Source organism: Maricaulis sp. ABE4_448 (genome assembly GCF_056160825.1).
The window spans coordinates 55,838-111,957 of record NZ_JBSWXX010000002.1 but is presented as its reverse complement, the minus strand read 5'-3'; the positions used below and the strand labels follow the sequence as shown (position 1 = coordinate 111,957).

Annotated in this window: 54 protein-coding genes and 1 pseudogene (2 of these 55 running past the window's edge); 31 read left to right on the top strand and 24 right to left on the bottom strand. The window is 64.3% G+C overall.

Features of this window, described 5'->3' with window-relative positions; genetic code table 11:
* From trxB to ACXAJV_RS07000, 4 genes are all read left to right on the top strand, one after another.
* A protein-coding gene (gene trxB, locus ACXAJV_RS07015; RefSeq protein WP_475083556.1) for a thioredoxin-disulfide reductase crosses the window boundary here: on the top strand, window positions 1-813 show its 3' portion. 132 nt of this gene lie to the left of the window's left edge; only the last 813 of its 945 coding nucleotides appear in the window; the start codon falls outside the window, past its left edge; the stop codon is at window positions 811-813.
* Between the two features lie 52 nt (window positions 814-865).
* Complete coding sequence (locus ACXAJV_RS07010) at window positions 866-1,441, top strand: TetR/AcrR family transcriptional regulator (protein WP_475083553.1); 576 nt, start codon at window positions 866-868, stop codon at window positions 1,439-1,441.
* A 139-nt stretch (window positions 1,442-1,580) separates the two neighbouring features.
* Window positions 1,581-2,573 (top strand): aldo/keto reductase, encoded by a 993-nt coding sequence (locus ACXAJV_RS07005; RefSeq protein WP_475083550.1) that lies wholly within the window; start codon window positions 1,581-1,583, stop codon window positions 2,571-2,573.
* Between the two features lie 121 nt (window positions 2,574-2,694).
* The gene (locus ACXAJV_RS07000) at window positions 2,695-3,588 is read left to right on the top strand and encodes a LysR family transcriptional regulator (RefSeq protein WP_475083547.1); all 894 of its coding nucleotides are present in this window, start codon (window positions 2,695-2,697) and stop codon (window positions 3,586-3,588) included.
* Between the two features lie 406 nt (window positions 3,589-3,994).
* Here ACXAJV_RS07000 and ACXAJV_RS06995 read toward each other — a convergent pair whose 3' ends face one another.
* Both ACXAJV_RS06995 and ACXAJV_RS06990 read right to left on the bottom strand, forming a co-directional pair.
* Entirely contained in the window at window positions 3,995-4,462 is a 468-nt protein-coding gene (locus tag ACXAJV_RS06995; protein WP_475083545.1) for a Dps family protein, read from the bottom strand.
* Between the two features lie 119 nt (window positions 4,463-4,581).
* Window positions 4,582-5,787 (bottom strand): pyridoxal phosphate-dependent aminotransferase, encoded by a 1,206-nt coding sequence (locus ACXAJV_RS06990; protein WP_475083543.1) that lies wholly within the window; start codon window positions 5,785-5,787, stop codon window positions 4,582-4,584.
* 284 nt (window positions 5,788-6,071) lie between these two features.
* On the opposite strand from ACXAJV_RS06990, the gene ACXAJV_RS06985 reads away from it, so the two are divergent.
* From ACXAJV_RS06985 to ACXAJV_RS06965, 5 genes are all read left to right on the top strand, one after another.
* Window positions 6,072-8,297 carry a marine proteobacterial sortase target protein gene (locus ACXAJV_RS06985; RefSeq protein WP_475083542.1) on the top strand — a complete coding sequence of 742 codons (2,226 nt, stop codon included), beginning with the start codon at window positions 6,072-6,074 and terminating at the stop codon, window positions 8,295-8,297.
* Window positions 8,291-8,878, top strand: a complete 588-nt coding sequence (locus ACXAJV_RS06980) for a class GN sortase (RefSeq protein WP_475083540.1) — start codon at window positions 8,291-8,293, stop codon at window positions 8,876-8,878. Before ACXAJV_RS06985 ends, ACXAJV_RS06980 begins: the two co-directional genes overlap by 7 nt.
* Window positions 8,879-8,963: 85 nt before the next feature.
* A complete protein-coding gene (locus ACXAJV_RS06975) occupies window positions 8,964-9,740 on the top strand; it encodes a hypothetical protein (protein ID WP_475083537.1) in 777 nt (258 codons plus the stop codon).
* A 31-nt stretch (window positions 9,741-9,771) separates the two neighbouring features.
* Entirely contained in the window at window positions 9,772-10,794 is a 1,023-nt protein-coding gene (locus ACXAJV_RS06970; protein WP_475083535.1) for a threonine aldolase family protein, read from the top strand.
* Between the two features lie 76 nt (window positions 10,795-10,870).
* A complete protein-coding gene (locus ACXAJV_RS06965; RefSeq protein ID WP_475083533.1) occupies window positions 10,871-11,203 on the top strand; it encodes a hypothetical protein in 333 nt (110 codons plus the stop codon).
* An 8-nt stretch (window positions 11,204-11,211) separates the two neighbouring features.
* Here ACXAJV_RS06965 and ACXAJV_RS06960 read toward each other — a convergent pair whose 3' ends face one another.
* On the bottom strand, window positions 11,212-11,718 hold the full coding sequence (locus tag ACXAJV_RS06960) for a response regulator (protein ID WP_475083532.1): 507 nt from the start codon (window positions 11,716-11,718) through the stop codon (window positions 11,212-11,214).
* Between the two features lie 206 nt (window positions 11,719-11,924).
* Here ACXAJV_RS06960 and ACXAJV_RS06955 point away from each other — a divergent pair, with 206 nt between their 5' ends.
* Window positions 11,925-12,317: a DUF3775 domain-containing protein gene (locus tag ACXAJV_RS06955; protein ID WP_475083529.1), complete on the top strand. Its 393-nt coding sequence runs from the start codon at window positions 11,925-11,927 to the stop codon at window positions 12,315-12,317.
* Window positions 12,318-12,414: 97 nt separating this feature from the next.
* On the top strand, window positions 12,415-12,996 hold the full coding sequence (locus ACXAJV_RS06950) for a lipocalin family protein (protein ID WP_475083526.1): 582 nt from the start codon (window positions 12,415-12,417) through the stop codon (window positions 12,994-12,996).
* A 28-nt stretch (window positions 12,997-13,024) separates the two neighbouring features.
* Here the strand turns inward: ACXAJV_RS06950 and ACXAJV_RS06945 are convergent, their stop codons facing one another.
* Both ACXAJV_RS06945 and ACXAJV_RS06940 read right to left on the bottom strand, forming a co-directional pair.
* Complete coding sequence (locus tag ACXAJV_RS06945; protein ID WP_475083524.1) at window positions 13,025-14,614, bottom strand: ABC-F family ATP-binding cassette domain-containing protein; 1,590 nt, start codon at window positions 14,612-14,614, stop codon at window positions 13,025-13,027.
* Between the two features lie 213 nt (window positions 14,615-14,827).
* Complete coding sequence (locus ACXAJV_RS06940) at window positions 14,828-15,259, bottom strand: response regulator (protein ID WP_475083522.1); 432 nt, start codon at window positions 15,257-15,259, stop codon at window positions 14,828-14,830.
* A 165-nt stretch (window positions 15,260-15,424) separates the two neighbouring features.
* On the opposite strand from ACXAJV_RS06940, the gene uvrB reads away from it, so the two are divergent.
* From uvrB to ACXAJV_RS06925, 3 genes are all read left to right on the top strand, one after another.
* A complete protein-coding gene (gene uvrB, locus ACXAJV_RS06935) occupies window positions 15,425-17,584 on the top strand; it encodes an excinuclease ABC subunit UvrB (RefSeq protein WP_475083519.1) in 2,160 nt (719 codons plus the stop codon).
* A gap of 774 nt (window positions 17,585-18,358) precedes the next feature.
* Window positions 18,359-19,426: a GmrSD restriction endonuclease domain-containing protein gene (locus tag ACXAJV_RS06930; RefSeq protein ID WP_475083516.1), complete on the top strand. Its 1,068-nt coding sequence runs from the start codon at window positions 18,359-18,361 to the stop codon at window positions 19,424-19,426.
* Between the two features lie 137 nt (window positions 19,427-19,563).
* Window positions 19,564-20,517 carry a DNA cytosine methyltransferase gene (locus ACXAJV_RS06925; RefSeq protein WP_475084422.1) on the top strand — a complete coding sequence of 318 codons (954 nt, stop codon included), beginning with the start codon at window positions 19,564-19,566 and terminating at the stop codon, window positions 20,515-20,517.
* 21 nt (window positions 20,518-20,538) lie between these two features.
* Here ACXAJV_RS06925 and ACXAJV_RS06920 read toward each other — a convergent pair whose 3' ends face one another.
* Window positions 20,539-21,312 carry an HNH endonuclease gene (locus ACXAJV_RS06920; RefSeq protein ID WP_475083514.1) on the bottom strand — a complete coding sequence of 258 codons (774 nt, stop codon included), beginning with the start codon at window positions 21,310-21,312 and terminating at the stop codon, window positions 20,539-20,541.
* A 91-nt stretch (window positions 21,313-21,403) separates the two neighbouring features.
* On the opposite strand from ACXAJV_RS06920, the gene ACXAJV_RS06915 reads away from it, so the two are divergent.
* A complete protein-coding gene (locus ACXAJV_RS06915; RefSeq protein ID WP_475083512.1) occupies window positions 21,404-21,835 on the top strand; it encodes a very short patch repair endonuclease in 432 nt (143 codons plus the stop codon).
* Between the two features lie 510 nt (window positions 21,836-22,345).
* Here ACXAJV_RS06915 and ACXAJV_RS06910 read toward each other — a convergent pair.
* Window positions 22,346-22,714: a DUF4112 domain-containing protein gene (locus ACXAJV_RS06910; protein WP_475083510.1), complete on the bottom strand. Its 369-nt coding sequence runs from the start codon at window positions 22,712-22,714 to the stop codon at window positions 22,346-22,348.
* 10 nt (window positions 22,715-22,724) lie between these two features.
* A complete protein-coding gene (locus tag ACXAJV_RS06905) occupies window positions 22,725-22,910 on the bottom strand; it encodes a YqaE/Pmp3 family membrane protein (protein ID WP_475083507.1) in 186 nt (61 codons plus the stop codon).
* A gap of 224 nt (window positions 22,911-23,134) precedes the next feature.
* On the opposite strand from ACXAJV_RS06905, the pseudogene ACXAJV_RS06900 reads away from it, so the two are divergent.
* The 3 genes and pseudogenes from ACXAJV_RS06900 to ACXAJV_RS06890 all read left to right on the top strand — a co-directional run.
* A pseudogene (locus tag ACXAJV_RS06900) lies at window positions 23,135-23,776 on the top strand (AAA family ATPase); the annotation flags it as partial.
* Window positions 23,777-24,124: 348 nt separating this feature from the next.
* Complete coding sequence (locus ACXAJV_RS06895; RefSeq protein ID WP_475083504.1) at window positions 24,125-24,589, top strand: hypothetical protein; 465 nt, start codon at window positions 24,125-24,127, stop codon at window positions 24,587-24,589.
* A 250-nt stretch (window positions 24,590-24,839) separates the two neighbouring features.
* Window positions 24,840-25,259 (top strand): hypothetical protein, encoded by a 420-nt coding sequence (locus ACXAJV_RS06890; RefSeq protein ID WP_475083502.1) that lies wholly within the window; start codon window positions 24,840-24,842, stop codon window positions 25,257-25,259.
* 110 nt (window positions 25,260-25,369) lie between these two features.
* Here ACXAJV_RS06890 and ACXAJV_RS06885 read toward each other — a convergent pair whose 3' ends face one another.
* From ACXAJV_RS06885 to ACXAJV_RS06845, 9 genes are all read right to left on the bottom strand, one after another.
* Entirely contained in the window at window positions 25,370-26,005 is a 636-nt protein-coding gene (locus ACXAJV_RS06885) for an LON peptidase substrate-binding domain-containing protein (RefSeq protein ID WP_475083500.1), read from the bottom strand.
* Between the two features lie 42 nt (window positions 26,006-26,047).
* Complete coding sequence (locus tag ACXAJV_RS06880; protein ID WP_475083498.1) at window positions 26,048-26,608, bottom strand: SRPBCC family protein; 561 nt, start codon at window positions 26,606-26,608, stop codon at window positions 26,048-26,050.
* 150 nt (window positions 26,609-26,758) lie between these two features.
* Window positions 26,759-27,367, bottom strand: a complete 609-nt coding sequence (locus tag ACXAJV_RS06875; RefSeq protein WP_475083495.1) for a helix-turn-helix domain-containing protein — start codon at window positions 27,365-27,367, stop codon at window positions 26,759-26,761.
* Between the two features lie 83 nt (window positions 27,368-27,450).
* On the bottom strand, window positions 27,451-27,900 hold the full coding sequence (locus ACXAJV_RS06870) for a BLUF domain-containing protein (RefSeq protein ID WP_475083493.1): 450 nt from the start codon (window positions 27,898-27,900) through the stop codon (window positions 27,451-27,453).
* Between the two features lie 177 nt (window positions 27,901-28,077).
* Entirely contained in the window at window positions 28,078-28,602 is a 525-nt protein-coding gene (locus ACXAJV_RS06865) for a DUF1993 domain-containing protein (protein WP_475083491.1), read from the bottom strand.
* A gap of 143 nt (window positions 28,603-28,745) precedes the next feature.
* Window positions 28,746-29,132 (bottom strand): curli-like amyloid fiber formation chaperone CsgH, encoded by a 387-nt coding sequence (gene csgH, locus ACXAJV_RS06860; protein WP_475083490.1) that lies wholly within the window; start codon window positions 29,130-29,132, stop codon window positions 28,746-28,748.
* Window positions 29,133-29,218: 86 nt separating this feature from the next.
* A complete protein-coding gene (locus ACXAJV_RS06855) occupies window positions 29,219-29,731 on the bottom strand; it encodes a curlin-associated protein (RefSeq protein WP_475083487.1) in 513 nt (170 codons plus the stop codon).
* A 210-nt stretch (window positions 29,732-29,941) separates the two neighbouring features.
* The gene (locus ACXAJV_RS06850) at window positions 29,942-30,493 is read right to left on the bottom strand and encodes a hypothetical protein (protein ID WP_475083485.1); all 552 of its coding nucleotides are present in this window, start codon (window positions 30,491-30,493) and stop codon (window positions 29,942-29,944) included.
* 108 nt (window positions 30,494-30,601) lie between these two features.
* Window positions 30,602-31,498, bottom strand: coding sequence for a hypothetical protein (locus ACXAJV_RS06845; protein WP_475083482.1), 897 nt, complete (start codon window positions 31,496-31,498; stop codon window positions 30,602-30,604).
* Window positions 31,499-31,701: 203 nt separating this feature from the next.
* Here ACXAJV_RS06845 and ACXAJV_RS06840 point away from each other — a divergent pair, with 203 nt between their 5' ends.
* Window positions 31,702-32,325, top strand: a complete 624-nt coding sequence (locus ACXAJV_RS06840) for a glutathione S-transferase family protein (RefSeq protein ID WP_475083479.1) — start codon at window positions 31,702-31,704, stop codon at window positions 32,323-32,325.
* Window positions 32,326-32,507: 182 nt separating this feature from the next.
* Here ACXAJV_RS06840 and ACXAJV_RS06835 read toward each other — a convergent pair whose 3' ends face one another.
* Window positions 32,508-33,521: a polyprenyl synthetase family protein gene (locus tag ACXAJV_RS06835; protein WP_475083476.1), complete on the bottom strand. Its 1,014-nt coding sequence runs from the start codon at window positions 33,519-33,521 to the stop codon at window positions 32,508-32,510.
* Window positions 33,522-33,638: 117 nt separating this feature from the next.
* Between ACXAJV_RS06835 and ACXAJV_RS06830 the strand changes: the two genes are divergently transcribed.
* The 8 genes from ACXAJV_RS06830 to ACXAJV_RS06795 all read left to right on the top strand — a co-directional run bounded on the left by ACXAJV_RS06830 (window position 33,639) and on the right by ACXAJV_RS06795 (window position 42,931).
* On the top strand, window positions 33,639-33,854 hold the full coding sequence (locus ACXAJV_RS06830) for a putative signal transducing protein (protein WP_475083473.1): 216 nt from the start codon (window positions 33,639-33,641) through the stop codon (window positions 33,852-33,854).
* Window positions 33,851-34,591 (top strand): tRNA1(Val) (adenine(37)-N6)-methyltransferase, encoded by a 741-nt coding sequence (locus ACXAJV_RS06825; RefSeq protein ID WP_475083470.1) that lies wholly within the window; start codon window positions 33,851-33,853, stop codon window positions 34,589-34,591. Before ACXAJV_RS06830 ends, ACXAJV_RS06825 begins: the two co-directional genes overlap by 4 nt.
* 79 nt (window positions 34,592-34,670) lie before the next feature.
* Window positions 34,671-34,850, top strand: a complete 180-nt coding sequence (locus ACXAJV_RS06820) for a hypothetical protein (RefSeq protein ID WP_475083467.1) — start codon at window positions 34,671-34,673, stop codon at window positions 34,848-34,850.
* 69 nt (window positions 34,851-34,919) lie between these two features.
* A complete protein-coding gene (locus ACXAJV_RS06815; RefSeq protein ID WP_475083465.1) occupies window positions 34,920-35,819 on the top strand; it encodes a glycine--tRNA ligase subunit alpha in 900 nt (299 codons plus the stop codon).
* Window positions 35,820-36,030: 211 nt separating this feature from the next.
* Window positions 36,031-36,492 (top strand): GFA family protein, encoded by a 462-nt coding sequence (locus ACXAJV_RS06810; protein ID WP_475083462.1) that lies wholly within the window; start codon window positions 36,031-36,033, stop codon window positions 36,490-36,492.
* Between the two features lie 12 nt (window positions 36,493-36,504).
* The gene (gene glyS / locus ACXAJV_RS06805) at window positions 36,505-38,712 is read left to right on the top strand and encodes a glycine--tRNA ligase subunit beta (RefSeq protein WP_475083460.1); all 2,208 of its coding nucleotides are present in this window, start codon (window positions 36,505-36,507) and stop codon (window positions 38,710-38,712) included.
* Between the two features lie 524 nt (window positions 38,713-39,236).
* Window positions 39,237-41,909: a pyruvate, phosphate dikinase gene (gene ppdK / locus ACXAJV_RS06800; RefSeq protein WP_475083457.1), complete on the top strand. Its 2,673-nt coding sequence runs from the start codon at window positions 39,237-39,239 to the stop codon at window positions 41,907-41,909.
* Window positions 41,910-42,163: 254 nt separating this feature from the next.
* Window positions 42,164-42,931 carry a cell wall hydrolase gene (locus ACXAJV_RS06795; protein WP_475083454.1) on the top strand — a complete coding sequence of 256 codons (768 nt, stop codon included), beginning with the start codon at window positions 42,164-42,166 and terminating at the stop codon, window positions 42,929-42,931.
* Between the two features lie 72 nt (window positions 42,932-43,003).
* On the opposite strand, the gene ACXAJV_RS06790 is transcribed toward ACXAJV_RS06795, so the two are convergent.
* From ACXAJV_RS06790 to ACXAJV_RS06775, 4 genes are read right to left on the bottom strand one after another with little or no spacing between them, the layout of a single operon-like run.
* Window positions 43,004-44,020 (bottom strand): glycosyltransferase family 4 protein, encoded by a 1,017-nt coding sequence (locus ACXAJV_RS06790; RefSeq protein ID WP_475083451.1) that lies wholly within the window; start codon window positions 44,018-44,020, stop codon window positions 43,004-43,006.
* Window positions 44,017-44,877, bottom strand: coding sequence for a 4-(cytidine 5'-diphospho)-2-C-methyl-D-erythritol kinase (locus ACXAJV_RS06785; protein WP_475083449.1), 861 nt, complete (start codon window positions 44,875-44,877; stop codon window positions 44,017-44,019). The genes ACXAJV_RS06790 and ACXAJV_RS06785 overlap by 4 nt, the downstream gene beginning before the upstream one ends.
* Entirely contained in the window at window positions 44,874-46,601 is a 1,728-nt protein-coding gene (locus ACXAJV_RS06780; protein WP_475083446.1) for a tetratricopeptide repeat protein, read from the bottom strand. Before ACXAJV_RS06780 ends, ACXAJV_RS06785 begins: the two co-directional genes overlap by 4 nt.
* A gap of 57 nt (window positions 46,602-46,658) precedes the next feature.
* Complete coding sequence (locus tag ACXAJV_RS06775; protein WP_475083444.1) at window positions 46,659-48,332, bottom strand: electron transfer flavoprotein-ubiquinone oxidoreductase; 1,674 nt, start codon at window positions 48,330-48,332, stop codon at window positions 46,659-46,661.
* Window positions 48,333-48,468: 136 nt separating this feature from the next.
* On the opposite strand from ACXAJV_RS06775, the gene ACXAJV_RS06770 reads away from it, so the two are divergent.
* Together ACXAJV_RS06770 and ACXAJV_RS06765 are read left to right on the top strand one after the other, a co-directional pair.
* Window positions 48,469-49,341: a uracil-DNA glycosylase gene (locus ACXAJV_RS06770; RefSeq protein WP_475083442.1), complete on the top strand. Its 873-nt coding sequence runs from the start codon at window positions 48,469-48,471 to the stop codon at window positions 49,339-49,341.
* A 96-nt stretch (window positions 49,342-49,437) separates the two neighbouring features.
* A complete protein-coding gene (locus tag ACXAJV_RS06765) occupies window positions 49,438-50,574 on the top strand; it encodes a PA0069 family radical SAM protein (RefSeq protein ID WP_475083440.1) in 1,137 nt (378 codons plus the stop codon).
* 9 nt (window positions 50,575-50,583) lie between these two features.
* On the opposite strand, the gene ACXAJV_RS06760 is transcribed toward ACXAJV_RS06765, so the two are convergent.
* Window positions 50,584-53,016, bottom strand: a complete 2,433-nt coding sequence (locus tag ACXAJV_RS06760) for a bifunctional diguanylate cyclase/phosphodiesterase (protein ID WP_475083438.1) — start codon at window positions 53,014-53,016, stop codon at window positions 50,584-50,586.
* Between the two features lie 85 nt (window positions 53,017-53,101).
* Here ACXAJV_RS06760 and rnhB point away from each other — a divergent pair, with 85 nt between their 5' ends.
* Both rnhB and ACXAJV_RS06750 read left to right on the top strand, forming a co-directional pair.
* Window positions 53,102-53,707 carry a ribonuclease HII gene (gene rnhB / locus ACXAJV_RS06755; protein WP_475083436.1) on the top strand — a complete coding sequence of 202 codons (606 nt, stop codon included), beginning with the start codon at window positions 53,102-53,104 and terminating at the stop codon, window positions 53,705-53,707.
* Between the two features lie 69 nt (window positions 53,708-53,776).
* On the top strand, window positions 53,777-54,856 hold the full coding sequence (locus tag ACXAJV_RS06750; RefSeq protein ID WP_475083434.1) for a DNA methyltransferase: 1,080 nt from the start codon (window positions 53,777-53,779) through the stop codon (window positions 54,854-54,856).
* A 1,051-nt stretch (window positions 54,857-55,907) separates the two neighbouring features.
* Here ACXAJV_RS06750 and ACXAJV_RS06745 read toward each other — a convergent pair.
* Window positions 55,908-56,120 carry the 3' portion of an A/G-specific adenine glycosylase gene (locus tag ACXAJV_RS06745; RefSeq protein ID WP_475083432.1) on the bottom strand. 849 nt of this gene lie beyond the right edge of the window, so the window shows 213 of its 1,062 coding nt (coding positions 850-1,062); the start codon falls outside the window, past its right edge; it ends in the stop codon at window positions 55,908-55,910.

Sequence of the window (56,120 nt, the reverse complement as noted above, 5' to 3'; positions counted from 1 at the left end):
ACCATCACCACGGATGTCGAGAACTATCCCGGCTTTGCCGACGTCATCCAGGGGCCCTGGCTGATGGAACAGATGCGCGAGCAGGCCGAGAAGGTCGGTACCGAAATGATCTCCGACATTATCGTCGAGGCTGATCTGAAAACCCGCCCCTTCGTACTCAAGGGCGATAGCGGCACGACCTATACCGCCGACAGTGTCATCATCGCCACCGGCGCCCAGGCCAAGTGGCTGGGCATCGAGAGCGAGCAGAAATTCCAGGGCTTCGGCGTGTCGGCCTGTGCGACCTGCGACGGTTTCTTCTATCGCGGCAAGGACGTCGTGGTCGTCGGCGGTGGCAACACAGCGGTCGAGGAAGCGCTCTTCCTGACCAATTTCGCCTCCAAGGTCACCCTGGTGCACCGCCGTGACAGCCTGCGCGCCGAGAAGGTGATGCAGGACCGGCTGTTCAAGCACGAGAAGATCGAGGTGGTGTGGGATTCCGTGGTCGAAGAAGTGCTCGGTGACGTGGATCCGCTGGGCGTCACGGCCGTTCGCGTGAAGAACGTCAACACCGGCGAGACGACCGACATCCCCGCGCACGGCTTCTTCGTGGCGATCGGCCATGCACCGGCGACCGAGCTGTTCCTCGACCAGCTGGAAACCAAGGATGGCGGCTATCTCGTCGTCGAGCCGGGCACGCCGAAAACCTCGATCCCGGGCGTATTCGCGGCCGGCGACGTGACCGACGACGTCTATCGCCAGGCCGTCACGGCCGCCGGCATGGGCTGCATGGCTGCGCTTGAAGCGGAACGCTATCTGGCCTCCCAGGAATAGGCCGCCCATCGGGGCTCTGGACTTTTGAGCCCCGATCGCGCCTGCTGGCCTCATGAACGCTCCGCTCGCCTCCACCCGCGAAAAGCTGATGCGGTCGGCGCTGGAACTCGTCGCCGAAGACGGTTTCTCCGCCGCCACGACCGCCGCGATCGCGAAGCGTGCGGGCGTAGCGGAGGGCACGCTCTACCGGCATTTCGACAACAAGGACGCGCTCTTCGTCGCGGTCTATTCCGGCATCAAGGAAGCGGTCTATCGCAGCGTCATGGCGGAGACCGACGATTCGGGCAGTTTCCGGGACCGGTTCCGGCAATTGTGGCGCGGCGTCTGGAATGCCTACCGGGCGGATCCGGCCGCCTTCACCTACGGCCAGCGCTTTTCCGAATATCCGCTGTCGGACCGCGACAGCACACCCATCCATGACGGCTTCGTGCGCCATATCCGCACGCTGATCGAGGACGGTCAGGCCCGCGGCGAGATCAAGGACATTTCCGGAACCGTGCTGACGGCCTTCTTCTTCCCGCCCATGGTTTCGATGCTGAAGCAGGCCAATGCCGGGCGCGACTGGACCGCATCCGAAATCGAGATGGCGATCGAGACCGCCTGGGACTCCTGGCGCCTGAACCGCTAGACTAACTGAACCGTTATGCTGACCGGCAGGGCTTGCACCTTCGCATTGACCACCCCATATGTGAGTGAGTGCTCACGTCGTTTTACGTGTGCACAACCACACGATCCACCAAACCTCATCTCCACCAGGGGAGACCATCATGCAGACTCGCGAAATCGGACATTCCGGCATTTTCGTAAACCCGATCGGCCTTGGCTGTATGGGCCTGTCGGAATTTTACGGCCCCGCCGTCGACACGCGCGACGGCGTTGCCCTGCTGCACGCTGCCATCGATGCCGGCGTCAATCATTTCGACACAGCCCAGCTCTACGGCATGGGCGCCAATGAGCGCCTGCTGGGTGAAGCTTTCCACGACCGCCGCGACAAGGTGGTGATCGCCACCAAGTTCGGTCCGGTCCGCGACAAGCACACCAAAGCCTTTGTCGATGTCGACGGTTCCGAGGAGAACATGCGCAGCGCCATCGAGGAGTCGCTGCAATTCCTCAAGACCGATCATGTCGACCTTTACTATCTCCACCGCGTCGATCTGAGCCGGCCGATCGAGGAAACCGTCGGCGCGATGGCGAAACTGGTCGAGGAAGGCAAGGTCCGAGCACTCGGCCTGTCCGAAGCCTCAGCCGAGACGCTGCGCCGGGCCAATGCGGTTCATCCGATCAGCGCGCTGCAGTCGGAATATTCCATCTTCAGCCGCGACATTGAGGACGGACCGCTACCGGCGGTGCGGGAGATCGGCGCCTCGCTGGTCGCCTATTCGCCGCTGGGCCGGGGTCTTCTGACCGGCCGCTATACCCAGAACTACAAGCCGGCGGAGAATGATTTCCGCCAGGGCGCCCACCAGCCGCGCTTCGCGGAAGGCGCATTCGAGGCCAATCTTGCCCTCGTCGAGGAAGTGAAGACAGTGGCCGGCGAAGTCGGCGCGCATCCTTCGCAGGTCGCACTGGCCTGGGTGCTCGCCCGCGGCGAGGACATCCTGTCCATCCCGGGCACCACAAAACTCGCCAATCTGGAAATCAATCTCGGGGCAGGCGGCGTGAAGCTGAGCGAAGCGCAAACCGAACGCCTCGACCGCCTTGCGGACGATGTGAAGGGCGGCCGGTATCCCGAAGCGCGAATGTCTAACATCAACGCCTAGACGGGCATTTAGCACGGCGGAACCGGCCCGGTGCCGGTTCCGCCGCAATTGTGCATTCGCGATTTGTGCCCATACAGATAGACTGCCCCCCGGAGATGCCGATTCCGGGGAGACGCAGGGCATGGACTGGGACAAGCTGAAGACCTTCCATGCCGCTGCACAGGCCGGGTCCCTGACCCGAGCCGCCGAAATGCTCGGCCTGTCACAATCGGCCGTCAGCCGGCAGATTGCGGCGCTGGAGGACGATCTCGGCGTCACCCTCTTCCACCGCCACGCCCGCGGCCTGATCCCGACAGAGCCGGGCAATCTGCTTTACGAGGCCGCCCGCGAGATCCACGGCAAGGTCGCCGTCGCCGAGGCACGCGTTCACGACGCCCGCGACGAACCGTCCGGTGAACTCAAGGTGACGGCGCCGACCGCGCTCGGCGCGATCTGGCTCGCCTCGCGCCTGTCGGAGTTCCACGACCAATATCCCAATATCCGCATCCGGCTGATGCTGGACGATCACGAGCTCGACCTGGCCGGACTCGAGGCCGAAGTCGGCATCCGGCCCTGGGCCTCGACGCAGAACGATCTCGTCCAGCGCAAGCTGCTGGCCGTGCGCCAGCACCTCTATGCCAGCCATGAATATCTCGAACGTCGTGGCCGGCCGCTCACGCCCGGGGATCTCGACGAGCACTCCATCATCCATTACGGCCCGCCACAGCTCGCCCCGATCCCGGGTCTGGACTGGGCCGCCAAGGCCGGCCGCGAACCGGATGCGCCGCCGCGCCCGGCCGTTGTCGAGGTCAATACGATCTATGGCGTGATGAAGACCGTCGAGGCCGGTATGGGTATCGCTGCCCTGCCCGATTATGTCGCCCGCGAGAACCCGCGCCTCGAGCGTGTCCTGCCGGACCTGGTCGGCCCGGATTTCGAAGTCTATTTCGTCTATCCCAGCGAACTGCGCGGCTCACGGCGCATTGTCGCTTTCCGCGATTTCCTGATCGAACAGGCGCGCCGCTGGCAGAGCTGACCACACTGTGACCAAATCGGCCGGAATGCATGGCAAGAATGTGTCCTTGCCGCGTTTATGCATGGCCGACATGCCGGCATGGCTCTGGTCGCTATTTCGCGAATGCGTCATACACCCTTCCAACGCGGCGGCGACGTCGCGCGCTCAGATCCCCCATCTGAGTTCTGCATATCCGTCTCCTCCCCATACGGTATGCACTTCGCGCCGGGTCCCGTCTCCTCCCCTATATCGGGCCCGGCGCCTACCCTTTTCGGGCCTCCCCGCCCGACCAAACTATTGACGCCCCGGCTGTATGGCCGGGGCGTTTTTCTTGTCATAGCCGCTCACATCCTTCAGCAGGAACAAAAAGGGCTCCGACGCCTGGAACGCCGGAGCCCTTCATTCCTGACAGGTCTGGAGGCGCACGTCAGCCAATGGTCGAGCGCAGCATCCAGGCGGATTTCTCGTGGGCCGACAGGCGCGGGGCCAAAAGGTCGGACGTCGCCTCGTCATCATGCTCGCCGGCCAGTTCGAGCGCCTTGCGGATCGTCGCCACCACGGCTTCATGGCCTTTCACGAGGTCCTGAAGCATGGCGTTGGATTCGGTTTCCTCGCCACCCGACTTGATGGTGGCGGCATCGGACATTTCCGAATAGGTGCGCGGCGCCACGAAGCCCAGGGCGCGGACGCGCTCGGCGATGTCGTCAGTCGCGGCCCACAGTTCGTTATACTGTTCCTCGAACAGGTTGTGCAGGTCGTGGAAACGCGGACCGGTGACATTCCAGTGATAGGCGTGCGTCTTGAAATAGAGCGCATAGGTGTCGGCGAGAACCGCCGTCACGGCCTTGGACATCGCCTCACGCTGCGTTTCGGACAGGCCCATATTGATGCTCATCGTCTTCTCCATTCGTGGTTCGCGTGCGGCAGCGCCGCGGCGTCTGACTCATATATGGGCCCCGGAATTCCATAATTCAAATGAGGATTTACTAGAGCTCCCATTGAACAGCTCTATACCTATCCAAGCGAAGCGCAGAAGCGCTGGATCCGCAGGCCGGCTTCCTTCAGCGATGCATCATCCGTCGCATAGGAAATCCGGAAACCCGGTTCCAGGCCAAAGGCTACACCCGGAACGACCGCCACGGCTTCGGCCTCGAGCAGGGCCGAGCAAAAATCGGTGTCATTCTCGATGCGTGTTCCGTCCGGCGCCGTCTTGCCGATCGTGCCGGAACAGTCGGCGAAGACATAGAAAGCCCCTTCCGGCGTCGGCGCGACGAGGCCGTCTGCCGCATTGATCGCCTCCAGCACCAGGTCCCGGCGGCGCAGGAAGGCCGCATTGCGCGCTTCCAGGAAACCGTGATCGCCGTTGAGCGCTTCCACCGAAGCCCACTGGCTGATCGAGCACGGGTTGGACGTGGTCTGGGAGGCAACCTTGCCCATTTCCTTGATCAGCGCCTGCGGGCCGCCGGCATAGCCGATCCGCCAGCCGGTCATGGAATAGGCCTTGGACACGCCATTCATCGTCAGCGTGCGGTCATAGAGTTTCGGCTCGACCTGGGCGATGGTCGCGAACTCATAGCCCTCGTAGACAATGTGCTCATACATGTCGTCGGTCATGATCCAGACATGGCTGTGCTTGAGCAGCACGTCGGCCAGCGCTTTCAGCTCGTCCGCGGTATAGCCGACACCCGTCGGGTTGGAGGGCGAGTTGAGGATCAGCCAGCGCGTCTTCGGCGTGATCGCGGCTTCGAGCTGTTCCGGCGTGATCTTGAAACGGCTCTCGATGCCGGCGCGGATCGGCACCGGCGTGCCCCCGACCAGGTTCACCATTTCCGGATAGCTCACCCAGTAAGGCGCCGGGATGATCACTTCATCGCCCGGATTCATCGAGGCGAGCAACGCATTGTAGATCACCGGCTTGCCGCCCGTGGAGACATGCACCTGGGCCGCCGTGTATTCCAGACCGTTATCGCGGCGGAACTTCTTGATGATGGCGTCCTTGAGTTCGGGAATACCGTCGACCGCGGTGTATTTGGTCTCGCCGCGGCGGATCGCATCGATCGCCGCCTCCTTGATATGGTCCGGCGTATCGAAGTCCGGCTCGCCAGCGCCCAGCGAAATGACGTCAATGCCTTTCGCCTTCAGTTCGCGGGCCTTCTGGGTCACGGCGAGCGTGGCGGAGGGTTGCACGCGCTGCAGCGCAGCGGAGGGCGTAAAGGTCATGACAGTGTCCCGGATCTTGTATGCGAAGACACGACCCTAGTCGGGCTTGCCGGGCCCGCCAATAGCCCAGCCATGCAGTATCGCCAAAACCTCGCGGCGTTTTTGCATGACTGGCGGAGGCGGTCAGCCGCCCCGCAATCGCCCCACTTTTCCCCCTGATCGCCGCATTCCCGCCCTGCCGCATCCGTGATCGCGGTCCAGCGTGCCTTTGGACAGGGAGGCCGGCCGCCCCTGCCGCACCCTCGCAGAGGCGGGGCGGCCGGCGCGTTTCGGGGAGTATCCAGATGACATCCACACGCCGCAGCCGCGGGTCCGGTTCGCAGGGCGGTTTCGCCCTCGTCCTGGCCGCCGCCGTTTTCATTGTATCGCTTTTACTCTGGACGGAGGCGCGGGCCGACACGCCGGCGCCGCGGGAGGCCGGACTGGTCCGGCTCTCGGAAATGGACGAAAGCGCGCTGCTGATCCGCACCGTCGATGCCGGGCTCTACATTCCCGCACCGCTGGTTGCGACCGATATCGCGCTCGATATTGCCGGACCGATCGCGCGCGCCACCGTCACCCAGCGTTTCGAGAATCCGTCGGATGCCTGGGTCGAGGGAACCTACGTCTTTCCCCTGCCCGCCGATGCGGGCGTGGACCGGCTGCGCATGCAGGTCGGCGACCGCTTCATCGAAGGCGAGATTCATGAGCGCCGCCAGGCGCGGCGGATCTATGAGGACGCCCGGGCGAACGGCCAGCGTGCCAGCCTGCTCGAGCAGGAACGGCCGAACATGTTCACCACATCGGTCGCCAATATCGGCCCCGGCGAGACGATCATCGTCCAGATCGAATATCAGGATGTCGCCCGCCTCGCCGATGGCGCATTCGAGCTGCGCGTGCCGCTGGCGATCACGCCGCGCTATATCCCGGCCGATACACCGCAATTCGTCGCTGAAAACCGCAATGCCCCGGCCGCGCTGCCAGACGCCCACCGCATCACACCGCCGCTCGTGCATCCGGATGACGAGCCGGAAAACGCCCTGCGCCTGCCCGTCTCTATCTCAGCCCGCCTGCAGCCGGGCTTCGAGCCGGGAGAGATCGCCAGCCTCTATCATGCCACCCTGGTCGAGCGCATGGGTGATGGCGATGCGCGGATCTCGCTCGCCGAAGGACCGGTCCCCGCCAATCGCGATTTCGTGCTGACCTGGCGCCCGGCCGAAGAGCAGCGCCCCAGCGCCGCCCTCTTCACACAAACGCTGAATGGCGAGACCTATCTTCTCGCCCAGGTCCTGCCGCCGGCCGAACTCGGTGCGGACACACCGCGCCAGCCGCGCGAGACCGTGTTCGTGATCGACAATTCCGGCTCCATGGCGGGCGCTTCCATGCGCCAAGCCAAGCAGGCCCTCCTCAGCGCGCTCGACCGGATGCAGCCGGCCGACCGGTTCAACGTCATCCGCTTCGACAACACGATGGAGCAGGTCTTTCCAGCGCCGGTCGACGCAACCCGGAATAATCTCGACCGGGCCCGGCGCTTCGTTCGCGGGCTCGACGCCAACGGCGGTACCGAGATGCTGCCCGCCATGCAGGCCGCCCTGATCGATGCCACGCCCGAGGATACCGGCCGCGTGCGCCAGGTGGTCTTCCTGACGGACGGCGCCATCGGCAATGAGGACGCCCTGTTCGCCGCCATCCATGACGGGCTGGGCCGGTCGCGCCTCTTCCCGGTTGGCATCGGTTCGGCACCCAACACCTATTTCATGAGCCGTGCAGCGCGGGCCGGCCGCGGCACCTTCACCCATATCGGCGATGTCTCGGAAGTCGCCGGCGCGATGGACGCGTTGTTTGCGGCACTGGAGCGTCCGGTGATGACCGATCTCGACGCGCTCTTCCCCGAAGGCGCGCTGAGCGATATCTGGCCCGCGCCGCTGCCGGACCTCTATTATGGCGAACCGGTGCTGATGACGGCCCGCCTCGACAGCCCGGCCGGCAGCATGAGGTTGGAAGGCCGGATGGGTGAGGCCCTCTGGCAGGAGGATCTGCCCCTGTCCGATGCCCGGTCCGCGAACGGGATCGCCACGCTGTGGGCCCGCAACCGGATCCGCGCAATCGAAGAGCTCCGCTATCAGGGCGCCAGTGCCGAGGCGATCAATGCCGAAGTCCTCCAGACCGCGCTCGACTTTCATCTCGTCTCGCGCCTGACCAGCCTGGTGGCCGTCGATGTGACGCCCGCTCGGCCGGCGGACGAAGCTCTGACCGCGCGCGATGTTCCCTTGATGGTGCCGCACGGTTGGGACTTTGAGGCCGTGATGAACCGCAATCCGGGACCGCAGCACCGCGCTGCACTCGATCCTGCCCTGATCGACCGCCTCGCCCCCGGCACGCCGCCAGCGGCAGGCGATGCGCAGGTTCGCAACGGGCTGGCCTTGCCGGCAACCGCAACGCCGCGTGAATGGCTGATCCTGCTCGGCGCCCTTCTGGCCCTTTCCGGTCTGGCCTGGCGGATGGCGCAGCGGAAGCCGCGCACATGCTGAGCCTGCCTGTCCTCGCCAAGACCGCCTCGCTGGCCCTGATTGCCGCCGGCACCGCTCTCATCGGGCAGGGCGTCTGGATCGGCGCCAAGGCTGAAATTGCACAAGTCCTGCTCGCCAGAGCCTGGGCCCGTGCGATCGACGGAGAGACCGCGCCCACACCATGGCCCTGGGCCGATACTTGGCCCGTGGCGCGGCTCTCCGTTCCGGATCTGGGCGAACACGCCATCGTGCTGGCCGAGGCGGGCGGCGAAGCGCTGGCCTTCGGCCCCGCCTTGCTCACGGCCTCGGCTCGGCCCGGCGAAGCTGGGATTTCGGTCATCGCAGCCCATCGCGACACGCATTTCCGCTTCCTGCAGCATGTCGAACCAGGCCAGACCGTGATCATCGAACGGGCCGATGCGCCGCCCCTCGCCTTCCGTGTCACCGGCAGCGGGATTGTCGAGGCGGCCCGCTCCGGCATCGAAACCGGTAATGGCGGGCCGGCCCGGCTGGCACTGGTGACCTGCTGGCCCTTCGACACCGTCACCCCCGGCCCGCTGCGCTATGTGGTCTGGGCCGAACCCGTCGTGGTGACCACCTGACGCATTCGTAATCCCCAGCCGCACTGGTCAGGCCTGCCGCGCTCCGCTATGCATGAGTCACGGCGGGGGCCGAAGGGAGGCTGGATTGGGCGTAGCGTTGTTCGCGCCCCCGACCGAGGTCCTGCGCCGCCGTTTGCTCGCCGGTGCGCTGTCGATCGCCGCAAACGGGGCTTTGCTGCTTCTTCTCATCCTGTTGCCGCACCGGTTCGCCTCCGTCGAGCGACCGGAGGCTATCGATGTTGTTTTCGTGACCCTGCCGGCTCCACAGCCCGCGGAGGCTATCGAACCGGATCCGGAACCTGTCGCTCAACCCGAACCCGACGCGCCGGAACCGGTCGCCGAGGAGCCGCTGGCGGAGACCGTCGAGGCCGTCCCGCCTGCCCCCTCGACAGAGCGCGCAGAGGTGCCTGCCCCTGCGGAGCCCGAAGATCAGATCGAAGAGGACGAGACGCCCGCCGGGGGTGGCGGCGCGCCGCAACGGCCGACCGAGTTCATCGGCGACGCCATGCCCCTGCCCAATGGCATCAATGGTGGTGGCGCCGGAGGTGTCGTGCGGGATGTCTTCTGTCTCTCGACGTCTGACGCCAATCGCGACGCGCTCGGCTGCCCGCCCAGCGACGGTTCCGAGGGCCTGCCCATGCTGCAATTTGCCAGCCCGGAGAATATCGCCAAGGCAGAAGCGGCTTTCGCGAACCTGACGGATATGCAGATCCGCGCTCTCTATGCGGGCCGCGGCTTGCCCGTGCGCGACCTGGACGGTCAGTCGACCCTCGCCGATCCATCCGGCCGCATGACCTCCTCGGCCGACCAGATGCGCGACAGCCTGCCGCCACTGGTGCCGGACCCCGCATTCGGCGATTGACGCCACCGCTCCGGCAAAGTCCATTGCAGCCATGAATTTCCTGTCCGACACCACCGCCCCCGCTCACCCGGCGCTGATCGAAGCGATTGGCGCCGCGAACGCCGGTTTCGCCGCCTCATATGGCGCCGACGAGATCTCGGCCAGGGTGGAAGCCCGGCTGAAGACGATTTTTGAGACCGATCTGAAACTGCTCTTCGCGGTCTCGGGCACGGCCTCGAACGCGCTGGCCCTGTCAGCCCTGTGTCCCTCACACGGCGCTATCCTGTGCCATGACGAGGCCCATATTCATCGCGACGAACGTGGCGCGCCCGAATTTTTCACCGGTGGCGCCAAGCTGATCCCGCTCACCGGTGCCCATGCGAAGATATCGCTCGAAGCCCTCGACCGGGCTTTGGGCGAGATTCCGGAAGGCTTCGTCCATGCCAGCCCGGTCCGCGTCCTGTCCCTGTCCAACCTCACCGAAAGCGGTACGGCCTATACACCGGCGGAGGTGGCCGAACGCGCGGAACGGATCCACGCGCGCCCGGCTTTCGTGCACATGGATGGCGCCCGTTTTTCAAACGCGCTGGTAACGCTCGGCTGCACACCGGCCGAGCTGACCTGGAGAGCAGGAGTGGACGCGTTGTGTTTCGGAGCGACCAAGAATGGCGCGCTCGGCGCCGAGGCTGTCATCCTCTTTCCATCTGTGATGGACCGGTTCGAAGAGCTTCAGGCCCGCCAGAAGCGAGGGGGCCATATGGCACCTAAAATGCGTTTTCTCGCGGCCCAGTTCGAAGCCTGGCTGAAGGATGATCTATGGCTCGATCTGGCCGGCACCGCCAACGCCCATGCCCGCACCCTGGCCGGCGGACTGGACGCGCTCGACGGTGTCGAGGTGATGCACCCGGTACAGGGCAATGAGGTGTTCATCCGCCTGCCCGAAGCCCTCGGCGATCGTCTGATAGAAGCCGGTGCCCGCTTCTATCAGTGGCCGGACGGCTCCTGCCGCTTCGTCACCAGCTGGTGCACGCAGGCCAGCGAGATCTCCGCGCTCCTGGATGCCGCCCGAGCATAGACTTTTCGGATCACACACCCCTTGAACGGGCGGAACAAAAGGTGTACATCCTGTGCGTGCAACACGGGAGATCGCCATGTCTGCGAATGTCGGTATCGTCTTCGATCTGGACCAGCTCGGCTTCGATCCCTATGGCCGGGTGATGATTTCGGACCAGGCTGCGGGCGCGCGCATGGCGGGGGTTCTGGAACAGGCCGATGCCATGGCCTGTCATTCCGGATGCGGCGCGCCCCTGAGCTGTGACACCGCCCTGATCGCGCGCGAGGAACTCGTCCGCATCGGACCGGACTATCTGGTCAACAATCCCGATTTCGGCACCATCATCCGCAAGCGCAAGGCGGTCGGTGCCCAGGACGTGGTCATCGTCTTCTCCGTCTACCGGAAAGTGGATCTCGATGCGGCCGCCTGAGCGAAGCCTCAGCCCGCGGCCTTTTCCTCGTCCGTCGACCGGCGCCACGGGCCGGTAAAGCGCGGATCCTGCCGGCGGCGGCGATCCGGGCCAAAATAGGTCGAAGCCTTGATGAATCGGCGGGGCCGTTCGATCAGCGCCGTGATGCGATGGAAGAGATCGACAGGGCGGACTGGCTTCGCCAGGTATTCATTGACGCCCGCATTGATCGCCTCGATCACCTTGGAGCGGTCCGTGTGGCCCGTCACCATGATGATCGGAAGGTATTTGTTGGCGCTGTCCGACGCGGTGCGGACCAGGCGGGTGAATTCCAGCCCGTTCAGATCGCCCAGCATGTAGTCGACCAGGGCAAAGTCCGGATTGACATCGCGCATGGTCTCGAACGCGTCCGCGGCATCGCGCACCTCGACGATCGTGCGCACGCCGAACCCCTGCAGGATCGTGCGCAGAATGGTCGACATGTGCGCGTTGTCCTCGACGATCAGGACGCGGATACGGTCGAAGCTGCCGGACATGGAATCTCTTGGGGGCCGCGGTGAATCAGGTGTGCAACGCGATAGTGCCAATTCGTCCTTAACCAAGTCTTGACCGGAAGGACCGGGGCAGCCCCCTGTGCCGAAGTGCCGCACCCCGTTTCATCGCTCCGCGCGACCGGCGATCCGTGCTAGTCTCGTCAAGCTACCGTCAGGCTTCATCACACCCGACCGGAAAGGGAGTCGTCATGAACATTGCGGAGGAAATGGTCCGGAAACTGGTCTTCCAGGCCCGGGCTTATGACAGCAAGGAAACGATCGAGGACTATGAGCGCGATCCGGACAGTGGCGAGACGGATGCCGTCGAAACACTGCAGACCGGCGATAACGATCCGATCCGCTCCGAGCTGGAAGATTGGATCGGCTCTCTTGACGAGGAGGCCCAGGCCGAACTCGTCGCGCTCTACTGGATCGGCCGCGGCGATTATGACGGGCCCGACTTCCCGGACGCCGTACGCGAAGCCCGCGCCCGCCGCACCGGTTCGACCGCGGAATATCTGCTCGGCGCGCCGCTGCTGGGCGACCAGCTGGAGATCGGCCTGGATGCGGTGATCGCGGCCGACGTCTACGACGACGCCTGACACCCCCTTCGCGGTGTCACGACATCCCGGCGGCGCGCTGGAACCGTCACGGCACCGCGCTAGTTGTTACGGCATCGCCAGATGTCCGGAGGTCCCGATGCGCCCTGCCCTGATCCTGCCTCTCATCCTGCCCGTGCTGGCACTGGCTGCCTGTTCACCGCCGCGCGACCGCCTGGCCGGCGACACGCCGCCGCAGACCGTGCCGGCCGTGGATATCCAGCGCTATGCGGGAGAATGGTTCGAGATCCTGCGCGCCGACCACGGGTTCGAGCGCAATTGCGACGGGGTGATGGCCCACTACACGCCCCGCGACGACGGAACTGTCGCCGTGGTCAATCGCTGCTGGAAGCACGGCTTGAACGGATCTCCGGACATCGCCGAGGGCCGCGCCCGCTACCCCGACCCGGCCGATACGGCGAAGCTGGAAGTGAGCTTTTTCGGCCCCTTCTACGGGGATTACTGGGTGATTGATCTGGCCGAGGATTATAGCTGGGCGGTGGTTTCAGAACCGGAAGGCCGGTATCTCTGGGTGCTCTCGCGTGATCCGCAGCCGGGCGAGGCCTTCATCGAGGCGCGCCTTGCCGATCTGGAAGCCCGCGGGTTCGACACGGAAGGCCTTATCCGGCCAGCGCAATGGCCGGACCGCGATGCCGCGCCCGCCCTGGAAGAGGGGCGCTAGCCAGCCCGGCCCGCCCTCTGGCCCGGCCCTACGACTCTCCGCGCTCCGCTTGCAGCACCAGCTTGCGATAGTCCTGCAGGCTACCCTCATAGCGCGACGCCCTGCCATCCTTGACCAGCCACAGCTCGTCGGCGGTCCCCTCCGCCAGGTAGACATCGTGGGTGATCAGCACCACCGCCCCCTCATAGGCGTTAAGCGCGTGAATCAGAGCTTCCCGGCTGTCGATATCGAGGTGCGAGGTCGGTTCGTCGAGGATCAGGATGTGCGGCTTGTCGAGCGACATCAGCCCCATCAGCAGACGCACCTTCTCGCCGCCGGACAGCTTGTCGATCACCGTCTCGACCTTCTCGTGCGAGAACCCCATGGCGGCGGCAACGGCGCGGCGTTTGGATTCCGTTACCTGCGGCGGCAGGGCGTCGCGGACATGGTCCAGCACGGTTTCGCCGGGCCGCAGCTCGTCCATCTGGTCCTGCGAGAAATAACCGATCCGCAGCGCGCCGGGCGCCACACGGTCACCCGCCAGCAGCGGCAGCCGGTTGGCGATCGACTTGACCAGCGTCGTCTTGCCCTGTCCGTTCGCCCCGATGATGGCGATGCGGTCGTCGGGGTCGAGCCGCAGGTCGAGCCCGCTCAGGATCACCGCGTCGTCGCCGTATCCGACCGACGCGCCGCTCAATTGCAACAAGGGCGGGGAAAGCTTGTCGCCGGAGGCCGGGAAGTTGAACGGCGTTGTGCGTTCGGCCAGAGGCACCGCGATGTCCTGCATTTTTTCCAGCATCTTGACCCGCGACTGAGCCTGGCTGGCCTTTGACGCCTTGGCCTTGAAGCGGTCGATGAAGGCTTGCAGATGGGCCCGTTCGGCATCCTGCTTGGCACGCTGGGCCTCCAGCAGCGCCGTGCGCGCCGCCCGCAGCTTCAGCCAGTCGTCATAGCCGCCCGACGAGATCGTCAGCTGTTTGTGCTCCAGCGCCAGGGTGTGGGTAACGCAGCGGTTCAGCATCGCCCGGTCGTGCGAGACCAGGAGCACGGTGTGGGGGTATTTCTTCAGATAGGTCTCCAGCCAGGCCGCGCCCTCCAGGTCGAGATAATTAGTCGGCTCATCCAGCAGCAGCAGGTCGGGCTCGGAGAACAGCACGCCCGCGATGGCGGCCCGCATGCGCCAGCCCCCCGAGAACTCCCGCGTCGGCCGCGACATGTCGGCATTGGAAAAGCCCAGACCGGTGAGGATTTCCGCGGCCCTTGCCTCCGCCGACCAGGCATCGATATCGGCCAGGCGCATGAAGATTTCCGAGATCCTGTCCGGATCGGTGGCCGTCTCGGATTCCTGCATCAGCGCGTGACGCTCGGTGTCGGTGGCGAGCACCACGTCGAGAATCGTCAGGTCGGAAGCCGCCACTTCCTGCGCCACCCAGCCCATGCGCGCGCCCTTGTTGATCCGGATCGAGCTGTCTGCCGAGGGCTCGACAAAGGCTTCCCGGATCAACCCGAGCAGGGTCGACTTTCCGGTCCCGTTGCGCCCCACGAGGCCGACTTTCCAGCCGGCAGCAATCTGCACAGAGGCATTTTCGAACAGCGAACGTTCGCCGATCCGGTAGTCGAGACTGGAAATCGTCAGCATGTCGTCAGGTCAATCATGGCAGGCCGCGCCCATGCCCGCCGAACCTCGCAGGGGTGACGGACAAACGGAACGGCAAATCAGGGGACAATCCACAACCGGCCCGGCAAAGCCCGGCACCGGTGCGCCGGTTCACGCCCCTCTTACCGACCCGCGCGCCGGACGGCCACACCCCGTCGCCATGCGCACTGCCACTAATAATAACCCGGCCGGATCTCAGGCCTGTTTGCGGGCCAGCGCTTCACCGGCTTCTGCCGGACCGGTGAGCTGCAGGATGCGCTCGCCGAGCATGCGCGCCGTGACCGGCTTGGGCAGGACTGCGTCCGCACCGGCTTCACGCGCCTGTTCAGCCAGGTATTCCATACCCGTCGGCGCCAGCAGGATGAGCGGCAGTTCGGGCATCGGACTGGTCGCGGTATCACGGAAGGCGGCGACCAGATCCACCCCGCTCGTCCGGCCCAGATCATGATCGATCAGCGCCAGGTCGGGCCGGCAGACGCGGGCCATGATGAAGGCCTCTTCACGGTCGGTCGCTTCATAGATCCGGGTGACACCGAGGCCGCAGAGCAGGGTTCGCATCACGGTACGCACCGCGGGGCTGTCATCCACCAGAAGAATGTTGACGGCACTGTCTGCAAGCTCGGACATCGGGGCCTCCCTTGTTGAGGCGCCACTATGCGCGCGGCATGCTTAACGCCCGGTGACCGGCGGATCATTCCGTATGACCCCTCATGACATAACGCTGGCAGGGACCTCACCCCGCCTGCACCCGCGGCACTGGCCGAGCGGCGCCGGAGTGCGCATATTCGGCGCATGACCAAGCTCACCGTCGACGACACCCTCACTGCGCCCGAAGACTTCGTGCTGGACCAGCTGCCGTCCGCGCCGGCCGCCTGGACGCCGCACCGTCCGGACCGGCCGGAAAAATCCGAAGGCGGCGAGCGCTTCCGCTGTGTCTCCGAATTCCAGCCCATGGGCGACCAGCCGGCCGCGATCGCGGAGCTCGTGGAGGGGCTGACCAGCGGCGAGCGCGACCAGGTCCTCCTGGGCGCGACGGGCACCGGCAAGACCTTCACCATGGCCAAGATCATCGAGGCGGTGCAGCGCCCGGCCCTGATCCTCGCGCCCAACAAGACGCTGGCGGCCCAGCTCTACGGCGAGTTCAAGAGCTTCTTCCCGCACAATGCCGTCGAGTATTTCGTGTCGTATTACGACTACTACATGCCCGAGGCCTATGTGCCGCGCACCGACACCTATATCGAGAAGGAAAGCTCCATCAACGAGGCGATCGACCGGATGCGCCACGCGGCGACCCGCTCGATCCTGGAGCGCGACGACGTGATCATCGTCGCCTCGGTGTCCTGCATCTACGGTATCGGCTCGGTGGAGACCTATACCGCCATGACGTTCGAGCTGAAGCCCGGCGATGAGGTCGATCCGCGCGAGATCATGCGCCGGCTGGTCGATCTGCAATACACGCGCAATGACGCCGCCTTCATCCGCGGCACTTTCCGCGTCCGCGGTGACAATCTGGAGGTCTTCCCGGCCCACTATGACGACCGCGCCTGGCGCATCTCCTTCTTCGGCGACGAGGTGGAGGCGATCACCGAATTCGACCCGCTCACCGGCAAGGCGATGGCCGAGCTGAAGAGCGTGAAATTCTACGCCAATTCCCACTACGTCACGCCCAAGCCGACGCTCAACCAGGCCATCGTCCAGATCAAGAAGGAGCTGAAGGAACGCCTCGCCTGGATGGAGGCCGAAGGCATGCTGCTCGAGGCGCAGCGCCTGCAGCAGCGCACCGAGTTCGACCTGGAAATGCTCGAGGCGACCGGCTCCTGCGCCGGTATCGAGAATTATTCCCGCTATCTGACCGGCCGCAAGCCGGGCGAGCCGCCCCCCACCCTGTTCGAATACATCCCGGAAGACGCCCTCGTCTTCGCCGATGAGAGCCATGTCTCCATCCCGCAGCTCGGCGCGATGTACAAGGGCGACTATAACCGCAAGAAAACCCTGGCGGAGCACGGCTTCCGCCTGCCCTCCTGCCTCGACAACCGCCCGCTCAAATTCGAGGAATGGGACGCCATGCGGCCGCAGACCGTCTCGGTCTCCGCCACGCCGGGCGCCTGGGAGCTGAACCAGACCGGCGGCGTCTTCACCGAACAGGTGATCCGCCCGACCGGCCTGATCGACCCGCCGGTCGAGGTGCGCCCGGTGGCCAAGGACGGCGCCTCCCAGGTCGATGATGTGATCGACGAGGCCCGCGCCACCGCCGAACGCGGCATGCGCACCCTCGTCACCACGCTGACCAAGCGCATGGCCGAGGACCTCACCGAATACATGCACGAGCAGGGCCTCAAGGTCCGCTACATGCACTCCGATGTCGACACGGTGGAGCGGATCGAGCTGATCCGCGACCTGCGCCTGGGCGTCTATGACGTCCTCGTCGGCATCAACCTGTTGCGCGAGGGCCTGGACATCCCCGAATGCGGCCTCGTCGCCATTCTCGACGCCGACAAGGAAGGCTTCCTGAGATCAGAGACCAGCCTCGTCCAGACCATCGGCCGCGCGGCCCGCAATGCCGACTCGAAAGTCATCCTCTACGCCGACACCGTCACCGGCTCGATGCAGCGCGCCATGGACGAAACCGAACGCCGGAGAACCAAACAGCTCGCCTACAACGAAGAACACGACATCACCCCCCGCACCATCACCCGCGGCATCAGCGACATCCTGGAAGAAGTGATGGAGTCGCAAGCGAAGGGGCGCGGCGTCGCGAGCAAGGGGAGAGGCAAGAAGTCCAGCGGCAAGCCGGGCGGGATGTCGGATCGCGGCCAGGCCGCCCTGGGCGGCGAGAACATCACGGCGGTCATTGCGGATCTGGAGAAGCGGATGCGGGAGGCCGCGGCGGATCTGGAGTTTGAGGAAGCGGCCAGGTTGAGGGACGAGATTATGGGGTTGAAGGGGGAGTAGGGGCGGTTTCGCTGTCCATAGCCCGTAGGGCGGAGAAGGGTGGCGGCTTGTCCATCGAAGCCCTGGGAAGGTGGGCGGCGACGTTGAGGGGGGAGGTTGCGGGGTGAGCAGGGACTCACTTGCAGAAAATGCGAAAATCCCACAGAAAAGCGTTGATAAGATCAATCACAAATAGCAATAGAGCGTCACATATCCACGCGAGCACGACTTTGGACAAAGATGCCCTCCTCACCCGCCTTCGGAAAAGAGGCCCTGTTGATTTTGTAGACTGTTGCCTCTTTGACGAATTCGCTTGGTACTTTCCGACTGCAACAAGAAGGCACTATGACGACCTCCGAGCCACGTTGGGCTCTGTTTTTAAGGTTGCTCCGGATCACATCGCTGTTGTCGGAAGCGCGAAATACGGCTTTAGCCTAGCGCCTGAGAAAAATTTTGCCGCGTTCAACCCCGAAAGTTCCGATCTCGATCTAGTTGTTGTTTCGCGAGGTCTTTTTCGTTCCACGTGGAAAAACCTAAGAACTGCTCACTACAATGGGGCTATCAACGCCAAAAACATCTATCAAGGTGACATCTTTAGACGCTTTATAATGCTGGGTAGCGATGACTTCCACGAAACGCACTACCTTAGGGACTTAATGAAGCTTCTTGGAAGATTTCGCAGAGCAGCAACCTCAGAACTCGGAATTGAACAAACCGCAAAATTGAGAATCTACGAAACCTGGAGCGACGCCAAAACATACCACGTTTGGAGTCTCCAAAAACTTGGAGCAAGACATGGGATTCAATAACGAAATACAAACCGAGCGCCCCAACATTGCTGCAATAAATTCCAGCATGTCCAAAGGCGAATATTTTGTCGACAGATCTTATCAAAGACGTCTTGTCTGGACAGACAAACAGAAAGTTCGACTTATTGAGACCGTTATCATGGATTACCCGATGCCAGAAATATATGTATGGGACCAGATGCCTGATGATGAGGGAAATCAGTCATTCAGCATAGTTGATGGACAACAGAGGCTCACAACCATACGCCAGTATATCAGCAACGAGTGGCCACTAAAAAAGTCATATTTGAATGAAGAGCATCGGGAGTCTGATTTCGCAGACTCTTTATGGAAGGACTTACCACAGCACCTAAAGCAAAAAATATTTCAGTACAACATAAACACTAGAAGAATACCCAGCAGCACAACGAAAGACGAGATACGTTCGATATTTGCGAGACTCAATGAAACCGACAGGTCATTGAACCCCCAAGAAATTAGGCACGCTCGTATGAACGGTCTTTTCTTAAGGGCGTCTGAGATACTGGCCAACAGACCGGAGATGACGGACTTAGGCCTTTTCACAATCAGCCGGGCAAGACGGATGGCCGATGTCGAGTTCGCGAGTCAGTTACTAGGTTTCGAGCGGAACGGGATAACAAACGACACCTCCTCGTCCCTCAACACACTTTACGATACTTACACAAATGAATATGAAGAAAGAGAGAGCGACATTGGGGCAATAGTATCCACATTGAAACTAGCCAAAAGATTGTTTGATGACAAAACCATCAAAAATATTTTTTCATCACCAAACAATATTTACACACTTCACGCTTTAGTTCGCAGCGAACCAAAGAAAGATTACCCAGAGTGGTCCGCTAGCTTAGGTGCGTTTTGTAGGGCTTACGAAGACATGCCCAGCGCCATCACTGATGAGGATAAGATCGATGCAAACTTGCTTCTTTTTCGAAAGGGCGCGAGCTCTCGCACACGAAGCAAGTCATCACGGATGGACAGGCTCAACGGTTTGAAGAACTGGATCTCCGACTGGCGGCAACGCCGAGCTGGCTAGACAACCTGTGCACAAATAAGTATGTTCTCGTTTTGTTCTATTGATGCGGCGAGATACTGTATTTAGTGTTCCGCCCAAGAGCGGAGCACAATATGTCGGGACAAATCACCTTCGGATTCGCCGGAAAATCCTCAAACATGCTCACATCGGTGGAGCTATGCGCGGGTGCAGGCGGCCAAGCCATCGGGCTGGAAGGCGCCGGCTTCGACCATGAATGCGTGGCTGAAATCGACGCTGATGCCTGCCGGACGCTCCGGCTGAACCGCCCGGAATGGAATGTCTGGGAAGGTGATATCCGCAAGTTTGACGCCAGTAAGTTCAAAGGCGTCGATCTGGTCGCGGGCGGCTTGCCCTGCCCGCCGTTCTCTGTCGCCGGCAAGCAGCTGGGGGACAAGGACGAACGCAATCTTTTCCCCGCCGCGATCGACATCGTTGATGAGATCAAGCCTGGCGCTGTGATGATCGAAAACGTCCGGGGCTTCCTCGGTGCTGTTTTTGAGGACTACCGCGGCCACCTGAAGCGGGAGCTCCATAAACTGGGTTACTGGTGTGACTGGCGCTTGTTCAATGCGTCCGACTACGGCGTTCCACAGCTTCGGCCGCGTGTCGTCATTGTCGCAATCAAACACGCCTTCAAAGATCACTTTGAGTGGCCCGATCCGTTGCATCACAACCCCAAGACCGTCGGTGAAACGCTAGAAGACCTGATGGCTGCCAACGGCTGGCCTGGCGCGAAAGCCTGGGCTGAGCGGGCCAATGAAATCGCCCCCACCATCGTTGGCGGCTCCAAGAAGCACGGCGGTCCTGACCTCGGACCGACGCGCGCAAAGGCTGCTTGGCAGACTCTCGGCGTGAATGGGAAATCTATCGCTGAAGAAGCTCCAGAACCTGACTTCGTTGGGATGCCGCGCCTGACGGTCCGCATGGTCGCCCGTCTGCAAGGTTTTCCGGACGACTGGCAGATCTACGGAAAGAAAACGTCAGCCTACCGCCAAATCGGCAATGCCTTTCCACCTCCGGTCGCACAAGCCGTTGCAACACGTTTGAATCATGCGCTAACTATGCCCGGGCGAATTCATCAAGTGGCGTGATTCAACGCTTTAGCTTGGCTCCTACTGATCATCCTCCAAATTACGACGCTTACGCTTTTCTCGTTCGAATTCCTTGATGAGAGTGCGATGATCTTCGGGAAGCTCAGCCCATTCCAATAAAGTATAGAACGACTCTTTTTTTCCGTTGATAGCTTTAGCGGTCGTATTTTGAATTTTCCATCCGATAACCGGATAACGAAGCTCCCGCAGACGTTTTTGCCAATCATCTTGCCAATCATCGAAATTGGCGACGAACTCCAGAATTCTTGAATCTACTGGCTCACCTTGTTTTAGTTTTAGTAACGCCCCGATTCGCTCATAAACGGACTTAAATCCTAGAACTTTGGCCATGGTATCGGCGTCGAATGTGGAGAAATAATCCCGCTTCCCTCCATTGCAAGGCTGGCATATTACCCAAAGATTGGGTTCTTCTGTACGCCCTCCCCAATTCCGTGGGATCTTGTGATCAATTTGCAGCTTTATCTTATCTTCCGAGATAGTCTTTCCACACATTTGACATCGGCCATTGGCGTGGTTCAGCAACCGAGCTCGTAGCGCCCCCGAAACGATCCCTTCATCTGCATATGGCTCCTTACGCCTGCCACAAAAAAAGTATCGTTGTTCACCGTGCACGCGCCGCAAGGGAACCTCGTAGTAGGGCCGCAGCGTTCGAATTCGCCTTCCGAGTTGTTCTTGAGAGCCCCCCAAGTCCAACTCGCGCCTCACATCCTGTACAGTCAAACCCTGTGGATTTGCTTTCAGAAGATCGCGGATACGGATCTGCAAATCCGTCAATTTTGGCTCACTATTCAATTCACCGCCCCATTTTGACCCCACGACATCTATAAGGCGGACACTAAAGTTCTTGCAACCTCAATGAATTAGAATGACCGACAAGCTTTCCCCCGAACGCCGCAGTGCCAATATGGCTGCGATCCGGTCAAAAGACATGAAGCCGGAAATGCTAGTCCGGTCGCTGGTCCACCGGCTAGGCTACCGCTTCCGCCTGCACCGCAAGGATCTGCCTGGAAAGCCCGATCTTGTGTTCGGACCACGGCGAAAAGTGATCTTCGTCCATGGATGCTACTGGCATCAACATACAGATCCGGCGTGTCTGGATGGCCGTCCGCCAAAGTCAAACACCTCGTACTGGCTGCCCAAGCTTCAACGCAACGTCGAACGAGATGCGTCAAATATTGAGACGCTGGAAGCGCTGGGCTGGTCGGTAATGGTCATATGGGAATGCGAAACCAGACGCGACGATCTTGCGGAGCGGCTCGAAGCCTTCCTTGAGGCAAAACCCACTCCCCACCCATAACCCGCATGCTGGATGCGGCAGAGCCGGGCTTATTAGCCGTCCTCGAGTGGCCGCTGCGCGGCCGCCCCTCACCCTGCCCTCTCCCCGGTGGGGGAGAGGGGGTGCTGGGTCCCAGGGGCTCGCCCCGCTTGCGGGGGAGCTGTCCGCGTTAGCGGACTGAGGGGGCGGTGCGAAAGCGCCGCGGAGCGCGGCAGCGCGCAAGCGGGTGGAGGGCTTCGTGCTGTTTCCTCCCCATTTCATGGGGAGGTGGATCGCCGCAAGGCGGCGAGACGGAGGGGCGCCGCGTCAGCGGCGGTGTGTTGATGCCTGGCTCTTCCGTTTCCCGGCGCTCCGCGCCGGCCCCTTCGACCCGATGCTGCGCATCGGCCCACTTCCCCACGCGGTGGGGAAGAAAGAGAGAGCGGCGTTTCAGATGCAGGCTCAACCGGGCGCCGGGGAAAGTGGAGCGTTGGAGAAAGAGAGCGCCACCTCATCTCCACGGCGCGTCCGGCACGAAGGGGATGCAGGCCGCTATGTCTGGCCGTCGCCGGTGCGATCCAGCCAGCGCGACAGCAGGCGGGCATTTCTCAGATTGGCCTTGAAGCCCAGGTCGAACAGATCGCCCAGCACCGGAATGGCGCCGATCACCAGGTCGAGCCCGGTATTGATCGCCATGCGGATAATGAGATGCGCCGGCGCGCCCAGCGCCACGGCGCGGGCGATTATCCAGACCGCCGGGGCGAACATGGCGAGATCGCCCACGCCCGGCACGAGGCCGATCAGGCTGTCCAGTCCGAAACGGATGCCGGTGCCGGGAATGACAAAGCGCGCATCGAGCCAGCGTGCCAGCCGCTCGATCCGCGCCTTCTCATCCGCCCGCGAGACGGGAAGTTTCGCCATGGGTCGATCTCTAACGGCGCGCAATAATCCACACAGCATGCACGATGCCCGGAATATAGCCCAGAATGGTCAGGATGATATTGATCCAGAACTGGGCGCCGATACCCACTTGCAGGAAGACGCCCAGGGGCGGCAGGAGGATGGCGGCGATGATGCGGAAGATATCGCCACCGGTGACGGTCTGTTCTTGTGCCATGACATGCGTCCCTTCTGATTGATCCTGCACTTGCAACGTGCGGACGCAGAGAAGCGTTCCCGCGCGGCCTGCAGCACGTGCATCGCAGCAGACTGCGACAATACGGCGAAAATTCGCCTCAAATCCGGGTGCCGCGCTGAACCGCGCCGCAAGACATCGCTGGTTTCATCGGCGGCGGATGCACCAGAGGGATCGTCCAGGACGGACGGGTTGAGAGGTGAGCGATGTCCGAAGAGAAACCGCGCCGGCGAACCGCCCAGGTCGTCGTGTTTGCCTCGCAGAAGGGCGGGTCCGGCAAGACCACCGTGTCGGCCCACATGGCCGTCGAGGCCGAGCGCTGCGGCGCCGGGCCGGTCGCGCTGATCGACACCGACCCGCAGGGCTCGATGGCGAAATGGTGGAATGCGCGCGCCAGCGAGACGCCGGCCTTCGCCCAGGTCTCGGTGCCGGATCTCGGCCGCGATATCGATTTTCTCGAGCGCGCCGGCTACCGGCTGATCGTGATCGACACGCCGCCGGCGGTCACCTCCACCATCGCCGAAGTGATCACCCATGCCGATCTCGTCGTGATCCCCACACGGCCCAGCCCGCACGATCTGCGCGCCGTCGGGCCGACGGTGGATATCGTGCAGATGCAAGGCAAGCCGCTGGTCTTCGTGGTCAATTCCGCCACGGCACGGGCGCGGATTACCGGCGAGACCGCTGTCGCCCTCTCCCAGCACGGCACCGTCGCCCCGGTCACGCTGCACCACCGGGTCGATTTCGCCGCCTCGATGATTGACGGGCGCACGGTGGGCGAGGTCAACGAGACCGGCCGCTCGGCCGGGGAAGTCGCCCATCTGTGGGCCTATTTCGAGGACCGCCTGTTCCGCCTGCGCGGTGGCGCCATGGCGATGCTCGACCGGGCGCCGCGCCAGACCTTCGAACAGGACATCCTCACTCCCGCCCGCGCCGGCATGGCCGGTCTGGACGATGGCGAGGAGGAGGTCGCACTGGAGGACCGGCCGGGTTATGCCCTGCCGCCGCGCTTCGGCATGGGCGGCCAGCCGCCACCGCGTCCCGCATCCCCCGCCGCACCGGAAGCCTCGAACTCGAACTGGGACGGGGTGGAGCGGCGCAAGAGCGATCAGGGTCCGCCGAAGGGTCAGGCCGATCGCCGCCGCCCGCACATGCCCTTCGGACGCCGCCACCTGGCCTGAGGACGGAGACGGTCGATGCGAAAATATGCCAGCCTTCACGCCGGACTGCTTGCCCGCAAGGGCGAGGCCGCGCCCGCCATCCCCTCCGGCTTTGCCGGCGCCAGCTATGTCGACCGGCCGGCCCAGCCTGTCCCGCTGCCCGACGAACGGCGCGATGTCGAACAGCGCAGCGACCGGCCGCTCATCGCCCGCAAACCTGCCGATGGCATGGATGACCTGCCGCCGGCCTGCTGCGGCCGGGGCGATCTGCCCGGCCTTGCCGAGGATCCCCATGCCGGGATCGCGCGTTCCGGCCGCGCCGAAGTGCGGCTGACGGCGGAACAGAAGCGGCGGCTGCGGACTGTTTCGGTGCAGACAGGCCAGTCCCAGCAACGTATCCTGTCAGCCGCGCTGGATGCTTGGCTCGACCGGCTGTGCGAAACGCAGATGCGCCATTGTGCGTGTCTGAAAGCCCGTCCGGAGGCGCCGGACCTGCTTTGACGCATGGCGGCCATGTCCGCGCAACGCGAGAGGTTTTCGATTTCGCCACATTCTCGGCAAAATTATCGTTAAAACGCCCCGTTCTCGTAACATAAGGGCGCAATCGAGGGGGATATGCCGCATTTCTGTTTCATCGCCCCTGCGCCCTCTTCCGATTTCGCTCCGGCCCGGCTTCTTGAGGGGCCGCATTTTCGAACCGCAAAACCGTTTTGCTGAAAATGCTTTGGCCGCGCATCGCTGAGACCGGACCATGCGGCACCGCACCCGTGCGACCGCAGCAGACGAAGAGGGTATCGTGAAGACCAGCTACTCCATGGAAGGGTTCTCGCTGACACTGAATGACGGCATCATCGAGCTCTATACCGACGGCGAACGCAGCCGGGGATCGGAAGAAGGGTCGGCACGCGCCTTCACCACGCTGACGCACCGGATCGACTCGCGCCTGATCATGAATGATGTGCGCCGCGCCGTGTTCAGCATGTCCCCCTTCGAATGGGAAGACTGGATGCGCGCTCTCGCGCGCGTACAACGCGGCTACCAGACCGCCTATGTCGTCCGGCCGGACCAAGTGGCAACAGTGCGGAAATTCATCGAAGCGCATGAACGCCTGGGCGATACGGCCGCCTGGTTCACGTCCAAAGCCGCCGCCCGCGCCTGGTTGAAAGGCTAGAGCAGGATCGTTTCCTGCGGAATCGACCCTGCCCCGGGATGCTGGGTGGTCGCGTGATCGAACCGGTGAACCGGTGCCCACTTCACCTGATCACGCTCTGGTAACCCCGCTTACTGCACCGGCCCGCCGGCCCCTCCGGCCAGCCGCTCCGCCAGGATCGCCTCCATCTCGCCCAGCCGCGCCGCACTGTCGGCCGCCTCGAGCAGGCGCTGCCGGTCGAGCGCACCGAAGGGCGCCGACATCGACAACTGATCGACCACGGTGACAAGCGGCGCTTCGGCGACACTTTCCCAGTCCGCCGCCACATGTTCGCTCTGGAACCAGGCCTGCAGCATGCCGATCAGACGGGTTCGGTCCGCCTCCACCGCGCGCCGCGGCTCGATATCCATGAAAAAAGGACCGTAATTGGCCTCGGCCACGCGATAGGGCGTCTGCGTGTCCGCCTCGCCGGTCAGGACGAAACGGCACACACCGGTCAGCGCGATCAGATAGCGGCCATCATCGGTTTCCTCGAAATGGTCGAGACGGCCCGCCGTGCCCACGCCGGCCAGGGCCGGGCGATCCGGCGTCCCGCCGGGACGGACCTGGATGATGCCGATATGCCCGTCCCCGGCCCGCACATCGTCCAGCATGTTGAGATAGCGCGGTTCGAACACGTTAAGTGGCAGCCGCTCACCAGGCAGCAGGATCGTGCCACCCAGGGGAAAGAGCGGCAGTTCGTCCGGGAGTGTGCGTGTCTTGCTCATACCGGAGGAAATAGGCCCCGGGCCCGGCCACGCCAACCCCGGCTAGTCGGCAAAGGCGCTGCAAGGCGCCTCGGGAGCCAGATGGCAGCCGGCCTCGACATAGGGTTTCAGCCGCGCACCGATGAAGTGCTGCCACACATTGCGGACGACGCCTGCAAGCTCCGCATCGACCTCGCCCGACACGTGCAGCTCGACCGTGAAACGCGTGGCCTCGCCCTCCGCGGCCTCGTCCAGTTGCCAGGAGGAGACGAGATCCACCGCCCGGCCGGACAAGCCCAGCGGACCGTGCAGGCGCAGCTGGTTCGGCGCATTCACGAAGATCACCCGCGCGTGCAGGCTGCCATTTTCGCTGCCGGCTTCGAAGCGCTCGTAGAAACGGCCGTCGAAGCGCGGTTCGATGACCATTTCGGCCGGGTTCTCCGAAAAGCTGTGATCCCACCAGCCGGTTACATCGCCCGTGGCCGCGTCGAACACTTCGCCGACAGGCGCCGCGATCTCGACCGTGACCGATGTCACGAAACCCTGCGGCTCGAAGGCCCGCACCTCGACCGGCTCCTGGACGGCCGCCAGGCCCGCCACCAGCGTCATCAGCGCAAACATCATCCTGCCCTCCCCGTTCTGCCGGGAAGATTAGAGCATTTTCAGCAAAAGTGGGGACCGGTTTTGCGGTCCGAAAATGCGACCGCTCAGGATCCGGCATTTTCAGCAAAAGTGGGCACCGGTTTTGCGGTCCGAAAATGCGCTGAAGTGGCTTCAGACGTCCGGGTCGGCTTCGTCCCAGGAAAAATGCGTGATCTGTTCCAGCTTCGGAACCGCTTCTCCGGGCGCCAGCAGCCGGACCTCGCAGCGCAGCACACAGGCTTCACCCTGGCTGCATACAGGCGTCACGGTCGCGACGCCCGCTGCCGACAGTCCATTCCGGTGCGCGGTCACCGCCAGCTTGGCGTACTGCACGCGGCCGCCGAATGCACCCTCTCCGACCAACCGGTCGAGCATGCGGTCGATATCCCGTCCCAGCTTGCCCCGCAGGGGTTTACCCAGATCGGCCGGCGTCAGAAGGGGAAACAGGCGATAGCTGTCATGGCTGAGCAATTCGACGACGACTTCACCATCACGCATCGTCAGCAGGCCACACAGGTTGGGACTCTCGACAACACTGGTGCGTACGGCGGCGCTCATCCGCTCACCCGGCGAGACCAGAAGGCGGCGCCTTAGCTTGGCCTTTATATGCGCCGGGGGCTGGGCGACGCTCCGCTCCCATTGCGACACACTGGCCTGACTGACCCCGAGCTGTTGTGCCAACGCGTCCTGTTTGAGATTCTCCAGAAAACGTAACTCTTTGATTTTACGCGACCAATCCATTACTCAGTAACCGCAATTTTTATATGTCTTTATACGAAGCTACCAAGCGCATCTGACTCCGCCAAGCCAGAAGTATTTTACTATCAAGGCACCTCGTGCTCTGCGGTTATACGTCTGAACTCGGAACCGGATTTCACAAGCCGGTGGGCGTTGTGCACCAGCGTTTCGAACGTCGCGGACTCCGGTTCGGGTATCCAGGGCAGGCGGCGCTGGATCTTCGGTGCATCGCGGACAACCACGCTCCAGTCGGGAAACAGCCGCTCGGCAACTTCCTCGAAGCCGGCCAGGACCAGGCCGCCATGGCGGCTGTCATTCTGGATCCGGCAAAAAGTGTTCGACAGCGTGCCGCGCGGCCCTTCGAGAATCTGCACAAAGAGATTGCCGTCGACAACAAGCACACCGCTCAGGGCGCGCTTGGGATTGTTGCGCAGCCCGGCCGTCAGGATAGAGCGGAGGACACCGTTGTTTTCGTCCGGCGTGTCGAAATACCAGTTGCGGCGGCTGAAGAAGGCGAGGCGGCACAAGAACATCATTGCCCCCCTATTCCACGCGCAAGGACAAGCGGAAAACAGGGCGAACCGGGCGTTCAGTTGCAGGCATCTGTCCCTCCCGTGACAAGATGCCCGAGACGTTCGGCTCACCCTGTTAACATCCACTTAATTTTGACGATTATTGTCTTTTATTTTCAACGATTTAAACGTAGTATATTATTATTCTGCCACAAGTTGTGTCGCCCCCATCATGTCGGCCTTGCCCAGCGACACCCCGATCGTGCGCAGGATGTTGTAGGCCGTTGCGGCATGAAACAGGGTGTTGGCGAGCACGTAGTTCTGCAGATAACGCCCGCGCGGCAGGGTCAGATCGCCGAGCGCGCCCGCGGGAAAGGTGATGGCGCCCTCGGGATCGGCATTCAGGGCCGCCGGATCGAGCGCCCAGATTGCTTCACGCGCCTTTGCGAGCCGGAGACGCAGCGCCTCGAAGGACGTCTCGTCATCGGGCATGGAGACCGGATCACGCCCGGCCAGCCGCGAAAGCCCCCGGACGGAGAAATCGCTGACAAGCTGGATCTGGCTTGTCAGGGGATACATGTCGGCAGCCAGACGCCAGCCCAGATAGACCGTCTCGTCGACACCGCGCTCCTTTGCGTGCGCCGCGCCCTTGGCCAGGATGGTGTCGAGCGCCCGGAATGTCTGATCGAGCTGGGTACGCGCGATGTCGGACAGGTTGATGGTCATGGTTTCCTCCCGCAAGACCGATTGACCGGCAGGAAGTGGGGAGCCGGTTCGGTGTTGCAAGAGAATGGAGGGCATGCGCCGATGTCGCTGGACACGCCTGTCCCCGGCCGGGCAGCCGGGGACATGAGCGTCGTCGAGGCCGGCTAGATTCGGTCTCCGAAGCGGCAGACCGGATCGCCATTGGCGTCCCAGGCGGTCAGCCGGGCGGAGAAGTCCGCACCGGTATCGATCAGGAGATCGGACACCGCGACCGCGCCGTCACCGGGCGGCACATCGCCTTCCTGGACGATATCGAAACCGCCACCGCCGGTGCGCTGGGTGACAACCATGCGCCAGCTCTGTGTCCGGGACGGGGCGCTCCACGCCGTCAGCAGAAGACCGTCAGAGGTCTGCGAGACATCGATGCCACAGGCCGCCTCGCCGCCGCGGATATGATCCGAAACGAAATCGGGAAGCGGATCGGCCTGGGCGGCGAACCAGAGGCCGGCGGCCGAAGCGGCCGATGCGAGAATTGCCAGTTTAACTGTCATGACAGCCTCCTTTTGCTTGCTGTCTTCCTGTCCCGGACGGGTCCCGGGAAGCCTGGCAGCCAGGCTTCCCCGGGACGGTCGCCGGGCTAGTGGTCCCCCTGGATAACCAGGGTCACATTGCCGCTGCCCGTCTGGGTCACGCGGGCGTTCTGGCCATTGCCGACCTGGATCACGCCAGCAGCGTTGTTCGAGCCGTACTGGTCGGTCACGGCCGTGTTATTCGCACCCATCTGCGAGATGCCGGAGATGTTGCGGCGGCCAGTCTGGATATTGCGGGCGTAATTGTTGCGGCCCTGCTGGCCGACCACAGCGTCATTGTCGCGGCCGTACTGGTCGACATGGGCCTCGTTATAGCGCCCGCGCTGGCCAACCGTGGTGCCGTTGCGTGCGCCGTCCTGGATGACGGTGACATACTGGCGCTCGCCGCGCTGGTTGATCACCATGTGCTGGCGATAGCCCGTCTGACGGCCGGCGATGTCGTTGCGGTAGCCTTCCTGGGCGATGCTCACGCGGTTGCGCGATTGCGCCTCGGCGGCACCCACCGTTCCAAGAACCGAAACCGCCGCGAGGGCGCTGGCGATGAGAAGACGTGCTTTCATGATCTGTACTCCTTCCAACTGGCCGACGCCCAATGCATCGAAGCCTGACCCTTGTTTAGCGAAGGCCCGATGAGCGGATGCTGAGAGCCGCGTTCAGACTTCGATCAGGAGGATGAACGCCAGCTGACCCGGCTTGTCCGTTTCAAAAAAACTGGCCCGGAACAGGATGTTCCGGGCCTTCAGTCGGGGTCGCATGGAGAGCGGCTGAAGCTAGTATCGGCGTGCGAGGGGCTGCCGGACGGGCGCCGGTGCGCTCAGGCCCGGGCGGGCAGACGGAGCCGGACGCAAGGCACCGATGCCGATCGCGTCGACGCGGCGGCTGGTGCAGATCCGGCGCCCGCGCGCATCATAGACGTCCAGCTGGGCGGCGATGCGCGACGGGTCCACCTGGGTCGCACCCATCTGCGGTCCGGGCGCGCGCATCTGGATGAAGTGACGCTCCAGCTGCGACTCGGCGAGCACCGTCTCGTGGCGGCCGCGGCTGTCATAGTCTCCGGCCAGCTCAGCCAGCACGGCATTGCCGGGCCCACGGCGCCAGAGTGTCAGCGTGTAATGGCCCTGATGACCGCCCTCGACTTTCGCCAGAAGCGGACCGGAGCGGTAGGCGCGATAGAACTGCAGGCCGCAGGCTTCGCCGGCGGCCAGCGGCACACCGCGGACCCCGTCGACCACGGGCACGGTCTGGGCCGATGCCAGGCCGGGCAGGCTCAGCATGGCGGCCAGGGCGGCTGCGGCGATGGATCGTGATGATTTGCGCGGCATGTCGGTCGTCCTCTCAAATGATACGAGGACACTATCGCGCAGCGGCGCTGAGCCTGCGATGACCCGTCCGGTCAGCTGGCGTTCATCTTTGTCGCCTGGTGGCGGGGATCAGGACGCGGCGGCCGTGCGACGCGGGGCCGCCGTGGCATCACTGCCGGTATCAGGCAGGACAATCGAGGCCTCGACCGTATTGCCTGTGCCCAGCCAGTTCACCTGCGAGAAGCCCATCGAGCGGGCCAGACGGGCGGTCTTGCCGCGATAGCCGGCGCGGGCCGGATTGGCCATTTCCGCAGTCTCTGCATCGATGCCCTGCCCGTCATCCTGCACCAGCACGCTGATCGTGCGCATGCCGCGATGAACGCCCACCCGAACGCGCCGGCCGGCAAAGGCGGGCTCCGCCATGCGGGCAGCCAGCTTGCGCGACCAGCTGCCATCGGCGAGCCCCTTGGCCTTCTCGGTCGCGTCAAATTCCAGATTGCCGTGCTCGATCCCGTTCGCAATCAGCACATAAAGACCGACGGCGGCCCGGCGCGGGTCCGGACAGGCATGGCCGATGAACATCGCGACATCGCGCGCCTGCTCCAGCGTCTGCACGGAAAACTCGCCGCCCGCAAAGGCGGCCATCGCACCATGGCCGATATCCTGCCGGTGCGGCACGGCGAGCGAATAGGCCCGCCAGGCCCGAAGGCCTTCGATGGCATTGGTCAGCGTGCCGGCATCGGTGTCGTGATCGAGGAAGACGTCGGCACCGGCCCGGCGGGCGGCTGCGGTCACCAGCAGGGAAACCTGGCCGGGGGCGGCATTGCCCTTCGCCTCGGCGATGCGCGCGGCGTGGGCGTCGTCGGCAACGACCAGCGCGACGGGGCCCTCCTCGTCCATGGTCGGACCCATATAGACCGTCATGCCCAGCCCCTTGGCCAGGGCCCGCGACACGACACGGGTGCGGTTACTGTCGGCCATGCACAGCCAGATACGGTCAGGTGTGCCGGTGTCGGCGATCGCCATGTCGTCTCCGCTTCGGGTTTCGGCGCATTTCGCGTTTCACCGGAGCATGACGCGATATGATTAACAATGACTGTCCCGCGCTGTTCGCGCGAATACACGCTGACGACGAGACTGCTGACGCCATGCTGTCAGGGCGAAGGGCGTAAGAACATTGGGTGAACGGCGCTGCGCGGGGCAGTGCCGACGATCGGGATCCGCCCACCATGTACGTCCTCTACACCTTCCCCTTCTCCCAGCACGCCCGGCGCGTCATCACGCTGCTGGAGGCCGAGGGCCTGCCCTGGACCGCCCGCCATGTCGCAATGGACAAGGGCGAGCACCTGTCCGACGCCTATCTGGCCATCAATCCCAACCACCAGGTTCCGACCCTCGTCGAGGGCGATCTGAAGATCCACGAATCCACCGCCATCCTGCGCTTCCTGTGCAATCGCCATGCGCTGGAAAACTGGTACCCCTCGCCACCCACCGTGCGCGCGCAAGTCGACCAGTGGACCGACTGGTGCCAGAGCCGCATGGCCCCGGCGGTGACCGATATCGTGTTCAACTCGGTCTTCGCCCCGCGGGAACTGCGCAACGGGGATGCGATCGCGCGCGGCAAGTCGCGCATGGCGGAACTGGCACCGATGATCGAGAAACGCCTGGCCGACCGGGCCTGGATCGCCGGCACCGCCTCGCCGACCATCGCCGACCTGACCATTGCCAGCAATATCGCCCAGCTGGGCCTCGCCGGCTGGCGGCCGGCGACGGGACGGCTGAAGGACTGGTATGCGCGCATGTGCGCCATCGAGGCCTTCACCAGTGCACTGCCGGAGATGGAAGGAGCGTGATCAGGTGAAGTGGGACCCGGTTCACCGGTTCGATCACGCGACCGCTCAAGTAGAGCGTGATCAGGTGAAGTGGGACCCGGTTCACCGGTTCGATCACGCGACCACCCAAGTAGAGCGTGATCAGGTGAAGTGGGACCCGGTTCACCGGTTCGATCACGCGACCCAAAAAAACCCGGCGCCGCCTAGTAAGCGCGTTCGACCACGAAGTCGGCGAGATCGCCCAGCGCCCGGCGCCAGGCATTGTCCGGGAAACCGGACAGGGCCGCCCGGGCGCGGGCTGCGTGATCGCGGGCTTGCTCGACCGTGGCGGCCAGGGCGCCGTGTTCGTTCATATAGTCCAGCGCCCGCTCGAAATCGCCGTCCGTCTGATCGGTCTCGGCAATCACACGGCGCCAGAAGGCGGCCTCGTCCGGACCGGCCTGTTTCAGGCTCAGCGCGACCGGCAGGGTGACCTTGCCCTCGCGGAAATCATCCCCGGTCGACTTGCCCAGCTTGGCGGCTGCCCCGCCATAATCCAGCGCATCGTCGACCAGCTGGAAGGCCAGGCCCAGTTCGCGGCCATAGGTTTCCAGCGCGGCTTCCTCGTCGCTCGGACGGGCCGCGACAATGCCGGAGACCTGTGCCGCGGCGGCAAAGAGCGCGGCGGTCTTGGCGTCGATGATCTGCATATAAGTGTCGACGGAAACGCCGATATCCTTGACCGCGGAGAGCTGGCGCACCTCGCCCTCGGCAATCGTGGACGCAGCGGCGGACAGCACGCCCAGCGCCTTCATCGAGCCGGCCTCGACCATCAGCGAGAAGGAGCGCGCGAACAGGAAGTCGCCGACCAGCACGCTGGACGCATTGCCCCAGACCAGATTGGCCGCGACCTTGCCGCGCCGCATGCCGCTCTCGTCGACGACATCATCGTGCAGCAGGGTGGCGGTGTGGATGAATTCCACGGCAGCCGCCAGCCGGATCGGCGCCATGTCGGTATGGCCGAGCATGTTGGCCGCGGCGACCGTGATCATCGGGCGCACGCGCTTGCCGCCGGCCTCGATCAGGTAGCGGGCCAGTTCCGGGATCAGCGCGACATGGCTGTCCAGACGCTCGAGAATGAGCGCGTCGACACGGCGCATGTCGTCATAGGCCAGGGTGGCCAGGCGTTCGGCGGCGTTCTCACGCGCCGGAACGTCTGCCGCGTCGGCTTTCAGCATGCTGTCCAAGCCAGCTTCCTCTTGCACCCGGTGAAACGGATCGAGACAATAGAAATCCGATCCCCGCGCGGCAAGCCGCGGAGGCGGTGACGAAACAGCACAGGGAATGAAAAGCCCGTGAAAGATGTCCTCAAGACCGCCGATCCGGTGAAGCTCTCCTTCGCGCGCTCGGTGCTCAGCGACGCCGGGATCGAGAGTTTCGTGCTCGATGAGGGCATGGCCTCGATGTATGGCGGCGGCATTGAATTCGTGAAGAAACGCCTGTCCGTCATCGACGAGGAGGCTGATCGCGCCCGCCAGCTGATCGACGAAGCGCTGGCGGAGCGCGAATGAGCACGGCGGAGAAGATCACCGAGGACCGGCTGCTGGACGGCCAGGTGCTGCTGCGCCAGGGGGCAGACGGCTATCGCGCCGGCATGGATGCCGTGCTGCTGGCCGCGGCCATCGATGCCCGCCCCGGCGACCAGCTGGTCGAGTTCGGCTGCGGAGCCGGTGCGGCGCTGCTGTGTGCAGCCTGGCGGATGCCCGGCGTGCGCATCACCGGCTATGAGAAGAATGCTGCCGCGGCCGGGCTGGCGCGCGAGAATGTCGCCGCCAACGCGCTGGACGGCAATATCGAGATCGAGACGGCGGACATTGCCCGCCTGGGCGCCGGGCACGGTGCCGACCAGGTCTTCTTCAACCCGCCCTATTTCGACGATCCGGGCGTTCTGCGCGCGCCCAAGGACGGCAAGCGCGACGCCTGGCTGTCGGGCAGCGCGCCGCTGGGCATCTGGATCCAGGCCGCCGCGCGCAGTCTCAACGCCAAGGGAAAGCTGACCCTGATCCACCGCGCCGACCGGCTGGGCGATATCTGTCACGGGCTGGAGAAGAGTTTCGGCTCGGTCGTGATCAAGCCCGTCCATCCGCGCATCGACAAGCCGGCCAAGCGCGTCATCGTCTCCGCCCGCATCGGCGGACGCGCCCCGCTGGTGCTGTTGCCGCCCCTCATCCTGCACGCAGGCGAGCGTCACACACCCGAGGCCGAAGCCATAATGCGCGGCCGCGCCGTGGTGGAGATGGGCGGATGATCGCCATGTCACGTCTCATCCTTCCCCTTGATGGGGAAGGATGGTGGTCCCGGCGCTTTATAGAGAGTATCAGCACCCCATGATCGCCACCGCGCTCCTTGTCCTTCTGGCCGTCATTCTCTGGCTGGCTTTCGGGCGCCGGAAGACGGCCAGCCGCGATGCCGCCGCCGATGCGGCGCGCCGGGCGGTGGAGGCGCGGCTCAATGACGGTGCTGCGCCGCAACAGGAAGCGCAGCGGGACAGGGACTCCCGTGCTTGATTAGGCGGGCGGGCTTGCCTAGTGTCCGCCCGATTTCTGCCGCGTATTCTTTCGCCGGGACTTTGAGATATGGCCGCCGACACTGCGCCCTCCTTCCAGGAACTGATCCTGCGTCTTCAGACCTATTGGGCGGGGAAGGGCTGTGCCATCCTGCAGCCCTATGATGTGGAGGTCGGCGCCGGCACGCTGCATCCGGCCACGACGCTGCGCTCGCTCGGCCCGCGCCCCTGGCGCGCCGCCTATGTCCAGCCTTCGCGCCGCCCCGGCGACGGGCGCTATGGCGAGAACCCCAACCGGCTGCAGCATTATTACCAGTTCCAGGTGCTGCTGAAGCCTTGCCCGGCCGACATCCAGGACCTCTATCTCGGCTCGCTCGACGCCATCGGCATCGATCGCGACCTGCACGATGTGCGCTTTGTCGAGGACGACTGGGAAAACCCCACTGTGGGCGCCTGGGGCCTGGGCTGGGAAGTCTGGTGCGACGGGATGGAAGTCAGCCAGTTCACCTATTTCCAGCAAGTCGGCGGGCTGGATGTCGACCTCGTCTCCGGCGAACTGACCTACGGGCTGGAACGCCTGGCGATGTATGTCCAGGGCGTGGAGAATGTCTACGATCTGGATTTCAACGGTGCCAAAGGTGATCAGGCCCTGAAATACGGCGACGTCTTCCAGGAGGCCGAGCGCCAGTATTCCGAATTCAATTTCGAGCATGCCGATGTCGACATGCTGATCGAGTGGTTCAAGGGCGCGGAGAGCCAGTGCATGGCGCTGCTCAACCTGGACAAGCCCCTGCCCCTGCCCGCCTATGATTTCTGCCTGAAGGCCTCGCACCTGTTCAACCTGGTCGACGCCCGCGGCGCCATTTCCGTGGCCGAGCGCGCCAGCTGGATCGCCCGCGTCCGCGAACTCGCCAAGGGCTGCGCCGACGCCTGGGTCGCCAGCGAACGCGCGCAGGCGGAGGGGGCGTAATGGTGGCTGTCTGCACCTCCGCCACGTCGAGCGGGGATTTCCCCCTCATCCGCCGCTTCGCGGCACCTTCTCCCCAGGGAGAAGGGGTGTCCCGGTGGCGCTTCCACAACCTCCCTCTCCCCGGGGAGAGGGATCAAGGGAGAGGGGGAAAACACCGCCCTCTGCCGGCGAGCGCCATTCGCACCCTCACCCTCGTCACGGAGGCCACCCGATGAAACTTCCCCTTCGCGGCGGCTGCCAGTGTGGCGAGGTGCGCTATGAGCTCACCAAACAGCCGCTGACGCTCTACACCTGCCATTGCACGACCTGCCAGCAGCAGTCCTCCTCGGCCTTCGGCATGTCGATGCTGGTCGAGCGCGACGGCTTCCGCTTCCTCAAGGGCGAGGTGGCGGCCTTCTCCATTCCCACCGACTCCAAGTCGAACAAGCTGGGCCTGTTCTGCGGCAAGTGCGGCACGCGCATCGCCAACGATACCGAGGGCCGCCCGGCCCTGTCGCTGAAGGCCGGCACGCTGGACGACCGCGCCAAGCTGCGCCCCGTCGGCCATATCTGGACCCGTTCGGCCCAGGGCTGGATGAATTTCGACGAAAACGCGCTGACCTATGACAAGGCGCCCGACGACAGTTATTACGCGCTGATGGAGCGCTGGGCGGCACAAGAGCACGCCTCGTAACGGAACCCGATAATGTCCGAACTCCTGTTTGAAATCTTCTGCGAGGAAATCCCCGCCCGCATGCAGCCGAAGGCCGAGGCCGATCTCGAGCGTCTGCTGGGCGAGAAGCTGACGGCGGCGGGTCTCGCCTGGTCCTCGCTGACCACATTTGCCGGACCGCGCCGCCTCGGCCTCGCCATCGACGGCCTGCCGGTGAAGACGGACGACGTGCGCGAGGAACGCAAGGGTCCGCGCGTCGGTGCGCCGGACAAGGCCGTGGAAGGCTTCCTGCGCGGGGCCGGTGTCGACAGTCTGGACGCCTGCGAGAAGCGCGAGGACAAGAAGGGCGAATTCTGGGTCGCCATCATCGAAAAGCCCGGCCGCGCCACGGCCGAAGTGATCGCCGAGGCGATCCCCGAAGTGATGAAAGCCTTCCCCTGGCCCAAATCCATGAAGTTCGGCGAGGACGAGAAGAGCCAGCGCTGGGTGCGTCCGATCCAGCGCCTCCTGTGCCTGTTCGATGGCGATGTCGTCGATTTCGAGGTGTTCGGCATCCGCACCGGCAATCTCACCGAAGGCCATCGCCGCATGGGCCGCGGCCCGTTCGAGATCACGGATTTTGCGCAATACACGAAAGTGCTGCGCGATGAGGGCCATGTGATCCAGCAGCGCGAAGAGCGCGAGGCGATCATTCTGGACGGTGCGCGCGGGGTGTGCCGCGAGGCCGGTCTGGAACTGGTCGAGGATCCGGGGCTTCTGACCGAAGTCGCCGGCCTGGTGGAATGGCCAGTGCCGCTGCTGGGCGAGATGGATCCGGACTTCCTGGACCTGCCGCCGGAAGTCATCACCCTCACCATGAAGACCCACCAGAAGTATTTCGCGGTGAAAAAGCCCGGCGAGACCGGCGTGACGTCGAAATTCGTCGTCATCGCCAACCAGGTCGCGCCCGATGGCGGCAAGGCCATCGCGGCGGGCAATGCCCGCGTCCTCTCGGCCCGCCTCTCCGACGCCCGCCATTTCTGGGATGTCGATCAACACGTGCCACCAGAGTTTGGGGTCGAAGTAACCCCGCTCAGCAACATGGTGGGCCGCCTTGAAGACGTAACGTTTCACGCCGAACTCGGAACAGTTGAAGCTCGGGTTGATCGTCTTACCAGTCTCTCGAAAGAGATCGGGAAACTTGTCGGCGCCGACGAGCACGATGTTTGGACAGCCGCCCACTATGCAAAAGCGGACTTGGTGAGCCAGATGGTTTACGAGTTTCCTGAATTGCAGGGAGTGATTGGGCGCTACTACGCACTTGCAGCAGGTGAAACCACAGAGGTCGCAGATGCGATCCGTGATCACTATAAGCCACAAGGTCCAAGTGACATTGTACCTAGTCAGGCTGTGTCGATCGCTGTCGCGCTCGCTGACAAACTCGATGCCCTTTTGGGGTTCTGGTTGATTGGTGAAAAACCAACAGGCTCAAAAGATCCGTTTGCACTAAGGCGTGCGGCGCTTGGCGTTATACGAATTGCTCTCGAGAATGGCCTAAAGCTCCCGCTTAGCCGTGTTCTGGAGTTTTCTGGGGCCGCCTACAGAGAGCAATTTCTTGCTGAAGGGCTTCTCGATCTTGAGGCCTATAGCGATGTTTCCGATGAGGATATCGACCGAGCCGAAGCTGGTCGCGTTGCCCATTTGGACGTTAAGCTTCCCGAGATTGTTTCCGACCTCCTCGCCTTCTTCGCCGACCGCCTGAAGGTCCACCTGCGTGACGAGGGCATCCGCTATGACGTGATCGACGCCGTCTTTGCCCTCGGCGATGACGATCTCGTGCGCGTCACGGCCAAGGCGCGGGCGCTGCAGGCCTTTCTCGACACCGAGGACGGTGCGGCCCTGCTGGCCGGGTATAACCGCGCCTCGAACATCGTGCGGGCGGAAGAGAAGAAGGATGCAACCAGCTACGAAAACGAGCTGGAAGCGGATTATCTCGGCCGGAAGGATCGGGAAGACCAGGAGTGCGCGCTGATCGCCGCCGTCAACACGGTGAAGGGCGAGGCGCAGCAGGCGCTGGTCGCGGAGAATTTCGAGGCTGCCATGGCGGCCCTGGCAACGCTGCGCGCACCGATCGATGCCTTTTTCGAGCATGTCACCGTCAACAGTGAAGATGCTGCGTTGCGCCGCAACCGGCTTTTCTTATTGTCGCAAATCCGCACGGCCGTCCGCGCCGTCGCCGATTTCGACCGGATTGCAGGCTAGAGGCATCATGCTTTTCATTGTTCACGGCCATCCCGTCGCGCACCTGCCTGAGGCAGGTTCCGGCCGCGTCGTGGAAACAACAAACACCTTGTCATCCCGGCCGGATGCCCCGCATTTGGCGGGGCGCAGGGCCGGGCCCCATACGCGCCGATGCCGGCCGGAAGCAGGTTCGATATCCGCGACAGCTGGACACGCATCGGGATTATGGGTCCCGGATATCCGCCCGGCCCGAGGCCGGGCATGCGTCCGGGATGACAAGGATTTTGCGGTGTCGTCTAAGGCCCCTCATCCGGCCCTTCGGGCCACCTTCTCCCCGGCCGGGGAGAAGGGGGTTGTGGCGACACCACGAACACCTCCCTCTCCCTCGGGAGAGGGATCGAGGGAGAGGGGGAAGACACCGTCTTTCGCCCTTCAATCCCTGAGCGGGGTTTCCCCCTCATCCGCCCTTCGGGCACCTTCTCCCTTCGGAGAAGGGGTTGGTGGCGCAGGCCACGTCGCACATCTAACTCCGGGAGTTCGATAGCATGAGCGCACAGACCAAATGGGTTTACGCCTTCGGTGGAGGGGACTCGGAAGGCGAAGCCGGCATGCGTGAGCTCCTTGGCGGCAAGGGGGCCAATCTGGCCGAGATGGCCAAGCTGGGCCTGCCGGTGCCGCCGGGCTTCACCATCACGACCGAGGTCTGCACCGCCTATTACGAGAATGACCACGCCTATCCGGCGGATCTGGAAGCCCAGGTCGAGGCCTCGCTGGCCAAGCTGGAAGCGACGGTCGGCAAAAAATTCGGCGATCCGTCCAACCCGCTGCTGGTCTCGGTGCGCTCCGGCGCCCGCGCCTCCATGCCGGGCATGATGGATACGGTGCTCAATCTGGGCCTCAATGACGAGACCGCCGAGGGCCTGGCGAAACTGTCCGGCGACCGCCGCTTTGCCTATGACAGCTATCGCCGCTTTATCCAGATGTATTCCGACGTCGTGCTGGGCGTGGACCATGCCGTGTTCGAGGACATTCTGGACGGGTTCAAGGACGATAACGACTACTCGCTCGACACCGAGCTGTCGGCCGATGACTGGGTCCACATGGTGACCGAGTACAAGAAAGCCGCGGCACGCGAGCTGGGCCGCGATTTCCCCGCCGATCCGCGCGAACAGCTGTGGGGCGCCATCGGCGCCGTGTTCGGCTCGTGGATGACCGAGCGCGCCAAGACCTATCGCCGCCTGCACGACATCCCGGCCAGCTGGGGCACGGCGGTGAATGTCCAGGCCATGGTGTTCGGCAATATGGGCGAGACGTCCGCCACCGGCGTCGCCTTCACCCGCGACCCGTCGACCGGCGATACCGGCTATTACGGCGAATTCCTGGTCAATGCCCAGGGCGAGGACGTGGTGGCGGGCATCCGCACGCCGCAATGCCTCACCGAGGCGATGCGCGAAAAGATGGGCGACGACAACCCGTCCATGGAAGCCGCCATGCCGGAGAGCTTTGCCGAACTTTCTGCCGTTTTCGACAAGCTGGAACGCCACTACCGCGACATGCAGGACATCGAGTTCACGGTCGAGGCCGGCCGGCTCTGGATGCTGCAGACCCGCAATGGCAAGCGCACCGCCAAGGCGGCGCTGAAGATCGCCGTCGACATGGCGTCCGAAGAGCTGATCACCACGGACGAGGCCGTGATGCGCGTCGATCCGGCCCAGCTGGACCAGTTGCTGCACCCGACCCTGGATCCGGAAGGCGAGCGCGATGTGCTGACCACCGGCCTGCCCGCCTCACCGGGCGCGGCCTGCGGCAAGGTCGTGTTCGACAGTGACGAGGCCGAGGAACGCCGCAAGTCCGGCGAGAAAGTCATCCTCGTTCGCATCGAGACCTCGCCGGAAGACATTCACGGCATGCATGCCGCGGAAGGCATCATCACCGCACGCGGCGGCATGACCAGCCACGCCGCCGTGGTGGCGCGCGGCATGGGACGGCCCTGCGTGTCCGGTGCCGGCCAGATCAAGATCGATTATGCCAACCGGCAGTTCGCGGTCGGCCGCCGCATTATCAAGGACGGCGAGACCGTGACCATCGACGGCGCCACCGGCCAGGTCCTCTATGGCGAAGCCAAGATGATCAAGCCGGAGCTGACCGGCGATTTCGCCAAGCTGATGGCCTGGGCCGATACGCACCGCCGCATGAAGGTGCGCACCAATGCCGAAACGCCGGCCGACTGCCAGACCGCGGTCGATTTCGGCGCCGAGGGCATCGGCCTGTGCCGCACCGAACACATGTTCTTCGAGGCCGACCGGATTGCTGCCGTGCGCGAGATGATCCTGTCGAACGACCAGGACGGCCGCGTCACGGCGCTGGACAAGATCCTTCCCATGCAGCGCGAGGACTTCAAGGAGATCTTCCGCATCATGGGCGAGCGGCCCTGCACGATCCGCCTGCTGGATCCGCCGCTGCACGAATTCCTGCCGCACTCGGAAGAGGATGTCGTTGACGTTGCCAAGGCGACCGGCCTGCCGGCCGACCAGCTGCTGGCCCGCGCCCGCGACCTCGCCGAAAGCAACCCCATGCTGGGCCATCGCGGCTGCCGCCTGGGCATCACCTATCCGGAAATCTACGAGATGCAGGCCCGGGCGATCTTCGAGGCCCAGGTTGCCGTGGAGTCCGAAACCGGCTTCCAGCCGCTCGCCGAAGTGATGATCCCGCTGGTGGCCACCGCTGCCGAGCTGTCCATCCTCAAGGCCCGCGTCGCCGGCGTCGCCAAGGCCGTGGCCGAAGAGACCGGCGGCAAGCCGAAATATCTCATCGGCACGATGATCGAACTGCCGCGCGCCGCCCTGCGTGCCGGGGATATCGCCCGCGATGCGGAATTCTTCTCCTTCGGCACCAATGACCTCACCCAGACCACGTTCGGCCTGTCGCGCGACGATGCCGGCAAATTCCTGAACGACTATATCGAGGCCGGTATTTTCGAGAAGGATCCCTTCGTCTCGCTCGACCGCGACGGTGTCGGCGATCTCGTGCGCATTGCTGCCGAGCGGGGCCGCGCCGAGCGCGACGGCCTGAAGCTGGGCATTTGCGGCGAGCATGGCGGCGATCCCAACTCGATCGATTTCTGCGAGGAAGTGGGCCTGGATTACGTCTCTTGCTCGCCCTATCGCGTGCCGATCGCCCGCCTCGCGGCGGCCCAGGCCCGGCTACGCCGGCTCTGAGCAGAGCGGGCGCAAGCCAGCCATTCCTTTGCGGATGGCCAAGGCAAGCCAAGAGAAACACAAGAGAAATCGGCTCTTCCCTTCCCAGGGGAGAGTCATTTCTTATTTGTAATCGGCAGGCGATATTGACCTGATCGCCGCGCGCCCATAGATACGCGCTCCTTATTTCACGAAGGATTCAGTAAGCAGCGGCCATGATAGATTCGAAGAATCGGCAGTCGATTCGACGAATGGTCAGAACGAACAGTGATCGGATGAATCTGGACGACGCACGCAGCCAACAGAAGCAGCTCGCGACCGCATTTCACATGCTGGCCGCCCTGGTGCTGTGCGCGCTGACCATCCTGGTGCTGAACCTGGCCTCGGCCCGCGCCCGCGAACAGGACGAGACGCTGCAATGGCAGCGCCTGGCCGGCACCTATCTCGCCCGCGGTGATATCGGTGCCGACTGGCAAGCCCCGCGCACGCTGCGCATCGCCTCCATCCTGCTGGAATCCGACAATGAGGCCGGCGCTGTCCTGCGCGCCCGCTCGCTCGACGATCTGCAGACCTTCGACAGCTCACACTTCTCGACCGCCGCCAATCTGACCTCCGAGGTCGATTGCCTGTCGCACGCCATCTATTACGAAGCGCGCTCGGAAAGCTTTGTCGGCCAGCTCGCCGTCGCCCAGGTCATCATGAACCGGGTCCGCCATCCGGCCTATCCCGGCACGATCTGCGGTGTGGTGTTCGAAGGCGCCGAGCGGGTGACCGGCTGTCAGTTCACCTTCACCTGCGACGGCTCGATGATCCGCGAACCGCGCGGCCGTTCCTGGCGCCGCTCGCAACTGGTCGCCCAGCACGCCTTCATGGGTTTCGGCCGCGACGTCACCCGTCGCGCGACGCATTATCACACCGTCGCCGTCGATCCCTACTGGAACGACAATCTGGTGCGCACGCGCCGGATCGGCACGCACATCTTCTACCGCTTCCCGACGCGCCGCGAACGCGCTGCCGGCATTCTGCGCGAGCGTGACGCCTGATTGTCACCGCAATGGGTGCGTTATGCGGCCCTTGTGATGCACGTGTGTGATGCTTGTGATGCAGCAATTTCGCTACTGATAGACGTCCAGACCGGCTGCTTCGGCCCGTTTGCGGACCTGGCGGTGGAAGATCCAGAAGCCCGCAATCCCGGCCGCCAGGGCCAGCGCATTGACCCAACCGCCACCCAGCGCCTGGGCCGTCAGGGCCACGGCACCGCAGCCCGCACTCCACACCGCCCACAGCCCCGCCACGCGGCGATGACTGGCCCCCAGCGTGATCATCAGCTGATAGGCATGCGCCCGGTGCGCCACGAAGGCTGACCGTCCGACCCGCACCCGCGCCGCCATGGTCAGAAGCACGTCACCCAGAAGCGGCAGGATCAGCAGCGGCACCAGCCAGACTGCCCCCTCGCCCGACATCCGCGCCCAGAAAAGCGCCAGTCCGGCAAAGACCACCGCCATCCCCAGCGCCCCAACATCGCCGCAGAACAGGCGTCCACGCGCGCTGGCCAGCGGCGCATTCCACACGGCAAATCCGGCCATTGCACCCGCCACGCCGAACGCCGCCACGGCGACACTGCCCTCAGCCAGAACGCCCAGCGCCAGAGCCGCCGGGATCAGGACCGCGGCGATCAGACCGTCCGATCCGTCCATGAAATTGACGGCATTAGCCGTTGTGAAAATCCACAGCGCCGAGCCGGCCAGTCCGACGAGCCAGGGCAAGGCAATCCCAAGCTCGGTGACCGGTCCCGCCATGCCGGCCACGGCAATCGAGACCAGGGCCAGAACTACAAATTTGAGCGTCTCGGATAAAGTGACCAGATCGTCCAGCAGACCCAACGCAGCCGCGACCCCGCCGCCCAGCGCAATCCCGGCCAGCGCTGCGCCGGTTGCCGGACTGCCGGCGTCCAGAAGCGCCCAGGCCGCAAACACGCCCGCCATCGCCCCCAGCCCACCACCGCGCGGTGTCGGATCGCGATGATTGGAACGCTCATTCGGGCGATCCAGAATACCCGCGCGCAACATCATGCCAGCCACGGCCAGCGCAACGCAGAAAGCCGTCAGGGCAGAAACGAGCCCCGCCATCATGCCGGCATCTCCGGCGCTCCCAGCGTCACCGCCTGCGCGAAACCCGGATAGGCTTCAGCGGCGCTTTCCGCTTCGTCCATCGTGTCGAACAAGGCAAAACAGCTGGCGCCGGACCCGGTCATCCGCGCCAGCCAGGCGCCGGGCTGGGCGTGCAGCCATTCCAGCGTATCGCCGATCACACCTTCCCGGCCGATCGCGACAGCTTCCAGATCATTGGCCTCGCCAGTCAGCCAGCCGGCCAGATCGCCCTGATACCAGGGCCCGTCTGCCAGCGGACCTGGATCCCGGCTGTCGAAGGCGACAAACACCGGCCCTGTGGGAACGGCCACGCCCGGATTGACGATGACGGCCGGCAGGCCCGGCCCGATCTCGACCATCTCGATCCATTCGCCGATCCCGCGCATGCGCAACGGCCGGGAATAAAGACAGGCCGGTACATCCGCGCCCAGGCCGAGCCCCAGCTCGGCCAGCCGGTCGAGCGGCCAGTCCAGCTTCCAGAACCGGTTCAGCGCCCGCAGCGTTGCAGCAGCATCGGCCGACCCACCGCCCAACCCGGCCTCCACCGGGATCGCCTTGTGCAGATGAATGCGCGCCGCACGATCAAGACCAGCCGCGCGCTGCAGCGCCACCGCCGCCTTCATGACGAGATTGTCGTGCCCGCCGGCCAGCCGTCGCGAGGGTTCGCCGGACATGGTCAGCAGGAAGGCCGGACTGTCATCGACGCGGACCTCGTCGCCCCAGTCGGCAAACACGACAAAGCTGTCGAGGGGGTGATAGCCGTCCGCCCGGGCGCGTCCGACCCGGAGGGTGAGGTTGACTTTCGCCGGTGCGAATTCCCGGACTTCGCCCGGGCTCACGGCTCCGGCACCTCGGCGGGATCGGCCGGTGCGTCGCCATTGGCGGCATAGACAGGCGTGTGTTCCGGCGGCTGGCCGTGCTCGAGGCGGTATTCCAGCCCCTCGCGCTGCTCGTCCGCAGGGTCAAGATCGATGGCGCGGCGCCACTGGAAGCCCGCTTCCAGACGGCGGCCGACCTGCCAGTAGGCATCGCCGAGATGGTAATTGGCGGTCGCGCTGCCCGGGTTGAGTTCCGCCGCCCGCTCCAGTTCCTGCACTGCCAGATCGTAATGGCCCAGCTGGTAGTAGGCCCAGCCCAGACTGTCGATTACATTGCCGTTTTCCGGCGCGAGATCGGCCGCCTGCACGATCATCTCGAAGGCTTCATCGACGCGCTCGCCGCGGTCGATCCACATATAGCCCAGATCGTTGAGCACGGTGGACTGGCCCGGGGCCAGCTCCAGCGCAGCAAGATACTCGGCCTCGGCGGCCTCCCAGTTGTCCAGCATCAGATAGCAGGACGCCCGGAAATAGTGATAGCGCCAGTCATCCGGCAAGCCCTGTTCGCGGTTGAGCGCCATTGCCTGACCATAGAGATCGACCGCCGCCGCCCATTCGCCCGAGATCCGGGACATGTCGGCATAGAGCAGGATCGCCTCTGCAGCACCGGTTCTCTCAGCAAGGTCGCGCGCGGCGGCATGGGCCGCCTCGATCCGGCCCAGCGTCGCCATCAGCACGATCCGGTCGATCTGCGCACCCAGCCGGAACGGACCTTCGGGAACCGAGGCATATTCGGCCAGCGCGAGATCGTGCAGGCCGATCCGGTCGAGCGAGCCGGCCAGCACGATGTGCAGCGGCGCAAGATCCGGATCCAGCCGCTGGACCATGCGCATATAGATGATGGTCAGGTCCATATCGGCCTGGGCCGCCAGATCGGCCGTCGGTCCAAGCACGGCGCGAGCGGCCAGTCCCGGAATGTCCGGCCGGCGCGGCGCCCGACGGCCCTGGCTGGCGATCTCGTAGAGCGCCTGGATGCTGGCCTCCTCCGGATCATCTTCCAGATAGGTCTCGAACAGGGTGGCAGCCTCGGCGCGACGCCCTTCGCGCATCAGGAAACCGCCATACATTTCCGTCGACAGGCGGCGGAAGGTCGAGGTGAAGACGGCCGAACGGTAAGCCGCCTCGGCCGCTGCCGGATTGCCCGCGGCCTCGAACAGCATCGCCTTGTGCAGCCACAGATGCGACGCCAGAAAGCCCGGCGCCTGCATCTCGCCGACCTCGGTCAGGGCTTCGTCGCCCCGGCCAGCGCCCATCAACGCCCAATGGCGCAATATGTCCTGGAAGAAGGTGTTATAGGGGCCATAGTCCGGCGCCGCGTCGAGAACGCTCAGGGCCGCGCGATAGTCGTGCCGCGAGATCCGGTCGGAGGCGCGAAACAGGGTCGCAAGCCGGCTGGGGTCGCCCGCCTCGCTTGCCGAAACGGCCAGGGCCGAGGCCCGGTCCAGATCGCCGGCGATGACCGATGTGATGAAGGCCCGGTCGGCGAGCACTGAATTGCCCGGCAACCGGTCGAGCGCCTCGAGATAATAGTCCGCCGCGCCCGCCGCGTCGCGGTTCACACCGGCATAGCGGGCAGCCAGAAAGGCACCATAGGCCGAGGTTTCCTCCTCGGCCGGCACGGTCACGCAGGATGTCAGGGCCGTTGCCGCGAACAGTACGGGCCAGGCGCGCAGGATGCTTGTCATGGCCTCATGCTCGCTCCGCACCGCCCGGCGCGCAAGGCCTGATGGCTGTGCGCCGGATTACATTCCCGCATACATCGGACCGCCGCCGCCTTCCGGCGTGGTCCAGTTGATGTTCTGGTTGGGATCCTTGATGTCGCAGGTCTTGCAGTGGACGCAGTTCTGGGCGTTGATCTGGAAGCGTTCCTCGCCCGTCGTTTCGTCCTTGATCCACTCATAGACACCGGCCGGGCAATAGCGCGCCGACGGGCCGCCATAGACCTCCAGTTCGGAGGCCTTCTGCAGGTCCATATCGGCCACCTTGAGGTGAACCGGCTGGTCTTCCTCGTGATTGGTGTTCGAGATGAAGACCGAGGACAGACGGTCGAAGGTCAGCTTGCCGTCTGGTTTGGGGTAATCGATCTTGCGGAACTTCTCCGCGGGCTGTGTGCTTGCAGCGTCGGTCTTGCCGTGACCCATCGTGCCGAAGGGCGACCAGCCGCCGAACAGCGTGTTGCACCACATGTCCAGCCCGCCCAGGGCGATACCGATCGTGGTGCCGAATTTCGACCAGAGCGGCTTGGCATTGCGCACCGCCTTGAGGTCCTTGGCGACCCAGGAATTCTCGTAGGCCGTCTGGTATTCCGCCAGCTCGTCATGCGCACGGCCGGCACCGATGGCGGCAAACACGCTTTCCGCCGCCAGCATGCCGGTCTTCATGGCGTTGTGGCTGCCCTTGATGCGCGGCACGTTCACGAAGCCCGCCGAACAGCCGATCAGCGCACCGCCCGGGAAAGCCAGTTTCGGGACCGATTGGAAGCCGCCTTCGGTGATGGCGCGGGCGCCGTAGGAGATGCGCTCGCCGCCTTCCAGCACCTCGCGGATGGCCGGGTGCGTCTTCAGGCGCTGGAACTCCTCGAAGGGCGAGATCCAGGGGTTCTTGTAATTGAGGTGAACGACGAAACCGATCGAGACCAGATTGTCGCCATAGTGGTACATGAAGGAGCCGCCGCCGGTGGAATTGTCGAGCGGCCAGCCCATGGTGTGCTTCACCATGCCGGGCTTGTGGTTCTCCGGCTTCACGCGCCAGAGCTCCTTCAGGCCGATGCCGAACTTCTGCGGCTCCTTGCCCTCGGACAGTCCATAGCGGCCGATCAGCTTCTTGGCGAGCGAGCCGCGGGCACCTTCGGCAATCAGCGTGTACTTGCCGCGCAACTCCATGCCCGGCTGGTAGCCATCCTTGTGACCGCCATCGCGGGCCAGACCGAAATCACCGGTCACCACGCCCTTGATGGCGCCATCTTCCTCGATCACGTCGGCAGCGGGGAAGCCGGGATAGATTTCAACGCCCATCGCTTCGGCCTGCTCGCCCAGCCAGCGGCACACATTGCCCAGCGAGACGATATGGCAGCCATGATTGCTCATCAGCGGCGGGAAGAAGAGCGTCGGCAGGCTGATCGAACCGGCCGCACCGAGCACTTCGAAAATATCCGTCTTGACGGGATCGTTGAGCGGCGCGCCCTTCTCGGCCCAGTCGGGGATAAGCTCGTTGAGCGCCTTGGGATCGACGACGGCGCCGGACAGGATGTGTGCGCCCACCTCGGCGCCCTTTTCCAGCACGGCGATCGACAGCTCCTGCCCGGCTTCATCGGCAAGCTGTTTCAGACGGATCGCGGCCGACAGACCGGCGGGGCCACCCCCGACGATCACCACATCGTATTCCATGGATTCGCGTTCGATCGGTGCGTCGGTCATTCCTGCTCCCACTCTTTTCTCATCGGTTTCAGCACTGCCCCGCTTGCAGGCCTTCGGTCATACCTTAGGATCGAATACCCATCTAGCGTGTCCGGCTGTCCGGATCAAAGTTATTACGTTGACGTACGCGTAAGCCATGTCCAACCCAGGTGCCACACTCGACCCGCACGACGAAAAGGCTCTCAAGGCCCTGATCGCGTGGTGGGAGGAAGCCGGGATCGAGCTCGATGCTCCGATCCAGCGGCCGCGGCCTGTGCCGGCGGCCGGTGCGGCGCATGACCGCGCGCCTCCCTCATCAACACCCGCCACCGTCCGCGATACGCAACAGGCTGCGCCCCAGCGCACCGCCACCGCGGCGGCGGCACGGGCAGCCGGCTATGGCCAGGCACCCGATGACGGCCCCTCGGCGCAGGAACTCGCGGCCGGCGCCGCCACACTGGACGACTTGCAGGTGGCTATTGCCGCGTTCGAGGGCTGTCCGCTCAAGCGCACCGCCCGCAACACGGTCTTCGCCCGCGGCAATCGCGAAGCCCGGATCATGGTGGTCGGCGAAGCGCCCGGCAAGGAAGAGGACGAGCAAGGCCAACCCTTCGTCGGCCGGTCCGGACAATTGCTGGACCGCATGTTCGCCGCGATCGGGCTGGGGCCGGACGATCTCTACATCTCCAACATCCTGAACTGGCGTCCGCCCGGTAATCGCGCACCGACCCAGGAAGAGATCACCATGTGCCTGCCCTTCATCGAACGGCACATCGCCCTCAAGGCACCGGATATTCTCGTCGTCGCCGGCGGTATCTCCGCCCAATCCCTGATGCGGACATCGACCGGGATCACCCGGCTGCGCGGTCAATGGGGCGAGTATGCCGTGCGGGATCCGCAGGGCGAATCGACGGACCGGGTAATTCCGGTCCTGCCCGTCTTCCACCCCTCCTACCTGCTCCGCCGCCCCCCGGAGAAGCGTCTGGCGTGGCAGGACATGCTGGCCCTGGAAGCGCGCCTTGCTGGCTAGATAAAGGGAGGCGGGTCCAACAGGATTCTTCCGCATCTTTCAGATTTTTCCAAAAATTGTTCTTGATTTGTTCTCATCGTGAGTCATAGTGCGCTCATGACCGAGCGCCCAGGTGGCTACGCCCTAAACGCCCCTCAGGCGGCCCCCTCTGCCGGATCCCCCACCGCCCCGGGGGACGGCGTCCGGGGCCGGGGCGCTCGGTCTAACGCATCGGGCCGGTACGAGGCCTTCGCCCGCGAGGCCTTCGATGACGGCTGGACCGAGGCAGATGCGCCGGCGCCGCGCCTGGGCACGACCATCCTGAAGGATGCGTCCCGTTCCATCGTCGCGACCAACAGCTCGCCGGACATTTCCTTCGACCAGTCGATCAATCCCTATCGCGGCTGCGAGCATGGTTGCATCTACTGCTATGCCCGGCCCAGTCACGCCTATTGGGGCTATTCTCCGGGCCTCGACTTCGAGAGCGTGATCTTCGCCAAACCCGACGGCCCGGCCCTGCTGGAGGCCTTCTTCAACCGGCCGGGCTATCAACCCAAACCGATCGTGATCGGCGCCAATACCGATGCCTGGCAGCCGGTCGAACGGCGCCTGCAGCACACCCGCGAAATCCTCAAAGTCTTCGCCCGCTACCGGCACCCGGTCAGCTTCATCACCAAATCAGCGCTGGTCCTGCGCGATCTGGACATACTCGGCCCGATGGCCGCCGATGGCCTCGCCAAGGGCGCGATTTCCGTGACCACGCTCGACCGGCGTCTGGCCCGGGACATGGAGCCCCGCGCCGCAGCGCCGCACCGCCGGCTCGAAGCGATCCGGGGACTGTCTGAGGCCGGCCTTCCGGTCACGCTGATGATGGCGCCCATCATTCCAGCCCTCAACGACAACGAGATCGAGGCGGTCTTCAAGGCGGGCGCCGAAGCGGGTGCCGTGAATGCCTCCTACGTGCTCCTGCGCCTGCCGCTGGAGATCAAGGATCTGTTCCGCGAATGGCTGCAGACGGCCCGGCCCGATGCGGCCGGACGCGTCATGTCGCTGATCCGCCAGATGCGCGGCGGGCGTGACTACGATCCGCAATGGGGCACGCGCGGCCGCGGCCAGGGACCGCTGGCCGAGCTGATCGTCACCCGCGTCCGCGCCGCCATACGCCGCTACGGCCTGACCGCACCGCGCACCGAACTCGACTTTTCCAAATTCGAACGCCCTCTCGGCTCCGCCGGTCAACCGAGTCTTTTCTGAGCCGCCAGATCAGGCGCGATCGCGCAGCAGGTCACCGCTGCCGCCATTGACCTGGTCGGCAATGGCCTGGCGTTGTTCGGCCGAAAAACTGTCGAAACCGGGCACATGCCCGCGTGAAACCGGGCGCGATACCAGGAAGCCCTGCAAAATAAGGTCAGGCTGGCAGCCCAGCGCGGCGAGTTCGCCGAACGTCTCGACACCTTCCACCACCACGCTGATGCCCAGCGCCCGCGCCAGATCGATCGTCGCCTGGACGATGATCTGCGCTTCGCGATCATCTTCGATCCCGGTGATGAAGGAGCGGTCGATCTTGATCTTGTCGAAGGGGAAAGTGCGCAGATAGGCAAGGGAAGAATAGCCCGTCCCGAAATCGTCGATCGCCAGACACACACCAAGATTCTTCAGCGCCCGCATCACTTCCAGCGCCCGGGCCTCGTCGTCGATCAGCACGCCCTCGGTGATCTCGACCACCAGCCGCCCCGGCGCGAGACCGGAGGCCCGCAGCGCCTGCTGAACGCTGAGCACGAGGTTGCCCTGGCGGAACTGCGCCGGACTGACATTGACGGCGACGCGACGGTCTTCCGGCCAGCTGACCGCTTCGCGGCAGGCCGCCCGGATCACCCACTCACCCATTTTGAGGATCTGGCCGGTTTCCTCGGCGATCTGCACGAATTCGGCCGGCGAAACATAGCCCCGCTTCTCGTCATTCCAGCGCACCAACGCCTCATAGCCGACGATAGCGCCATCGCCGAGCCGGATCTGGGGCTGGAAGTGGAGTTCGAGAAGTTCGTCCTCGATCGCCATGGCCAGATCGGCTTCCAGCAGGCGGCGCTCCTGTAGCATCCGGCCAAGCTTGGGATCGAAGCCGCGCACCTGGTTCCGGCCCTGCCCCTTGGCGTGATAGAGAGCCAGATCCGCCTGGTTCATCAGCCGGTCCGGGTCCTCGCCATCGAGCGGAAAGACCGTCGCCCCGCCGGACGCACTGACATTCAGCGTCAGCTGACCGATGACCACCGGCACGCCGATATGGTCGACGACACGCTGCGCCGTGCCCAGAACCTCGTCATGACCGGACACATCCGGCAGCACGACAGCAAATTCATCACCGCTCAGGCGCGCCGGGATTGCCTTGTCCGGCAGCGTGTCGAGCATGCGTTCAGCGACCGCCTTCAACAGCGCGTCCCCGGTCGCATGGCCATGGACGTCATTGACTTCCTTGAACCGGTCGAGATCGAAGAACACCACAGCGACCATCGTGTCATTCTGCCAGGCCTGTTCGATGGCGTCGTCAAGCGCTTCGCGGAAACGGAGACGATTGGGCAACCCCGTAAGGGTGTCATGGTGGGCAAGATGGGTCATCCGCGCCCGCACCCGCTCTTCGGCGGAAACATCCCGGAACACCAGCACGTCCGACGCCTCGCCGCCGAAATCGATCTTGCGGGCCCGCACCTGCACAGTCAGGCCGCCATCATTGCGGCCGCGCAGACGGCAGGTCACCGGCCGTGTATCGTCGATATCTGCCAGGGCGGACATCGCAGCCGCGTCGAGCGCCAGCTTGTTGACAGGCATGTCCAGCAGATCGGCGCGCCGCAGTTTGAGCATGTCGCAGAGCGGCTCGTTGACCTCGCGCACGAGCCCCTCGCGGACAATAGCAATCCCCTCGAACGTCGCGTCCGACAGTGCCTGCAGGCGCTGGGCCTCGGCCTGTCGGCGCGCGCCGAGGACCACATCCAGTGCCGCAGCAGCCAGACCGACACTGATCACGAAGACCACCGCGAGAGCGACGGTAACGGCCAACAGCTTGGACGCGCCTCCCGCGCCGTCGGCAATACCCGGCACGGACGGCACTAGCTGCATCGCCGACATCGCCGTGAAATGCAGGCTCACCACGCCCAGCACGAGCAGTGCACCTGCCCCCGTCAGACCGGCGAGGCTGCGGAGGCGAACCAGAACCGTTGCGCTTGAGGCCGCGAACAGCATGCCGGCGCCTATGGAGACGAGCACCAACGGTGCGTCCCAGACGATGTCCGCACCGACATTCATGGCGTCGATGCCCATGAAGTGCATGGTCGCGATCCCGGCGCCGACCACTGCCCCACCCAGCGGCGCGCCATAGGCTTGCGGCATGCGCACAGCATAGGTCCAGCCGCAGCTGGTCACGAAAATGGCGAGAAGGAGCGAACCGACCGTACCGAACAGGCCGTACTCGACCGGTACCGGCGCTTCATAAGCCAGCATGGACACGAAGTGTGTGCCCCAGATGCCGACACCACTGACGAATCCGGTCACGATCAGCCACAAGGACTGCCGGTCGTCCGGTGCCGACTGCCCGCGGCGCGCCATCCCGACGGCAGCAAAGGCCGACAAGGCGCACAAAAGGGCGGCAACCGCGACGAGCCGAAGGTCGTGTTCGACCGTCACGCAATAGAAAACGCGATACACTCGGCGCCTCGAAGGATCTGCTCTGCCCATGACCCTCTCAGCAAAAGACAAGGATTGCCTTAACGCCGTGGGAAACATTGCAGATATGCACATCGCGGGCGTCGACGAGGCTGGCCGGGGGCCGCTGGCGGGGCCTGTCGTGACGGCCGCCGTCGTCCTCGACCCGGCGCGGCCGATCACCGGGCTGGGCGATTCCAAGGCGTTGACGGCCCGCCGCCGTGAGGCGCTGGCCCGTGAGATCCACGCGAAGGCCTGGGTGGGGATCGGCATTGCCGAACCGGCCGAGATCGACCGGTTGAATATCCTTCACGCCACGATGACGGCCATGGCACGGGCCGTTGCGCGCCTGCCGGTCAAGCCTGTCCGGGTACTCATCGACGGCAATCGCGTGCCCGACGACCTGCCCTGCCCGGCCGAGGCTATCGTGAAAGGCGATGCCCGTGAGCCGGCGATCGGCGCGGCCTCGATCATTGCAAAGACGCTGCGCGATGCCCTGATGGAAAAAGCCGCCCGGCGCTTTCCCGGCTACGGCTTGGAGGGACACAAGGGCTATCCCAGCAAGGCCCACCGTGAGGCCCTGATGGCCCTCGGCCCCTGCCCGATCCACAGAATGAGTTATGCACCGGTGCGCGAAGCCCTGCGAATCACGCAGTTTTCCCCAGATGCGCACGGCTGTGGAAAACTTGATTGATGCTTAACGGCCCGTTAGCCATAGACGCGGGAAAACTTCCCCTCGCAAGAACGAGTGGAGTGGCGTGTCATGGCAGAGTCCCGGATCGACCAGATTCTCGAGGGAGAATGCGTGGAAGTGATGAAGTCGCTTCCCGATGCGAGCGTCGACCTGGTGTTCGCCGACCCGCCCTATAATCTCCAGCTCGGCGGCGACCTGCACCGCCCCGACAATTCCAAAGTGTCCGCCGTCGACAACGACTGGGACCAGATCGGCGGGTTCGACGAGTACGACCTGTTCACCTGGGGCTGGATGGAAGAGGCGCGCCGCGTCCTCAAACCCAATGGCGCCATCTGGGTGATCGGCAGCTATCACAATATCTTCCGTGTCGGCGGCATTCTCCAGGATGCCGGCTTCTGGGTGCTCAACGACATCATCTGGCGCAAATCCAACCCGATGCCGAACTTCAAGGGCACGCGCTTTACCAATGCGCACGAGACCCTGATCTGGGCTGCCAAGTCCAAGGAAGCCCGCCCGACCTTCAACTATGCCGCCATGAAGGCCTTGAACGACGGTGTGCAGATGCGCTCCGACTGGACGCTGCCGATCTGTTCCGGCGCCGAGCGCCTGAAAGGTGCGGACGGCAAGAAGGCGCATCCAACACAAAAGCCCGAGGCGCTGCTGCACCGGGTCCTGCTGTCGACCACCAATCCCGGCGATGTCGTGCTCGATCCCTTCTTCGGCACCGGCACGACCGGCGCCGCCGCCAAACGCCTCGGCCGGCATTTCATCGGCATTGAACGCGATGCGGAGTATCTTGAAGTGGCCCGCGCGCGGCTGGACGCCATTACGCCCGCCTCGAGCGAAGCGCTCAGCGTCACCCAGTCCAAACGCGCCCAGCCGCGGATCCCGTTCGGCGCCCTGGTCGAACGCGGCCTCGTAAAGCCCGGCGACACCCTCTACTGCCCCAAGGGCCGTCATTCAGCGCGTGTGCGGGCCGATGGCACACTGATCGCCGGCGACCGCGCCGGTTCCATCCACCAGGTCGGCGCCCAGCTGCAAAGCGCCCCGTCCTGCAATGGCTGGACCTACTGGCATGTGCGCACCAAGCAGGGCCTCGCCCCGATCGACATCCTGCGCGCCGAAGTCCGCGCGACGCTGGACGGCTGAGTTCTCCCCACAGCGCTCTGTTTTCCCCGGCCCGCTCCACTTCCCCCGGCCCCCGTGCCGGGGCCCGGTTGAGCCTCCGCCTGAAACGCCGCCAGACCCCGGAATAAATCCGGGGAAAGCGGCTCGCTGTCTTTCTTCCCCACCGTGTGGGGAAGTGGGCCGCGGCGTTAGCCGCGGGTCGAAGGGGCCGGCGCGGAGCGCCGGGAGGCGGTGGAGCCTGTCGCTGACACACCGCCGCTGGCGCGGCGCCCCTCCGTCTCGCCGCCTGGCGGCGATCCACCTCCCCATTCCATGGGGAGGAAAGGCTCCCAGCACGAAACCCTCCACGGGCTTGCGCCCTGGAGCGATGAGAGGGGTGCGGGATGCACGGCGGACATCGTGTCCGGACTTGAAGGTTTGGTGGTGATGCCCGAGGCATCCCGCACGCGGAGATTTACCCGGTCCCTTGCGGGACCGTCTCGAAACCTGCAGGCACGGGCCGGTCGAGCTTTTTGCCGGTGTCCCCGCAGATGGCCACGCCGGAGCCTGATGCTGTCACCCACCAGGCGCGGACGAGCTCCGCACGCTCCCGGGCACAAGGGACTGAGCTCATGCCTCCCATCCCGGAAACCGCTGACGAGCATACGCCCAGTTGAACGGGCGGGGATAAATCTCCCAAACCGCCTCCACAAACCGTCATCCTGACGAAAGTCAGGACCCAGATCGTAAAGCGGAATTTCGGCTAACGCGGCTCAAGTCGAATGTGGGCGATGTGCGGGATAAGTGCGAGATCGCGGCCATCCAGATCTATGAACTGGGCCCTGACTTTCGTCAGGGTGACGGTGAAATGTGAGCCGCCAGCTCTTTCTTCTCCCACTCGATCTTTCCCGGATGAAGGCCTGCGCAGCCAGGCCGCAGATCCGGGACCGACCGAAGATCACTTCAAGCGATGAGCTTCCGGTAGATCCCGGCACTTCGCCCGGCTTTCGCCGGGCTTTCAGCCGAGAAAATGCGGAGGGCTATTTGGTGGATGGTCGCCACTTCAGCCCCCTCCCCACCCTGGAAAAGAGCCTCAGCGCCTCAGCTTCACCACCTTGCGCATGACGCTGGGCAAGGCCTCTTCATCCAACCTGTCCTCGGCGGCCCAGTAGCCGTCTTCCGGTTGCCAGTCCGGGGCGGGGGCGCTTTCGCGCACGTCGAGCCGGAGTTCGAAATGGGTGAAGACGTGGCGCACCTCGCCGCGCGAGACCCAGTCGGCCTTGAAGGGCGGCGCCTCCTCCGGCGG

Bases quoted from the DNA above. Each gene is read 5' to 3' on its own strand.
- ACXAJV_RS06915 (WP_475083512.1), top strand. From the start codon at position 21,404: ATGACCGACAAGCTTTCCCCCGAACGCCGCAGTGCCAATATGGCTGCG.
- ACXAJV_RS06960 (WP_475083532.1), bottom strand. From the start codon at position 11,718: ATGTCCGGCAGCTTCGACCGTATCCGCGTCCTGATCGTCGAGGACAAC.
- ACXAJV_RS06795 (WP_475083454.1), top strand. From the start codon at position 42,164: ATGAATCTGGACGACGCACGCAGCCAACAGAAGCAGCTCGCGACCGCA.
- ACXAJV_RS07010 (WP_475083553.1), top strand. From the start codon at position 866: ATGAACGCTCCGCTCGCCTCCACCCGCGAAAAGCTGATGCGGTCGGCG.
- ACXAJV_RS06945 (WP_475083524.1), bottom strand. From the start codon at position 14,614: ATGCTGACGATTTCCAGTCTCGACTACCGGATCGGCGAACGTTCGCTG.
- ACXAJV_RS06980 (WP_475083540.1), top strand. From the start codon at position 8,291: ATGCTGAGCCTGCCTGTCCTCGCCAAGACCGCCTCGCTGGCCCTGATT.
- ACXAJV_RS06970 (WP_475083535.1), top strand. From the start codon at position 9,772: ATGAATTTCCTGTCCGACACCACCGCCCCCGCTCACCCGGCGCTGATC.
- uvrB (WP_475083519.1), top strand. From the start codon at position 15,425: ATGACCAAGCTCACCGTCGACGACACCCTCACTGCGCCCGAAGACTTC.
- ACXAJV_RS06780 (WP_475083446.1), bottom strand. From the start codon at position 46,601: ATGACAAGCATCCTGCGCGCCTGGCCCGTACTGTTCGCGGCAACGGCC.
- rnhB (WP_475083436.1), top strand. From the start codon at position 53,102: ATGCACATCGCGGGCGTCGACGAGGCTGGCCGGGGGCCGCTGGCGGGG.
- ACXAJV_RS06885 (WP_475083500.1), bottom strand. From the start codon at position 26,005: ATGAGCAAGACACGCACACTCCCGGACGAACTGCCGCTCTTTCCCCTG.
- ACXAJV_RS06870 (WP_475083493.1), bottom strand. From the start codon at position 27,900: ATGATGTTCTTGTGCCGCCTCGCCTTCTTCAGCCGCCGCAACTGGTAT.
- ACXAJV_RS07005 (WP_475083550.1), top strand. From the start codon at position 1,581: ATGCAGACTCGCGAAATCGGACATTCCGGCATTTTCGTAAACCCGATC.
- ACXAJV_RS06985 (WP_475083542.1), top strand. From the start codon at position 6,072: ATGACATCCACACGCCGCAGCCGCGGGTCCGGTTCGCAGGGCGGTTTC.
- ACXAJV_RS07000 (WP_475083547.1), top strand. From the start codon at position 2,695: ATGGACTGGGACAAGCTGAAGACCTTCCATGCCGCTGCACAGGCCGGG.
- ACXAJV_RS06880 (WP_475083498.1), bottom strand. From the start codon at position 26,608: ATGATGTTTGCGCTGATGACGCTGGTGGCGGGCCTGGCGGCCGTCCAG.
- ACXAJV_RS06955 (WP_475083529.1), top strand. From the start codon at position 11,925: ATGAACATTGCGGAGGAAATGGTCCGGAAACTGGTCTTCCAGGCCCGG.
- ACXAJV_RS06770 (WP_475083442.1), top strand. From the start codon at position 48,469: ATGTCCAACCCAGGTGCCACACTCGACCCGCACGACGAAAAGGCTCTC.
- ACXAJV_RS06910 (WP_475083510.1), bottom strand. From the start codon at position 22,714: ATGGCGAAACTTCCCGTCTCGCGGGCGGATGAGAAGGCGCGGATCGAG.
- csgH (WP_475083490.1), bottom strand. From the start codon at position 29,132: ATGACAGTTAAACTGGCAATTCTCGCATCGGCCGCTTCGGCCGCCGGC.
- ACXAJV_RS06990 (WP_475083543.1), bottom strand. From the start codon at position 5,787: ATGACCTTTACGCCCTCCGCTGCGCTGCAGCGCGTGCAACCCTCCGCC.
- ACXAJV_RS06820 (WP_475083467.1), top strand. From the start codon at position 34,671: ATGATCGCCACCGCGCTCCTTGTCCTTCTGGCCGTCATTCTCTGGCTG.
- ACXAJV_RS06775 (WP_475083444.1), bottom strand. From the start codon at position 48,332: ATGACCGACGCACCGATCGAACGCGAATCCATGGAATACGATGTGGTG.
- ACXAJV_RS06965 (WP_475083533.1), top strand. From the start codon at position 10,871: ATGTCTGCGAATGTCGGTATCGTCTTCGATCTGGACCAGCTCGGCTTC.
- ACXAJV_RS06895 (WP_475083504.1), top strand. From the start codon at position 24,125: ATGCGAAAATATGCCAGCCTTCACGCCGGACTGCTTGCCCGCAAGGGC.
- ACXAJV_RS06940 (WP_475083522.1), bottom strand. From the start codon at position 15,259: ATGTCCGAGCTTGCAGACAGTGCCGTCAACATTCTTCTGGTGGATGAC.
- ACXAJV_RS06950 (WP_475083526.1), top strand. From the start codon at position 12,415: ATGCGCCCTGCCCTGATCCTGCCTCTCATCCTGCCCGTGCTGGCACTG.
- ACXAJV_RS06905 (WP_475083507.1), bottom strand. From the start codon at position 22,910: ATGGCACAAGAACAGACCGTCACCGGTGGCGATATCTTCCGCATCATC.
- ACXAJV_RS06875 (WP_475083495.1), bottom strand. From the start codon at position 27,367: ATGGATTGGTCGCGTAAAATCAAAGAGTTACGTTTTCTGGAGAATCTC.
- ACXAJV_RS06840 (WP_475083479.1), top strand. From the start codon at position 31,702: ATGTACGTCCTCTACACCTTCCCCTTCTCCCAGCACGCCCGGCGCGTC.
- ACXAJV_RS06925 (WP_475084422.1), top strand. From the start codon at position 19,564: ATGCTCACATCGGTGGAGCTATGCGCGGGTGCAGGCGGCCAAGCCATC.
- ACXAJV_RS06825 (WP_475083470.1), top strand. From the start codon at position 33,851: ATGAGCACGGCGGAGAAGATCACCGAGGACCGGCTGCTGGACGGCCAG.
- ACXAJV_RS06850 (WP_475083485.1), bottom strand. From the start codon at position 30,493: ATGCCGCGCAAATCATCACGATCCATCGCCGCAGCCGCCCTGGCCGCC.
- ACXAJV_RS06810 (WP_475083462.1), top strand. From the start codon at position 36,031: ATGAAACTTCCCCTTCGCGGCGGCTGCCAGTGTGGCGAGGTGCGCTAT.
- ACXAJV_RS06815 (WP_475083465.1), top strand. From the start codon at position 34,920: ATGGCCGCCGACACTGCGCCCTCCTTCCAGGAACTGATCCTGCGTCTT.
- ACXAJV_RS06790 (WP_475083451.1), bottom strand. From the start codon at position 44,020: ATGATGGCGGGGCTCGTTTCTGCCCTGACGGCTTTCTGCGTTGCGCTG.
- ACXAJV_RS06835 (WP_475083476.1), bottom strand. From the start codon at position 33,521: ATGCTGAAAGCCGACGCGGCAGACGTTCCGGCGCGTGAGAACGCCGCC.
- ACXAJV_RS06890 (WP_475083502.1), top strand. From the start codon at position 24,840: ATGCGGCACCGCACCCGTGCGACCGCAGCAGACGAAGAGGGTATCGTG.
- ACXAJV_RS06765 (WP_475083440.1), top strand. From the start codon at position 49,438: ATGACCGAGCGCCCAGGTGGCTACGCCCTAAACGCCCCTCAGGCGGCC.
- ACXAJV_RS06865 (WP_475083491.1), bottom strand. From the start codon at position 28,602: ATGACCATCAACCTGTCCGACATCGCGCGTACCCAGCTCGATCAGACA.
- ppdK (WP_475083457.1), top strand. From the start codon at position 39,237: ATGAGCGCACAGACCAAATGGGTTTACGCCTTCGGTGGAGGGGACTCG.
- ACXAJV_RS06995 (WP_475083545.1), bottom strand. From the start codon at position 4,462: ATGAGCATCAATATGGGCCTGTCCGAAACGCAGCGTGAGGCGATGTCC.
- glyS (WP_475083460.1), top strand. From the start codon at position 36,505: ATGTCCGAACTCCTGTTTGAAATCTTCTGCGAGGAAATCCCCGCCCGC.
- ACXAJV_RS06930 (WP_475083516.1), top strand. From the start codon at position 18,359: ATGGGATTCAATAACGAAATACAAACCGAGCGCCCCAACATTGCTGCA.
- ACXAJV_RS06845 (WP_475083482.1), bottom strand. From the start codon at position 31,498: ATGGCGATCGCCGACACCGGCACACCTGACCGTATCTGGCTGTGCATG.
- ACXAJV_RS06750 (WP_475083434.1), top strand. From the start codon at position 53,777: ATGGCAGAGTCCCGGATCGACCAGATTCTCGAGGGAGAATGCGTGGAA.
- ACXAJV_RS06855 (WP_475083487.1), bottom strand. From the start codon at position 29,731: ATGAAAGCACGTCTTCTCATCGCCAGCGCCCTCGCGGCGGTTTCGGTT.